General features: G+C 67.0%; 48 protein-coding genes, 2 tRNA genes and 1 pseudogene (2 of these 51 running past the window's edge). 16 read left to right on the forward strand and 35 right to left on the reverse strand.

Features of this window, described 5'->3' with window-relative positions; genetic code table 11:
• The 7 genes from MARKY_RS09085 to MARKY_RS09115 form a co-directional block, all read left to right on the forward strand.
• On the forward strand, nt 1-149 hold the 3' portion of the coding sequence (locus MARKY_RS09085; RefSeq protein ID WP_013704584.1) for a hypothetical protein. 124 nt of this gene lie to the left of the window's left edge; 149 of the gene's 273 nt are visible here — the last part of the coding sequence; its start codon lies off the left edge, out of view; the stop codon is at nt 147-149.
• A gap of 61 nt (nt 150-210) precedes the next feature.
• Nucleotides 211-287: transfer RNA gene (locus MARKY_RS09090), tRNA-Met, on the forward strand.
• Between the two features lies 1 nt (nt 288).
• Nucleotides 289-365, forward strand: a tRNA-Met gene (locus MARKY_RS09095).
• A 739-nt stretch (nt 366-1,104) separates the two neighbouring features.
• On the forward strand, nt 1,105-3,936 hold the full coding sequence (gene napA, locus MARKY_RS09100) for a nitrate reductase catalytic subunit NapA (RefSeq protein ID WP_013704585.1): 2,832 nt from the start codon (nt 1,105-1,107) through the stop codon (nt 3,934-3,936).
• Nucleotides 3,937-3,952: 16 nt separating this feature from the next.
• The gene (locus MARKY_RS09105) at nt 3,953-4,519 is read left to right on the forward strand and encodes a nitrate reductase cytochrome c-type subunit (RefSeq protein ID WP_013704586.1); all 567 of its coding nucleotides are present in this window, start codon (nt 3,953-3,955) and stop codon (nt 4,517-4,519) included.
• A 23-nt stretch (nt 4,520-4,542) separates the two neighbouring features.
• Nucleotides 4,543-5,013, forward strand: coding sequence for a ferredoxin-type protein NapF (locus MARKY_RS09110; protein WP_013704587.1), 471 nt, complete (start codon nt 4,543-4,545; stop codon nt 5,011-5,013).
• Nucleotides 5,014-5,025: 12 nt separating this feature from the next.
• Nucleotides 5,026-5,373, forward strand: a complete 348-nt coding sequence (locus tag MARKY_RS09115) for a chaperone NapD (protein ID WP_013704588.1) — start codon at nt 5,026-5,028, stop codon at nt 5,371-5,373.
• On the opposite strand, the gene nagA is transcribed toward MARKY_RS09115, so the two are convergent.
• From nagA to MARKY_RS09150, 7 genes are all read right to left on the reverse strand, one after another.
• Nucleotides 5,370-6,455 (reverse strand): N-acetylglucosamine-6-phosphate deacetylase, encoded by a 1,086-nt coding sequence (gene nagA, locus MARKY_RS09120; RefSeq protein ID WP_013704589.1) that lies wholly within the window; start codon nt 6,453-6,455, stop codon nt 5,370-5,372. The two genes, MARKY_RS09115 and nagA, sit on opposite strands and share 4 nt — an antisense overlap.
• A gap of 37 nt (nt 6,456-6,492) precedes the next feature.
• On the reverse strand, nt 6,493-7,050 hold the full coding sequence (locus MARKY_RS09125) for a 3'-5' exonuclease (protein WP_013704590.1): 558 nt from the start codon (nt 7,048-7,050) through the stop codon (nt 6,493-6,495).
• The gene (locus tag MARKY_RS09130) at nt 7,047-8,855 is read right to left on the reverse strand and encodes a DUF294 nucleotidyltransferase-like domain-containing protein (RefSeq protein ID WP_013704591.1); all 1,809 of its coding nucleotides are present in this window, start codon (nt 8,853-8,855) and stop codon (nt 7,047-7,049) included. Before MARKY_RS09130 ends, MARKY_RS09125 begins: the two co-directional genes overlap by 4 nt.
• A gap of 4 nt (nt 8,856-8,859) precedes the next feature.
• Nucleotides 8,860-9,267 (reverse strand): hypothetical protein, encoded by a 408-nt coding sequence (locus MARKY_RS09135; RefSeq protein WP_013704592.1) that lies wholly within the window; start codon nt 9,265-9,267, stop codon nt 8,860-8,862.
• A 61-nt stretch (nt 9,268-9,328) separates the two neighbouring features.
• Nucleotides 9,329-11,023: a sodium:solute symporter family protein gene (locus MARKY_RS09140; RefSeq protein ID WP_013704593.1), complete on the reverse strand. Its 1,695-nt coding sequence runs from the start codon at nt 11,021-11,023 to the stop codon at nt 9,329-9,331.
• Nucleotides 11,024-11,035: 12 nt separating this feature from the next.
• Nucleotides 11,036-11,287, reverse strand: coding sequence for a DUF4212 domain-containing protein (locus MARKY_RS09145; protein ID WP_041658016.1), 252 nt, complete (start codon nt 11,285-11,287; stop codon nt 11,036-11,038).
• Between the two features lie 53 nt (nt 11,288-11,340).
• Complete coding sequence (locus tag MARKY_RS09150) at nt 11,341-13,983, reverse strand: AMP-binding protein (protein WP_013704595.1); 2,643 nt, start codon at nt 13,981-13,983, stop codon at nt 11,341-11,343.
• 177 nt (nt 13,984-14,160) lie between these two features.
• Here MARKY_RS09150 and acs point away from each other — a divergent pair, with 177 nt between their 5' ends.
• Both acs and MARKY_RS09160 read left to right on the forward strand, forming a co-directional pair.
• Nucleotides 14,161-16,107, forward strand: a complete 1,947-nt coding sequence (gene acs, locus MARKY_RS09155) for an acetate--CoA ligase (RefSeq protein WP_013704596.1) — start codon at nt 14,161-14,163, stop codon at nt 16,105-16,107.
• A 91-nt stretch (nt 16,108-16,198) separates the two neighbouring features.
• Complete coding sequence (locus tag MARKY_RS09160; protein WP_013704597.1) at nt 16,199-18,466, forward strand: glycoside hydrolase family 31 protein; 2,268 nt, start codon at nt 16,199-16,201, stop codon at nt 18,464-18,466.
• On the opposite strand, the gene MARKY_RS09165 is transcribed toward MARKY_RS09160, so the two are convergent.
• Together MARKY_RS09165 and MARKY_RS09170 are read right to left on the reverse strand one after the other, a co-directional pair.
• Nucleotides 18,467-19,660, reverse strand: coding sequence for a sugar ABC transporter substrate-binding protein (locus tag MARKY_RS09165; RefSeq protein WP_013704598.1), 1,194 nt, complete (start codon nt 19,658-19,660; stop codon nt 18,467-18,469).
• Between the two features lie 39 nt (nt 19,661-19,699).
• On the reverse strand, nt 19,700-20,932 hold the full coding sequence (locus MARKY_RS09170) for an MFS transporter (RefSeq protein WP_013704599.1): 1,233 nt from the start codon (nt 20,930-20,932) through the stop codon (nt 19,700-19,702).
• 49 nt (nt 20,933-20,981) lie between these two features.
• Between MARKY_RS09170 and MARKY_RS09175 the strand changes: the two genes are divergently transcribed.
• Nucleotides 20,982-21,926, forward strand: coding sequence for an NAD-dependent epimerase/dehydratase family protein (locus MARKY_RS09175; RefSeq protein ID WP_013704600.1), 945 nt, complete (start codon nt 20,982-20,984; stop codon nt 21,924-21,926).
• A gap of 81 nt (nt 21,927-22,007) precedes the next feature.
• Here the strand turns inward: MARKY_RS09175 and MARKY_RS09180 are convergent, their stop codons facing one another.
• The 14 genes and pseudogenes from MARKY_RS09180 to MARKY_RS09225 all read right to left on the reverse strand — a co-directional run bounded on the left by MARKY_RS09180 (nt 22,008) and on the right by MARKY_RS09225 (nt 37,232).
• On the reverse strand, nt 22,008-23,615 hold the full coding sequence (locus tag MARKY_RS09180) for an O-antigen ligase family protein (protein WP_013704601.1): 1,608 nt from the start codon (nt 23,613-23,615) through the stop codon (nt 22,008-22,010).
• A gap of 9 nt (nt 23,616-23,624) precedes the next feature.
• Nucleotides 23,625-25,028 (reverse strand): undecaprenyl-phosphate galactose phosphotransferase WbaP, encoded by a 1,404-nt coding sequence (gene wbaP / locus MARKY_RS09185; RefSeq protein ID WP_245526776.1) that lies wholly within the window; start codon nt 25,026-25,028, stop codon nt 23,625-23,627.
• A 68-nt stretch (nt 25,029-25,096) separates the two neighbouring features.
• Entirely contained in the window at nt 25,097-26,197 is a 1,101-nt protein-coding gene (locus tag MARKY_RS09190; RefSeq protein ID WP_013704603.1) for a transposase, read from the reverse strand.
• Between the two features lie 198 nt (nt 26,198-26,395).
• The gene (locus MARKY_RS11700) at nt 26,396-27,154 is read right to left on the reverse strand and encodes a WecB/TagA/CpsF family glycosyltransferase (protein WP_013704604.1); all 759 of its coding nucleotides are present in this window, start codon (nt 27,152-27,154) and stop codon (nt 26,396-26,398) included.
• On the reverse strand, nt 27,141-28,460 hold the full coding sequence (locus MARKY_RS11705; protein ID WP_013704605.1) for an O-antigen ligase family protein: 1,320 nt from the start codon (nt 28,458-28,460) through the stop codon (nt 27,141-27,143). Before MARKY_RS11705 ends, MARKY_RS11700 begins: the two co-directional genes overlap by 14 nt.
• A gap of 8 nt (nt 28,461-28,468) precedes the next feature.
• On the reverse strand, nt 28,469-29,662 hold the full coding sequence (locus MARKY_RS11815; protein ID WP_148230422.1) for a glycosyltransferase family protein: 1,194 nt from the start codon (nt 29,660-29,662) through the stop codon (nt 28,469-28,471).
• A complete protein-coding gene (locus MARKY_RS11710; RefSeq protein ID WP_013704607.1) occupies nt 29,650-30,603 on the reverse strand; it encodes a sulfotransferase family protein in 954 nt (317 codons plus the stop codon). The genes MARKY_RS11815 and MARKY_RS11710 overlap by 13 nt, the downstream gene beginning before the upstream one ends.
• A 20-nt stretch (nt 30,604-30,623) precedes the next feature.
• Nucleotides 30,624-31,949, reverse strand: coding sequence for a flippase (locus MARKY_RS09195; RefSeq protein ID WP_013704608.1), 1,326 nt, complete (start codon nt 31,947-31,949; stop codon nt 30,624-30,626).
• A 12-nt stretch (nt 31,950-31,961) separates the two neighbouring features.
• Nucleotides 31,962-32,525: pseudogene (cysC, locus tag MARKY_RS09200) on the reverse strand (adenylyl-sulfate kinase); the annotation flags it as partial.
• Between the two features lie 61 nt (nt 32,526-32,586).
• The gene (gene sat, locus MARKY_RS09205; RefSeq protein ID WP_052297176.1) at nt 32,587-33,792 is read right to left on the reverse strand and encodes a sulfate adenylyltransferase; all 1,206 of its coding nucleotides are present in this window, start codon (nt 33,790-33,792) and stop codon (nt 32,587-32,589) included.
• 79 nt (nt 33,793-33,871) lie between these two features.
• Entirely contained in the window at nt 33,872-34,291 is a 420-nt protein-coding gene (locus tag MARKY_RS09210) for a hypothetical protein (RefSeq protein WP_013704611.1), read from the reverse strand.
• A complete protein-coding gene (locus MARKY_RS09215) occupies nt 34,292-35,722 on the reverse strand; it encodes an SLC13 family permease (RefSeq protein ID WP_013704612.1) in 1,431 nt (476 codons plus the stop codon).
• Between the two features lie 54 nt (nt 35,723-35,776).
• On the reverse strand, nt 35,777-36,667 hold the full coding sequence (locus MARKY_RS09220; protein ID WP_013704613.1) for a type I phosphomannose isomerase catalytic subunit: 891 nt from the start codon (nt 36,665-36,667) through the stop codon (nt 35,777-35,779).
• A gap of 127 nt (nt 36,668-36,794) precedes the next feature.
• Nucleotides 36,795-37,232, reverse strand: a complete 438-nt coding sequence (locus MARKY_RS09225; RefSeq protein ID WP_013704614.1) for a c-type cytochrome — start codon at nt 37,230-37,232, stop codon at nt 36,795-36,797.
• Between the two features lie 79 nt (nt 37,233-37,311).
• Between MARKY_RS09225 and MARKY_RS09230 the strand changes: the two genes are divergently transcribed.
• A complete protein-coding gene (locus MARKY_RS09230) occupies nt 37,312-37,986 on the forward strand; it encodes a Crp/Fnr family transcriptional regulator (RefSeq protein WP_013704615.1) in 675 nt (224 codons plus the stop codon).
• Here the strand turns inward: MARKY_RS09230 and MARKY_RS09235 are convergent.
• Nucleotides 37,983-38,405 (reverse strand): hypothetical protein, encoded by a 423-nt coding sequence (locus MARKY_RS09235; RefSeq protein ID WP_013704616.1) that lies wholly within the window; start codon nt 38,403-38,405, stop codon nt 37,983-37,985. The genes MARKY_RS09230 and MARKY_RS09235 overlap by 4 nt on opposite strands.
• 836 nt (nt 38,406-39,241) lie before the next feature.
• Here MARKY_RS09235 and MARKY_RS09240 point away from each other — a divergent pair.
• The 3 genes from MARKY_RS09240 (at nt 39,242) to MARKY_RS09250 (ending at nt 41,425) form a co-directional block, all read left to right on the forward strand.
• The gene (locus MARKY_RS09240) at nt 39,242-40,036 is read left to right on the forward strand and encodes a YwiC-like family protein (RefSeq protein ID WP_013704617.1); all 795 of its coding nucleotides are present in this window, start codon (nt 39,242-39,244) and stop codon (nt 40,034-40,036) included.
• Nucleotides 40,037-40,101: 65 nt separating this feature from the next.
• A complete protein-coding gene (locus MARKY_RS11470) occupies nt 40,102-40,683 on the forward strand; it encodes a hemerythrin domain-containing protein (protein WP_013704618.1) in 582 nt (193 codons plus the stop codon).
• Between the two features lie 88 nt (nt 40,684-40,771).
• A complete protein-coding gene (locus MARKY_RS09250; RefSeq protein ID WP_013704619.1) occupies nt 40,772-41,425 on the forward strand; it encodes a response regulator transcription factor in 654 nt (217 codons plus the stop codon).
• A gap of 29 nt (nt 41,426-41,454) precedes the next feature.
• Here MARKY_RS09250 and MARKY_RS09255 read toward each other — a convergent pair whose 3' ends face one another.
• Genes MARKY_RS09255 through MARKY_RS09290 form a run of 8 tightly spaced genes read right to left on the reverse strand, consistent with a single transcriptional unit; the run spans nt 41,455 to nt 50,473 of the window.
• Nucleotides 41,455-41,760, reverse strand: coding sequence for a carboxymuconolactone decarboxylase family protein (locus MARKY_RS09255; RefSeq protein WP_013704620.1), 306 nt, complete (start codon nt 41,758-41,760; stop codon nt 41,455-41,457).
• 25 nt (nt 41,761-41,785) lie between these two features.
• Nucleotides 41,786-43,096, reverse strand: coding sequence for an MFS transporter (locus tag MARKY_RS09260; RefSeq protein WP_013704621.1), 1,311 nt, complete (start codon nt 43,094-43,096; stop codon nt 41,786-41,788).
• Between the two features lie 12 nt (nt 43,097-43,108).
• Nucleotides 43,109-43,795: a respiratory nitrate reductase subunit gamma gene (narI, locus tag MARKY_RS09265; protein ID WP_013704622.1), complete on the reverse strand. Its 687-nt coding sequence runs from the start codon at nt 43,793-43,795 to the stop codon at nt 43,109-43,111.
• Nucleotides 43,792-44,310: a nitrate reductase molybdenum cofactor assembly chaperone gene (locus tag MARKY_RS09270; protein WP_013704623.1), complete on the reverse strand. Its 519-nt coding sequence runs from the start codon at nt 44,308-44,310 to the stop codon at nt 43,792-43,794. Before MARKY_RS09270 ends, narI begins: the two co-directional genes overlap by 4 nt.
• Nucleotides 44,310-45,821, reverse strand: a complete 1,512-nt coding sequence (gene narH / locus MARKY_RS09275; protein ID WP_013704624.1) for a nitrate reductase subunit beta — start codon at nt 45,819-45,821, stop codon at nt 44,310-44,312. The genes MARKY_RS09270 and narH overlap by 1 nt, the downstream gene beginning before the upstream one ends.
• Before the next feature lie 13 nt (nt 45,822-45,834).
• Nucleotides 45,835-49,494 carry a nitrate reductase subunit alpha gene (locus tag MARKY_RS09280; protein ID WP_013704625.1) on the reverse strand — a complete coding sequence of 1,220 codons (3,660 nt, stop codon included), beginning with the start codon at nt 49,492-49,494 and terminating at the stop codon, nt 45,835-45,837.
• Nucleotides 49,491-50,288, reverse strand: coding sequence for a c-type cytochrome (locus MARKY_RS09285; protein WP_013704626.1), 798 nt, complete (start codon nt 50,286-50,288; stop codon nt 49,491-49,493). The genes MARKY_RS09280 and MARKY_RS09285 overlap by 4 nt, the downstream gene beginning before the upstream one ends.
• Nucleotides 50,285-50,473 carry a hypothetical protein gene (locus MARKY_RS09290; RefSeq protein WP_013704627.1) on the reverse strand — a complete coding sequence of 63 codons (189 nt, stop codon included), beginning with the start codon at nt 50,471-50,473 and terminating at the stop codon, nt 50,285-50,287. Before MARKY_RS09290 ends, MARKY_RS09285 begins: the two co-directional genes overlap by 4 nt.
• Nucleotides 50,474-50,562: 89 nt before the next feature.
• Between MARKY_RS09290 and MARKY_RS09295 the strand changes: the two genes are divergently transcribed.
• The gene (locus tag MARKY_RS09295; protein ID WP_013704628.1) at nt 50,563-52,533 is read left to right on the forward strand and encodes an AfsR/SARP family transcriptional regulator; all 1,971 of its coding nucleotides are present in this window, start codon (nt 50,563-50,565) and stop codon (nt 52,531-52,533) included.
• A 41-nt stretch (nt 52,534-52,574) separates the two neighbouring features.
• Here MARKY_RS09295 and rfbB read toward each other — a convergent pair whose 3' ends face one another.
• Genes rfbB through MARKY_RS09310 form a run of 3 tightly spaced genes read right to left on the reverse strand, consistent with a single transcriptional unit; the run spans nt 52,575 to nt 55,212 of the window.
• Nucleotides 52,575-53,585 carry a dTDP-glucose 4,6-dehydratase gene (gene rfbB / locus MARKY_RS09300; RefSeq protein WP_013704629.1) on the reverse strand — a complete coding sequence of 337 codons (1,011 nt, stop codon included), beginning with the start codon at nt 53,583-53,585 and terminating at the stop codon, nt 52,575-52,577.
• A complete protein-coding gene (locus tag MARKY_RS09305; protein ID WP_013704630.1) occupies nt 53,582-54,130 on the reverse strand; it encodes a dTDP-4-dehydrorhamnose 3,5-epimerase family protein in 549 nt (182 codons plus the stop codon). The genes rfbB and MARKY_RS09305 overlap by 4 nt, the downstream gene beginning before the upstream one ends.
• Nucleotides 54,131-54,141: 11 nt before the next feature.
• Entirely contained in the window at nt 54,142-55,212 is a 1,071-nt protein-coding gene (locus MARKY_RS09310; RefSeq protein WP_041658421.1) for a glucose-1-phosphate thymidylyltransferase, read from the reverse strand.
• 162 nt (nt 55,213-55,374) lie between these two features.
• Between MARKY_RS09310 and MARKY_RS09315 the strand changes: the two genes are divergently transcribed.
• Nucleotides 55,375-57,671 carry the 5' portion of a 2-oxoglutarate dehydrogenase E1 component gene (locus tag MARKY_RS09315; RefSeq protein ID WP_013704632.1) on the forward strand. The gene runs 496 nt beyond the window's last position, so 2,297 of the gene's 2,793 nt are visible here — the first part of the coding sequence; the start codon lies at nt 55,375-55,377; its stop codon lies off the right edge, out of view.

Here is a 57,671-nt window from a genome sequence, read left to right on the forward strand (position 1 = left end):
AGGGGTTCGGGGTCTGGATCGACCCGGAGCCCGACGCCATCCCGGTGGGGCTCGTGCCGCTCGAGGCTCTTCGGAACCCGCGCGCGTTGGTCGCGTGCCTCGAGGAGGCGTACCGCGTGTACCTGAGTGGGCTGAACTCGAGCGACTAGGCGATCTTGACGGGTTTTGGGGTTTTGCGTAAACTAGCGAGTGCGGTCGGGGACCGCACGTCGCGGGGTGGAGCAGTCTGGTAGCTCGTCGGGCTCATAACCCGAAGGTCGCAGGTTCAAATCCTGCCCCCGCAACCATGGCGGTGTAGCTCAGCTGGTTAGAGCACACGACTCATAATCGTGGTGTCGGCGGTTCAAGTCCGCCCACCGCCACCAAGAAAGGCCCTTAAGGAAGGGGATTCAGGGAGGGGCCCTGTAGGGCCCCTCCCTGATTTACACCCATCTGACACCTATTGTCTTCGATCCGTCGGGTCTCCTCTACCGCGGTGCACGCGCCGCAGCCCCTTGCGCCATCCGCTGCATCCGGGCCGATGGGGTACCCTGATCGCTGCTCGCCATCCGGTCGGCACACCCGGCGACGGCCGTACCCAAACCCAGAGGCTCAACAGCGCACCCGGAGCGCGGCTGAGCGAACGGATCCGGTTGCTGACGACGGGGTTGGTGTCGGGGGGGTCCTCAATTCAGCGCTCTTCTATAGCCGCCGAACGGGAGGTGCGCCGTTTCCTGCGCTACCGTTCCAAGCGCGCAAAGACTTTCTCGGGAAAGGCTACTTGCTTCACCGCCCCCATTGCTACGTCCCCAAACGCGCCAACCCGCCCCACCCATTCAGGCATACGCCCCTGTCCAACCCGCGCACATCCAGCCAAAACGCTTCAAACGTAATTGGATTCATTCTTAATCTTGATAGAGGGAATCATGGGGCCCACGCCCCCGTCCTCCCCGGTACCCACGCGACCACCTCACACCCCCCTCACGAACATCCCAGTACCCCACGAGGGGTATATCCTCAAGGATGAAACGGACACAATACCGGGGCGGATGTCCTAAGGGCACATGTCCTCCAGGTCTTCGCGAATTATAAAGATGAGCTGATTTAGGAAGGGAGGGCCCAAGGATGGAGAAACAAAACCCCAAAACCCAAGGCTCTACCAACGGGGCGGACCTCTCGCGGCGAGACTTCGTGAAGCTCGCTGCGGCCGTCTCCGCCGCCGCCGCTGCGGGCGTCGCGGTGCCGCAAAGCGCCCGCGCGCAGGCCGCGGCCGTGGAGCAGGGTTGGCGCTGGGACAAGTCCGTGTGCCGGTTCTGCGGCACGGGATGCGGCGTGCTCGTCGCCACCAAGAACGACCGTATCGTCGCGGTCAAAGGCGATCCCGAGAACCCCGTCAACCGCGGGCTGAACTGCATCAAAGGGTACTTCCTCGCCAAGATCCAGTACGGCGAGGACCGCCTCACCCAACCCTTGATGCGCGTGAACGAGCGGGGCGAGTTCGACAAGAAGGGCAAGTTCAAGCCCGTCAGCTGGCAGAAGGCCTTCGAGGTCATGGCCCGCGAGTTCAAGAAGGCCTACAACGAACTCGGCCCTACCGGCGTCGCGATCTTCGGGTCCGGGCAGTACACCATCCAGGAAGGGTACGCGGCCCTTAAGCTCATGAAGGCCGGGTTCCGCAGCAACAACATCGACCCCAACGCCCGGCACTGCATGGCCAGCGCCGTCGCGGCCTTCATCCAAACCTTCGGGATCGACGAGCCCGCGGGGTGCTACGACGACATCGAACTCACCGACACCTTCGTCCTCTGGGGCTCCAACATGGCCGAGATGCACCCCGTGCTCTGGGCGCGCATCCTGGACCGGCGGCTCTCGAATCCCGACCGCGTCAAGCTCGTCGTCCTCACCACCTTCCGCCACCGCACCTCCCAGATGGCGGACCTCGAGATCGTCTTCAAACCCCAGACCGACCTCGCCATCCAGAACTACATCCTCCGCGAGATCGTGTACAACTACCCCGAGGCGATCGACTGGGAGTTCGTGAACAACCACTGCGCCTTCGCCACGGGGTACGCCGACATCGGGTACGGCCTGCGCCCCGACCCCAACCACCCCAAGTACAGCGAGAAGGAACGCGAGGTTCTCCGGACCGAGATCGCCAAGGTGATCACCAAGGAGGAAGCCCAGGCCCTCAGCTACCTCGGGGTCAAGCCCGGCGACCGCCTCGAGATGAAGCACCGCAAACAGGCCGGGGCGCACTGGGTGATCACCTTCGAGGAGTTCAAAAAGGCCCTCGAGCCGTACACCCTGGACTTCGTGGCCGAGCTGGCCAAAGGCGACCCGGACGAGCCCCTCGAGGTCTTCAAGGAAAAGCTCCAGGCCCTCGCGGCCCTCTACGCAGAGAAGGCCCGCAAGGTCGTGAGCTTCTGGACGATGGGGTTCAACCAGCACACGCGGGGCACCTGGGTGAACGAGCAGATCTACGCGATCCACCTCCTCCTCGGCAAACAAGCCCAGCCCGGCTCCGGCGCGTTCAGCCTCACCGGCCAGCCCTCCGCGTGCGGCACCGCGCGTGAGGTCGGGACCTTCGCGCACCGGCTGCCCGCGGACATGGTGGTCACGAACCCCGAGCACCGCAAGAAGTCCGAGGAGATCTGGAAGGTCCCCGAGGGCACGATCAACCCCAAGGTCGGCGCGAACTACGTGCAGATCATGCGGGACCTCGAGGACGGGAAGATCAAGTGGGCCTGGGTGCAGGTGAACAACCCCTGGCAGAACACCGCGAACGCGAACCACTGGATCCGGGCCGCGCGGGAAATGGACGTGTTCATCGTGGTGTCCGACGCGTACCCTGGGGTTTCCGCGAAGGTCGCGGACCTGATCCTGCCCAGCGCGATGATCTACGAGAAGTGGGGCGCGTACGGGAACTCCGAACGGCGCACGCAGCACTGGCGCCAGCAGGTCACGCCTCCCGGCCAGGCCATGCCGGACCTCTGGCAGATCATCGAGTTCTCCAAGTTCTTCACCCTCAAGGAGGTCTGGCGGGAGTGGAAGCTCCCGGACGGCACCGTCCTCCCGAACGTGCTGGACAAGGCCCAGGCTATGGGGTACTCCCCCGAGATGACGCTCTACGAGGTGCTGTTCGCGAACGAGGAGGCCAAGCGGTTCGCCTGGCCGGACCCCATCGGCAAGGGCTTCCTCAACACCGAAGCCGAGGGGGACAAGCGCAACGTGCCCGGCGTGGACGGCCAGCCCTGGAAGGGGTACGGGTTCTTCGTGCAGAAGTACCTGTGGGAGGAGTACCGGCGCTTCGGGCTTGGGGAAGGGCACGACCTCGCGGAGTTCGACGCCTACCACAAGGTACGCGGCCTGCGCTGGCCGGTCGTGAACGGCCGCGAAACCCTCTGGCGGTTCAACACCCAGTACGATCCGTACGCGAGGAAGGCCAACCCCAAGGCGCGCTTTGCCTTCTACGGCCCGGCCGCGAAACGCATCCCTGAAGGCAGCCTCCTCGGCCCCAAGGACGGCGCTAAGGTGGACCTCACCAACCGCGCCAAGATCTTCTTCCGGCCCTACATGGCGCCTCCGGAAACCCCGGATGCGGAGTACCCCTTCTGGCTCGCGACCGGGCGGGTGCTCGAGCACTGGCACACCGGCACCATGACGATGCGCGTGCCGGAACTGTACCGCGCGGTGCCCGAGGCCTTCTGCTACATGCACCCCGAGGACGCCCAGCGCCTGGGCGTAAAGGACGGGGACAAGGTCTGGATCGAGAGTCGGCGTGGCAAGGTGCAGGCCCGCGTGCAAACCAATGGGCGCAACCGCCCGCCTAAAGGCATGGTCTTCGTGCCGTTCTTCGATGAACGCGTCCTGATCAACAAGGTGCTCTTGGACCAGCGCTGCCCGATCTCCCTGCAGACGGACTTCAAGAAGGTCGCGGTCAAGATCTACAAGGCGTGAGAAGGGATGGTGAGTCATGACGCGCCATAAGCGAATCCTCTGGATCGGACTGGCCCTGTTGGGTATTGGCCTCGTGTTCTTCGCGCTTGGCCTAGGTAACGCGCCGAGCTTTACTCCGCAAGACCTGGGCATCCGGAATGCGGTCTTGGAAACGGACGCCGGCGCGGAGCTGCCGCCCTTGGCCTACCCCACCACCCCCCCCGGCGCAAGCGAACGCATGCCGCGCTCGCAGGAAAACGCTCCCCCCATGATCCCGCACAGCATCGAGGGGTTCGTGCCCGTCACCCAAAGCCAGAACTCCTGCGCGGCATGCCACAACCCCAACACGGCTCAAGCCCTTGGCGCCACCCCCATTCCCCCTACCCACTACGCGCTGGACTTGTTCAGCGATACCGACACCACGAGCCTCCAACTGGACGCCGCGCGGTACTCATGCACCATGTGCCACGCCCCGCAGGCCGAGGTGGATCCGCCCATCGCCAACCTCTTCATACCCGAGTTCCGCAACCCCGACGGACAGTTCTCCTCGGACCTCATGGAGCGCTGGAAGGAAGGCGTGGACCTCGAGACCGGTACCGAGTAGACGCGTAGGGTAGGGTGTAGGTTATGGATCGGCGCGCGTTCCTCCAATCCTTCCTCCGCGCCCCCAAGCGCCCCGGGGCCGGGGTGATCCGGCCCCCCTACGCCCCCCCGGGCACGGACTTCTCCGCGTGCGCGCACTGCGACGCCCCGTGCGTCCCCGCCTGCCCCCAGGGCATCCTCGAGCGCGACGCTGACGGGGCGCCCGTGGTGCGCTTTCGCGGGGAAGGGTGCACCTTCTGCACCGCGTGCGCCGACGCCTGCCCCCACGGGGTCCTCTCCCCCGATGGGCCCGCGCGCATCCCCGCGCGGGCCCACATCGACCCCGGCCGCTGCACCGCCTGGCAGCGCGTCCTGTGCTTCGTCTGCCTCGAGGCCTGCCCCGAGGAGGCCATCCGCTTCAAGGGCATGCTCGAGCCCACCGTCCTCGCGGAGCGCTGCACGGGGTGCGGCCGCTGCCTGGCGCCCTGCCCTACCGGCGCGATCCGCGTCGAGTAAAGGAGGTTTATCGTGAACATCTCCAGCATCATTGTCCGCACGCCCCCCGACCGCCTCGAGGCCGTCGCCGAGACCCTCGAGGCCCAGGGGGTGTGCGAGGTGTTCTTCCGCGACCCGAACGGCAAGCTCATCGTGACCATCGAGGCCGAGAGCACCGAGGCGGAGGTCGAGGCCCTCAAGGCCATCCAGGCCACGCCGGGCGTGCTCTCCGCGGAGCTCGTCTTCACCTACAGCGAGGACGAGCTCGAGCAGGCCCGCGCGCACCTGGAGGCCGCCCAGGAGGTGCCGGAAATCCTGAACGACGAGAACGTCCGCGCAGAGGAGATCCGGTACGGGGGGGACGTGCGCCACAAGCTCTAGCGCACGCGCCGTCCCTCCACGTACACCTCCCGGACCCGAAGCGCCTCGTCGAGCACCACCAGGTCCGCCCAAACACCCGCCCGAACCCGCCCGCGGTCCCGCACCCCCAGGTAGGCCGCGGGCAAGGCGCTCAGCCGCCACGCGGCCTCCGCGAGGGAAAGGCCCAGCCGCACCAGGTTGCGTAGCGCTTCCGCCATCGTGAGGACGCTCCCCGCGAGCGTCCCGTCCTCCAGGTACACCCCGTCCCCCCGCCGCACCACCGTCCGCGCCCCGAGCGGGTACCGGCCCTCCGGCATGCCCGCCGCAGCCACCGCGTCCGTCACCCCGTACACGCCCGGAATCGCCCGGAAGGCGGCCAGGAGCGCCCCGGGGTGCACGTGCCGCCCGTCCGGGATCACCTCGGCCCACCGGCCCCGCGCGAACGCCGCCCCCACCAGCCCCGGCGCGCGCGCCATGAGCCCCCCCATCGCGTTAAAGAGGTGCGTGAACCCCACCGCCCCCGCCTCGAGGGCCGCCCGGGCCTCCACGAACCCCGCAGTGCTGTGCCCCAACTGCACGCGCACCCCGCGCCCCGCCAGAAACCGCACCAGCTCGAGCGCGCCCCCAAGCTCGGGGGCCAGGGTCACCACCCGCACCGGGCCGGCCTCGAGGAACCGCCGCGCCCAATCCAGGTCGGGCGGGTGCGGGTAGGGCGGCTGCGCCCCCAGCCGCTCGGGGTGGATGAAGGGCCCCTCGAGGTGCGCCCCCAGGACGCGGGCCTCCCCCGCGCCCGGCCGCCGGGCCACGGCGCGAATCCCCTCCAAGGCGCGCACCACCGCCGCGGGAGGGGCCGTAACGGTGGTCGCGAGCAGGGCCGTGGTGCCGTGCCGGGCGTGGAAGCGCGCCAGGCGGCGCACCCCCGCCGCCCCCTCCATCGCGTCCCCGCCCCCGCCCCCGTGCACGTGCAGGTCGATGAACCCCGGGAGGACGTACCGCCGGGGCGCCTCGGAGAGCGGCTCGAGGGCCTGGATGCGCGCGTCGAACACCACCCGCGCGAGGGCCCAGCCCCGCGCGGTCAGGACCCGGCCCGCCAGCGCCTGCATACCCCTACCTTACCCGCGCGCCCCTCCCGCCCGAGGGTCACGCCTCCCCCAGCCGCGCCTGCAGCGCGAGGAAGAGCTCCGCCGTGGCGAGCGCGTCCACCAACGCGTGGTGCTGCGGGTAGGGCGGCAACCCCAGGTAGGCCCGAGCCCCCGCGAGGTCCAATGGGGGCGGCGCGCGGTAGGGCTCGAGCAGCGCCCGGCGGCGCGCGAGCCGCTCCAAAAGCCGCGCGGTGTCCACCACCCTAGGCGCGGGCCACGGCCAGCCCAAAGCCCGGTACGCCCGGCGCAGGAACGCCACGTCCACGGCCGCGTGGTGCACGAGCAGCGCCCCGCCCCGCAAGCGGCGGTCCACCTCGCGCAGGACCTCGGCCAGGGGCGGCGCGCCGCGCAGCTCCACGGGCCGGATGTGGTGCGCCTTCAGGCCCCATAGCGGAACCACCGCGGGGCTTGGGGGGCGCACCAGGCTGTAAAACGCCTCCCGGCAGCGCACCGCCCCCCCACGCACGGGCACCATACCCACCGCGAGGATCTGGTCCCGGCGCGGGTTCAGGCCGCTCGTCTCCACGTCCAGCGCCCAGTACACCACCCGCCTCACCCCAACCAGGCGGTCTGGTACCGCAAGGCGGCCGCCTCCTGCGCCTCGCGCACCGCGAGGAAGGCCTCCTTCAGGTGGCGCCGCTCCAGCGGGGAGAGCGCCTCCAGCCGCACCCGGTTCCCCACCGCCTCCCCCCGCCCCAGGGCCACGAGCTGCGCCCGCAACCGGAGCTTCTGCAGGAAGCCAAACGCCTCCGCGAGGACCTCCGCCCCCGCCGCGGAGAGCACCCCGGCCTGCCGCGCGGCCTCGAGGCGCTCCAGCGTGTTCCGCGCCCGCGCGCGGGCCTCGAGGGCGTACACGCGCGCCAGCCCCACGATGGGCGCGATCCCGCCCCGCTTCACGTCCACGCCGCCCTCCTCCTCCCGGATGCGCCGGAAGAGGGTGAGGGGCGGGCGGAAGGCGAGCGCCGCGCGCGCCAGGTGCGCCAAGAAGCGCCGCTGGTCCGCCGCCTCCGCGAGCACCGCCTCGAGCGGCTCGAGGGAAAGCCCGCCGTGCACCGCGCGGAAGTCGAAGAAGATCCCCGCCTCCAGCAGGGCTTGCGGGTCCGGGGCCGCCACCCACCGCTGAAACCGCGCGCGCCACGCCTCGAGGGGGTACCGCCAGCGCGTCGCCATGTACCCTCCGGGGCACGGGGGGAAGCCCGCCCGGAGGAGGCCCTGCACCACGTCCTCCGCGAGGCGCGCGAAGTACGCCTGGGCCTCCGGGCTGGCCTCCGCGTAGACCAGGGCGTTGTCCTGGTCCGTGAGGAGCAGCTGCTCCGCGCGCCCCTCCGAGCCCAGCACCACCCACGCGTACGGCACCGGCGGCGGCCCCAGCCGCCGTTCGGCGAGGCGGAGCAACACGCGCAGGAGGGTGTCGTTCAAGGCGCTGACGCTCCGGCCGATCTCCCGCACCCCCAGCCCCCCCGCGAGCAGGGCCTCCACGACCCCCGCGAGCTCCAGAGCGTACCCTTCAAGGCCCTCCGGGTCCCGGGTGCGCTCGAGGCGGCGCAGGAGGTAGAGGGGGTTCTTGGCCTGGTGCCTGAGGAGGTCCGTGTCCGTCACGACCCCCACCACCCGCTCCCCCTCCACGAGGGGCAGGTGGTGCACGCCCTCGGCGAGCATGAACTCCAGGGCCTCGAAGACCGAGCTGCCCGCCGGGAGGGTCTTGGCCGGAGCCGTCATCACCGCTCGGACCGGCGTGGCCGCGCCGAGCCCCCGGGCGAGGACCCGGTTCCTGAGGTCCCGGTCGGTCAGGATCCCCAACGCCTCCCCCGCCACAAGGACCGAGCTGATGCGGTGCTCCCGCATGCGGCGTGCGGCCTCCCCCACCGTAGCCTCCGCCGGCACGAAGACCGGAGGGCCCCGCACCAAGCGACGCACCGGCTGGCTGAAGTCCAGCCCGCCGAGCGAGGAGGGCGCCGGGAAGACCGGGACCTCCTTGAGCCGTTCGGCAAGCCCCTTCAGGAAGAAGGCGGCGAAGGCCGGGTGCTCCAGAAGCCGCGCGAAGACCTCGCGGCGCACCCGGTACGCGAGCAGGTCCTCCTCCACCACCACGTCAAAGGCCGGGGGCTCCCCGGAGAGGAGGGAGGGGTACCCGAACACCTCCCCCTCCTCCAAATGCAGCGCGACCCGCCCCGCGCGCTCGAGGCGCACCGCGCCCTTGCGGATCACGTACAGGTACCGGCTCGGCGCGCCGCCGCGCACCAGGACCCGGGTGCCCGCGGGGTGGTACACGACCTCGAGGCCTTCCGCCACCCGATCGAGCACCTCGGGCGGCAGCGCGTCGAAGGGCGGGGTGCGCTTGAGGAACTCGAGGGGCTCCATCGCGTCACTTCTCCTTTGGCTCCGGGAGGCGCACGATGAACCCGGAGCCCAGCCAGGCCGCGACCGCGAAGATCAGGTACAGGGCCTGGGTGGGGGCGCGCCCTTGGAGGAGGAGCTGCACCCCGATCCCGAGCCCCACCGCGGGGATCGCGAGGAGCAGGGTGCGCACCAGCCGTTCCACGCCCGGCCGGGGGCCGAGGGGCCACACCCAGGAGAACGCCACCCCGAGCCCCACCCCGAGCCCGACCGTGACGAGGATGTCGAGGAGCTGGTCGGGCGCGGGGAAGGGGAGTCCGGCGGCGTAATGCCCCGCCAGGTAGAAGAGGAAGAGGACCAAGCTCATCCCCAGGACCAGGCGCAGCGCCCGCACGCCCAGCTGGGGGGGGATATACACCTCGTTGGGTCGTTTCACGCTTGCCCTCCACGGGGCGCTCCGGCCGGGGAAGTCCCGGCCGGAAGCTATGTCCGCGGGTTTAGTCGTGCGCCGTTGCCGCTCCGGAGCCGCGCGGGACGCGGATCTGGTCCACGAGGTCCTGGATCTCCCGCGGGGGCTCTGCCGTCATGCGCGAGACGACGTAGGCCACGATGAAGTGCAGGATCATCCCCACGACGCCGATCCCCTGGGCGTTGATCCCCAAAAAGCTCTCCACGATGGGCTCCGGGGTACCCAGGATGCGCGGGGAACGCATCAGCACGATCATCACCGCGGTGAAGACCAGCCCCGTCAGGATCCCCGCGATCGCGCCTTCGCGGTTCATCCTGCGGTCGAAGATCCCCAGGAAGATCGCGGGGAAGAGGCTGGCCGCCGCGAGGCCGAAGGCGAAGGCCACCACCTCCGCCACGAACCCCGGCGGGTTAATCCCGAAGTACCCCGCGACCAGGATCGCCAGGAAGATCATGATCCGCCCCACCAGCAAGCGCTGGCCTTCCGTCGCGTTCGGGCGGAAGATGCGGTAGTACAGGTCGTGCGAGACCGCGCTGGACATCGCGAGCAACAAGCCCGCCGCGGTGGAGAGGGCCGCCGCGAGCCCGCCCGCGGCCACCAGCCCGATCACGAACGGCGCGAGCCGCGCCACCTCCGGCGTGGAGAGCACGATGATGTCCCGGTCGATCACGATCTCGTTCGCGCCGGGGTCCCGCCTAAGCTCGACGCGGCCGTCCCCGTCCTTGTCCTCCAGGCGCAGCAGGCCGGTGCGTTCCCACTTCTCCACCCAGTCCACCTGCCGCACCTCGGCGATGGGCTTGCCGTGCAGGCTGTTGATCAGGTTGTACTTCGCGAAGACCGCCACGGCCGGCGCGGTCGTGTAGAGCAACGCGATGAACAAGAGCGCCCACCCCGCGGACCAGCGGGCGTCCGAGGCTTTAGGGACGGTGTAGAAGCGGATGATCACGTGCGGCAGCCCCGCGGTGCCCGCCATCAACGCGAGCGTGATCGTCAGGACCTGGAGCATGGTGAAGTTCTGGAAGGGCGCGATGTACTCCTTGAGCCCCAGCTCCACCTGGATTTGGGAGAGCCGCTCGGCGATGTCCGTGAAGGTCAGGGCCAGCATGGGCACGGGGTTCCCCGTGAGGAGGTTGGAGATGGCCGCCGCGGTGATCAGGTACGCGATGATCAGCACGGTGTACTGCGCCACCTGAGTCCAGGTGATGCCCTTCATCCCGCCGAGTACCGCAAAAAACGCCACGATCGCCATCCCCACGAGCACCCCGACGGCGATGTCCACCCCCAGGTAGCGGCTGAACACGATCCCCACGCCCCGCATCTGGCCGGCCACGTAGGTGAGGGAGATGAAGATCGTCGCGATCGCCGCCACGGCCCGCGCCATGTTGGAGTAGTACCGGTCCCCGATGAAGTCCGGGACCGTGTACTTCCCGTACTTGCGCAGGTACGGCGCGAGGAGCAGCGCGAGGAGGACGTACCCCCCGGTCCAGCCCATCAGGTACACCGCGCCGTCGTACCCCAGGAAGCTGATCAGGCCGGCCATCGAGATGAACGAGGCCGCCGACATCCAGTCCGCCGCGGTCGCCGCACCGTTCGCGATGGGCGGCACCCCCCGGCCCGCCACGTAGAACCCCGCGGTGTCCCGCACGCGGGCCCACCACCCGATGTACAGGTACAGCCCGAAGGTCAAGAGCACCAGTATCCAGGTCCACGCTTCCGGACTCATCAGCGCCCCTCCCTACTCCTCAAACCCGTACTCCGCGTCGATCTGGTTCATGCGCCAGGCGTAGTAGAAGATCAGGATCACGAACACCACGATCGAGCCCTGCTGCGCGAACCAAAACGACAGCGGCAGCGCGAAGAACTTCACGCCAGCGAGCGCCTTCCCAAAGAGGATCGCGGCCCCGTACGAGACCGCGGCCCACACGAGGAGCAAATTGCGGATCAAGGCCACGTTGGCCCGCCAGTAGGCCTCTACCCGTTCGGGCATACCCGGTGCTTGAACCGTGTGTTCTGGCATACTTCCCTCCCCATTGGAACGGGCTACGCCTCGAGGGTCGAGAGATCCCCCGGGTCGTGCCCTAGTTCCCAAGCCCGTAACAACCGCCGCAGGATCTTCCCGCTCTTGGTGCGCGGCAACCGGTCCAGAAACACCACCTCCGCGGGCGTGGCGAGCTCCCCGAGGTGGCGGCGCACGTGCGCCTTGAGCTTGCTGGCCAGCACCTCGTGCACCTCCGGCGTCGCCTCCTTAAACCGCAGCACCACGTACGCCTTCACCACCTCCCCCCGCTCGGGGTCCGGGACCCCCACCGCCGCGGCCTCCGCCACGGCCGGGTAGGAGAGCAGCACGTCCTCGATCTCCGCGGTGCCCACACGCTGGTCCCCCACCTTGATCACGTCGTCGCTCCGGCCCAGCACGGTGAAGTACCCCTCCGCGTCCCGCACCGCGAAATCCCCGGTGAAGTACCCCCCAAACCGCGCCCAGAGCGCGCGGTACCCCTCCGGGTTGTTCCAAAGCGCCCGCATGAAGTGCGGGAACGGGCGCTTCAACACCAAAAACCCCTTCTCTCCCGGGGGTAGCTCCCGCCCCTCGGCGTCCACCACCCGGGCCTCCACCCCCTCCAGCGGCACCCCCACCCGCCCCGGCCGCGCGGGCAAGGCCAGGGGCGTCGCCAAGGCCGGCGCGCCCGTCTCGGTCTGCCACCAGTTATCCAGCACGAACACCCCGAGGTGCGCGTGCACCCAGTGCCACACCTCCGGCGCCAGGTGCTCCCCCACCGAGGCCACCAACCGCAGCGCGAGGTCCGCGTCCCGCCCCCACTCCGCCCCGTACCGGCGCAACGCGCGCAGCCAGGCGGGGCTCGTCAAGAGGACGTTCACCCCCGCCGCCTCGAGCACCTCGTAGAACGCCCCGGGGTCCGGGTGGTCCAGCCGCTCCTCCCGCAGCACGGTGGTGAGCCCCTCAAGGAGAGGCGCGTACACCCCGTACGAGTGCCCCACGATCCAGCCCAGGTCCGCCGTCGCCCAGAACACCTCCCCGTCCTCCAGGCCGAACAAGCGGCGCAGGAAGTAGGTCACGCCCACCATGTACCCCCCGTGAGCGTGCACCACCCCCTTGGGCTTCCCGGTCGATCCGGAGGTGTACAGGATAAAAAGCGGGTGGTCCGCGTCCACCGGCACCACCGGCGCTTTGACGCGCATGCCCTCCAATACCTCCCAGAACTCCGGCCCGCGCGCCCCCGCCCCCCGCCGGTGCCAGATCACCTCCAGCTCCAGCCCCGCGACCGCCTCCTCCACCAAGCCCGCAAGGGGCCGCGCCCGCCCCCCCTGGTACACCCGGTCCGCCGCGATCAACAGCCGCGCCCCGGTGTCCTCCAGCCGGTCCCGCAACGCCGCCGCCCCGAGCCCCACCGGGAGGAAGACGTGCACCGCCCCGATCCGGGCCGCGGCGAGCATCGCGATCACCGCCTCGAGGCCCGTCGGCAGGTGCAGCGCCACCCGGTCCCCCACCCCCACGCCCCGCGCCTGCAGCGCCGCGGCGAACCGCGCCACCCGGTCGTGCAGCTCGCGGTAGGAGAGCTTCTCCACCCGGCCGTCCCCGGCGTACGCCACCAGGGCGAGCTGGTTACGCCGGGAAGAGCGCGCGTGCCGGTCCAGCGCGTTCTGCACGATGTTCGTCGCGCCTCCCACGAACCACCGGCACTCCGGCGGCGTGCCCTCGAGGACCCGCGTCCACGGGCGGTGCCACTCGAACCGCTCGGCCCACGCGCCCCAGAACCCCTCCGGGTCCTCCAGGCTCCGGCGGTACGCCGCCTCGTAATCCTTGCGGCTCCCCGTCCGGCGCAAGGCCTTGGGGGCCCACACCCGCCCCTCCGGCAGCGGCCGGGCCGGGCGGGGCAAGGCCCGCCGGGGCCGCGCCTCCCGCCGCACCACACCAGCCGGGAGGCGCCGGCGCGTCTTCGACGCGGCCTGCGCCACCTCACACACCGCGCGCGCCACCCGCGAGAACGCGTACGGGAACCGCCTAGCGGGCACCACCACCCCCAACGCGCCCAGCACCTCCCCTCCCGGGCCGAAGACCGGCGCGGCCACCCCGCACATCCCCAGCGCGTACTCCTCGAGCTCCACCGCGAACCCCACCCGCCGCACCCGCTCGAGCTCCTCCCCGAGCGCCACGGGGTCCGTCACGGTGTAGGGCGTGTACGCCTCGAGCTCCGCGCCCACGGCCTCCTCCCCCAGGTGCGCCAGGACCGCCTTCCCCAAGGCCAACGCGTGCAGCCCCGCCCGCACCTCCCCCTCCAGGCCGGGCGGCTTCACCAACCCCTGGCGGCCGCGGGTGGAGAAGCACAGCCGCCCCCGGCGCCACACGCCCAGGTAGGCCCGCTCCCGCGTGCGCAGGTACACCTCCTCGAGGGCCTCCTCGAGCCCCTCGTACGCGGGCGGGGCGGGCTCCGGAGGCAAGGGCACGAGCGCGCCCGCCAAGCGGTAGGTGGCGCGCGCGGGGTCGTGCTCCGCGAACCCTTCCTGCACGAGGCTGTTCAGGAGCGCGTACGCCGCGGACAGGCTCTTCCCCAGCATGCGCGCCACCTGGGCGGCCTCGAGGCCCTCCGGGTGCGCGGCGAGGTAGGCGAGCACGCGGAGCGCAGCTTGGACGGTACTCAGGCTTCTCCTCCGACTCCGACCCATGGCGGTTCGGCCTCTCCTAGCGGTCTGCGGTGCTGCCAGCCATCATTCCCACCCCGCGCGCGGCGTGTCAAGAACCCCCCCGATTTGCGCATAACGAAAAACCCCAAGCTTCTTGACGCGCCCGGACCACCCCACTATGCTGACCCCACAACAACCCCGATCAGGAGGTGGTTCCGCGTGGAGCGCATCGAGGCCGTACTCAAGGAAAACCGTCGCTTCGAACCGCCCGAGGAGTTCCGCAAGCGCGCGCGCATCCAGAGCGAGGCCGAGTACGAGGCCCTGTATCGCGAGAGCCTGGAGGACCCCGAGGCCTTCTGGGGGCGCGTGGCCGAGGAGCTGCACTGGTTCGAGCCGTGGACGCAGGTCCTGGAGTGGAACCCGCCCCACGCCCGGTGGTTCGTGAACGGGAAGACCAACCTCTCCTACAACGCCTTGGACCGGCACGTCGCCACCTGGCGCAAGAACAAGGCCGCCATCATCTGGGAGGGCGAGCCCGGCGAGGAGCGCGTCCTCACGTACCACGACCTGTGGCGCGAAGTGCAGCGCTTCGCGAACGCCTTGAAGCAGCTCGGGGTGGGCAAAGGGGACCGCGTCACGATCTACATGCCCATGATCCCCGAGACCGCGATCGCCATGCTCGCCTGCGCCCGGATCGGGGCGGTGCACTCCGTGGTCTTCGGGGGGTTCTCCGCGAACGCGCTCGCCGAGCGCATCAAGGACGCCGAGGCCAAGCTCCTCATCACCGCGGACGGCGGGTACCGCCGGGGCCGGGTCGTGCCCCTCAAGGCCCAGGCCGACGAGGCCCTCGCCGAAACCCCCTCGGTCGAGCACGTGGTGGTGGTGCGGCGCACCGGGGAGGCGGTCCCCATGCAGCCCGGGCGGGACCACTGGTACCACGAGCTCGTGGAGAGCGTGCCGGACCACTGCCCCCCCGAGGTCATGGACGCCGAGGATCCCCTCTTCATCCTCTACACCTCCGGCTCCACCGGGAAACCCAAGGGGGTGCTGCACACCACCGGCGGGTACATGGTGTACACCTACCTCACCACTAAGCTCGTCTTCGACCTCAAGGACGAGGACACCTACTGGTGCACCGCCGACGTCGGGTGGATCACCGGGCACTCGTACATCGTGTACGGCCCGCTGGTGAACGGCGCGACCACCCTGATGTACGAGGGGGCGCCCAACCACCCGGAACCCGACCGCTTCTGGCGCATCGTGGACAAGTACGGGGTCACCATCTTCTACACCGCCCCCACCGCGATCCGCGCCTTCATGAAGTGGGGCGAGGCCTGGCCCCGCAAGCACCGGCTGGACTCGCTGCGCCTCCTCGGCACGGTCGGGGAGCCCATCAACCCCGAGGCCTGGCTCTGGTACCACCAGGTGATCGGCCAGGGCCGCTGCCCCATCGTGGACACCTGGTGGCAGACCGAGACCGGCGGCATCATGATCACCACGCTGCCCGGCGCGCACGCCGCGAAGCCCGGGTTCGCGGGCAAACCGTTCTTCGGCGTCGCGCCCGAGATCCGGGACGCCGAAGGCAACCGCGTGGAAACCCCGGAGGAGGGCGGGTACCTGGTCCTCACGCGCCCCTGGCCCAGCATGCTGCGCACCGTCTGGGGCGACCCCGAACGCTACCGGCGCCAGTACTGGAGCCAGTACCCGGACGCGTACTTCACCGGGGACGGCGCCCGCCGCGACGCGGACGGGTACTACCTGATCCTCGGGCGGGTGGACGACGTGCTCAACGTCGCCGGGCACCGCCTCGGCACCATGGAGCTCGAGAGCGCCCTCGTCAGCCACCCCGACGTCGCCGAAGCCGCGGTGGTGGGCCGCCCCCACCCGGAAAAGGGCGAGGCCATCGTCGCCTTCGTCACCCTCAAAAGCCACGCCCGCCCCTCGGAGGCGCTGCGCGAGGCCCTCAAGGCGCACGTCGCGAACACCATCGGGCCCATCGCCCGACCCGACGAGATCCGGTTCGCGGAGGCCCTACCCAAGACCCGGTCCGGTAAGATCATGCGGCGCTTGTTGCGCCAGATCGCGGCCGGCGAGACCGAGATCAAGGGGGACACCTCCACCCTCGAGGACCGCGAGGTCGTGGAGCAACTCAAGCGCGGCGAGTAAACCCCCGCGCTGACCGGCCCGGCCCCAGGCGATGGGGCCGGGCGTACCATGGTATCCTTTTCGTGAAGCGGCCCCGAACCGGAGCAAAAAGATGCACCCCGTCGATTTCACGCACTGGAGGCTCGAGCCCCGCACCCTCCAGCTCACCGGCCCAACCTTCTCGGCCAGGGTGGAGGCCCGGCCGCACGCCTGGCGCATCCTCGTCTACCAGCGCCCCCAGGACGCCGAAAAAAGCAGCTGGGCGGTGGCGTCCACGCAGCGGCGCCCCCTCACCTTCGACGGCCGCACGGCCCGCGCCCCAAACCTCCCGCCCCTCGAGCTCACCCTCGCCCCCTTCGCCTTCACCTTCGCGGAGCTCTCCGCCACCGGCCTGCTCGCGCACGAGCAGGCCACCTGGCGCACCGCGGCGGCCGCAGCCCTCGACCCGCTTAAGCCCACCCAACCCGAACCCCCAACCGACGGGTACCCCCTCGGGGGCGGGCTCGAGCTGCGCCTCGCGGAACGCCCGGCCCGGCGGTACTTCGGCCTGGGGGAACGCACCGGCTTCCTGGACAAGAAGGGCCGCCGCTACACCCACTGGAACACCGACGCGCTCGACCACCACGAGACCACCGACCCCCTCTACCAGGCCCACCCCTTCCTCATCGGGGTGGAGGACGGCCGGGCCTGGGGGGTGTTCCTCGACGAAACCTGGCCCAGCGTCTTCGACCTCGCCGCGACCACGCCCCACCAGAGCGCGCTCTTCACCCCCGGCCCCACCCTCGACCTCTACCTGATCCCGGGACCCACGGTGCGCGAGGTGGTGGCGGGCTTTACCGGCCTCACCGGCACCCCGCCCCTGCCGCCCTTGTGGGCGCTCGGGTTCCACCAGTGCCGCTGGGGTTACCCCGACGCCGGGAGCGTGCGGGCGGTGGCGGACGCCTTCGCGACGCACGACATCCCCCTCTCCGCCCTCTGGCTGGACATCGACCACATGGACGGGTACCGGGTCTTCACCTTCCACCCCGCGCGCTTCCCGGAGCCCGAGCGCCTCATCGGCGCGCTGCGAGAACGGGGCGTGCGCACCGTGGTCATCGTGGATCCCGGGGTGAAGAAGGAAGCGGGCTACCCGGTCTACGAGGACGGGAAGCGCCTCCGAGCCTTCGTGGAAACCCCCCGCGGCGACGAGGTCGTGGGGGAGGTGTGGGCCAACCCCGCCGTCTGGCCCGACTTCACCCGTCCGGAGGTGCGCGCGTGGTGGGCTGACCTCCACCGCTACTACCTCGAGAAAGGCGTCGCCGGGATCTGGAACGACATGAACGAACCCTCGGCCTTCCGCATCGAAGGAACGCCCCCCCAGCAGACCGGGAAGACCCTCCCCCTAGGCGCCCGCCACGGGAAGGCCAGCCACGCGGAGGTGCACAACGTCTACGGACTCGCCATGAGCCAAGCCGCCCACGAAGCCCAGCGGCGCGCCGCGCCCACGCGCCGCCCCTTCGTCCTGACGCGCGCCGGGTTCGCCGGGATCCAGCGCTACGCCTGGGTCTGGACCGGGGACAACCAAAGCCACTGGAGCCACCTGGAGATGAGCATCCCCATGCTGCTCAACCTGAGCCTCTCCGGCGTGGCCTTCGCCGGCGCGGACATCGGGGGGTTCTCCGAGGACGCCACCCCCGAACTCGTGACGCGCTGGACCTGGCTCGGCGCGTTCTACCCCCTCATGCGCAACCACTCCAGCAAGACCAGCCGCCGCCAGGAACCCTACGCCTTCGGGGCGCCCTGGACCCACCCCATGCGCCAAGCGATCCGCTTTCGCTACCAGCTCCTCCCCTACACCTACACCCTGGCCGAGGAAGCCCACCGCACCGGCGCGCCCCTGATGCGCCCCCTCTTCTACGAGTTCCCCGAGGACGAAACGGCCTACACCCTTCACGACGCCTTCCTGTACGGCCCGGCCCTCCTCGTCGCCCCCATCACGCGCCCCGCCCAGACCCACCGCGCGGTCTACCTCCCCCCAGGCCGCTGGCAGGACTGGTGGACGGGCGAGGTCCTCGAAGGGCCCCGCTGGATCGTCGCCGAAGCCCCGCTCGACGCCATCCCCCTCTACCTGCGCGAAGGGCACGCCGTCCCCACCACCACCCCCGAACCGCGCGAAACCGCCCGCTTCGACCCCCTCGTCTTCCGCGCCTTCCCCACGGGCCCCAGCCGCGGCGAGGTCTACGAGGACGACGGGGACGGCCCCACCCCGGGCCGGAGAAGCCGCCTCGAGGTCCACGACCGCACCGCCCGCTTCGACGGCCCCCGCGCAGGCCGGACGGTACGGGTGGAGGTACTCACCCCAGAAGGCGAACGCGCGGCACTCGAGCTGGCTCCCCCCTAGCTACTCCCCCTGAAGGCCCCGGCGGATCTCCTCCACCATCCGGTCCATGATCCGCTCCACGTCCGCGTCCGGCCGCTCCAGCACGCGCCGCAACGCCTCCCTCCAAGGCCCCCAGACCCGCCCTATCTCCGGGATGTTCGGCACGGGCTCCCCCAACGCGATCACGGCGGCGAACCCCCGCACCACCGGGTCGTCCTCGAGCGCGGCCAGCGCCCCGCGCGAGACCGGGATGCGCCCCCCCACCCGGCTCAAACCCACCTGCGCGTCGGGCCGCACCAGCATCTTCGCGAAGTTCACCGCGGCGATCTTGTGCCTCGAGTACGCGTTCAGCACGATGCCCTGCACCTCCACGAACGGCCCCCAGGCCCGCCCCCCGGGCGGCGCGGGCATGGGCGCGACCCCGAACGCCAGCCCGGCCTCCCTGTACCCCTCCACGGCCCACGGGCCGTTCAGGGTCATGGCCACCGCCCCCTCCCGGAACGCCCCGTCCACCACGCCGTCATCCACGCCCGCCGGAACCAAACCGTACCCGTAGCGCAGGGCCTGAATGAACCGAGCGGCCCTATACCCGGCCTCCCCCCCCAGGCCCAACACCGCCGGGTCCCAGCTCCCGTCCGCGCGCCGCCCGAACACGAACGCGCCGTACGCCCTGAACCACCCGTACCCCAAGTACGGGTCACCCAGGTCATACAAGAACCCGAAGGTCTCGCCCGTAGTGAGCCGCCGCGCCAACCCCAGGAACGCCTCCCAACTCGCGGGCGGCTCCGGCACCCACCGCTTGTTATAGATCAAGGCCACCGCCTCGGCGCTCACCGGGAAACCAAACCCCGCCCCCCCGTACCGAAAAGCCTCGAGGGCCACCGGCACCAGGTCCGCGAGGTACGCCTCCGTCACGAACCCCTCCACCGGCTCGAGGACCCCCGCCGCGGCCATCTCCCCCACCCAGCCGTGCGGCACCGGAACCACCAGGTCCGCCGCCCTGCCCCGCGGGGCCTCCAGAATGAACCGCGGCCGGATCTCCTCCAACGGCATCGCGACGACCTCCACGGGCGTTCCCGTGGCCGCCTCGAACCGCGCGGCCTGCGCCCGCAGCCACTCCAGCTCCGCCCCCTCGAAAGGCGTCCAGACCGTGACCGGCCCCGCCGCGAGGGCCGAAGCCATCCACACCAGGCATCCCGCTACCCAACGCCGCATCCCTGATCCTCCGCCGTCGCTCTCGGGTGCCCTGCGCCCCTACCCTCGCCGCGCCGCCGCCCGCTCCCCCACGAGCGGCGCGTACCACCAAAGCGCCGCCAGCACCAGCAGCGCCTCCGCCCCAAACACCAGCGCGTACGCTTCCGGCGGGTACCGCCCCGCCGCGTCCCGCCCGAACACCCCGATCACCACGCCCATCCACCACTGCAGCGCGAACACCCCCCCGATCCCGAACAGGTTCACCGCCGTCACCGCCCGGCCCGTCAAGTGCGGCGGGAAGACCAGCCGCGCGTGCGCCAGCAACACGATGTTGAACGCCCCCAAAAACCCAAACGCCGCGTACACGAGCCCCACCCCCACCCAACCCAACTCCCCTGGGAACGCCGCCAGCACGCCCAGCACCCCCGCGAACCCCAGCCCCGCCGCGAGCATCACCCGGCCCACCCCCCACCGGTCCGCGAGCACCCCCGAAACCCCGTACCCCACGACCGCCGCTAAGCTCAACGCGAACAACGCGTTCCCCGCCTGCACCGGGGAGGCGCCGTACACGTCAAACAGGTACGGCCCGCCCCACAGGCTCTGCACCGCGAAAAACGTGCCCGCCGTCACCAGCGCAAGCGGCGCCATCCGCCAAAACCGCGCGTCCCGAAACACCTCCCCCAGCCCCCCCGGCCCTACCGCACCGCCCTCCAGCCGGTCCCCCTCCGGCGTGTTCCGCGTCAACCCCACGATCAACAACGCCACCAGCGCGATCACCCCCGCGCCCCACGCGAACACCGCACGCCACCCCAACACCCCCGCCAACCACGCGAGCGGCGTCGCCGCCACGAGCGCCCCCGACGCCCCCACCGCCACCAGCGCGCCCGACACCGTCGCGAACCGGTGCGGCGCGAACCACCGGCTGAACGCCTTCAACCCCCCCATCAAGATCCCCGCCATGCCCAACCCCAACAACGCCCGCCCCAGCACCAGCTCCCCGAACGAGTCCGCCTCCGCGAACACCCAACTCCCCACCGCCCCCACCAGCATCAACCCCGGCGTCACGAACCGCGGCCCCCACCGGTCCAACCCCCACCCCAAAGGCACCTGCGCCGCCGCGAACGCCAGGTAAAACACGCTCGTCATGAGGCCCAACGCCCCCGCGGAAAGCCCCACCTCCCGCACCAAATCCCCCGCGATCACCGCGTTCGCCGACCGGAAAAAGTACGAGAGGAAGTAAGCCAACGCGAACACCCCGAAGACCGACACCGCACTCACACGCACGCCCCGCATGCCTTCCAGAATACCCGAACCCCCCACCCCCGCGTGCTAAACTAACCCCATGCGCGTACTCGTCACCGGCGGAGCCGGCTTCATCGGCAGTCACCTCGTCCACGCCCTACACCAAAAAGGCATCCCCGTCGCGGTCCTCGACGACCTCTCCACCGGCAAACGCGCCCACATCCCCCCCGACGTCCCCCTCTACCAAACCGACATCCGCGACCTCAACGCCGTCCTCCACGCCTTCCAAGACTTCCAACCCACCCACGTCGCGCACCAAGCCGCCCAAGCCTCCGTCAAGCACTCCGTCCAAAACCCCTGCAAGGACGCCGAGATCAACCTCCTCGGCGGCCTCAACATCCTCGAAGCCATGCGCGCCACCGGCACCCAAAAAATCGTCTTCGCCTCCACCGGCGGCGCGATCTACGGCGAGGTCCCCGAAGGCCGACGCGCCCCCGAAACCTGGCCCCCCAAACCCAAAAGCCCCTACGCCGCCTCCAAAGCCGCGTTCGAACACTACCTCGAGGTCTACCGCCAAACCCACGGCCTCACCTACACCACCCTCCGCTACGCGAACGTGTACGGCCCCCGCCAAGACCCCCACGGCGAGGCAGGCGTCGTCGCGATCTTCACCAACCGCCTCCTCCACGCCCAACCCGTCACCCTCTACGCCCGAAAAGAACCCGGGGACCCCGGGTGCATCCGGGACTACATCCACGTGGAGGACGTAACCCGCGCCAACCTCCTCGCCCTCGAGACCAACCTCGAAGGCACCTACAACGTCAGCACCGGCCAAGGCCGCACCACCGAGGACGTCCTCTACACCATCGCCCGCGCCCTCGGCACCACCCCCCGCGTCACCTACGCCCCACCCCGGGACGGGGACCTCGAGGTGAGCGTCCTCGACCCCACCCAACTCCAAGCCCACGGGTGGCGGCCCCAGGTGCCCTTCGAGGAAGGCATCCGCCGCACGGTGGCCTGGTTCCGGGAACAAACCCAGCGCTAACCCGCCCCAAACGCTCGCGCAGGCCCAGTGGGCCTGCGCGTTGGTTTGCTCGGGACGCACCTATCCTCTGTAACCAATGGGTTACGTCACCCCGCGTGTCCCCCGCAACGCCGCCGCTACCCCCACCCACAAGGGGTAGTACACCTCCCCCGCAAACCACGTGTAATCCGCTAGGTTCAGCACGAACGCTACGCCCACCAGCACCACGGCCGGCCACGCCCGCCGGCGCACCAAAGCCAGCACAACACTCCCCCACAGCACCACGAACCCCAAGAACCCCAGCGCCCCGCCCTCCGCGAGCACCCCCAGCACCAGGTTATGCGCGTGCGGCACCAAAGCCCCCCCCACATCCGACGGGCGGTGCATCGCGTAGTACGCCTCGAACCGGTTCACCCCGATCCCCGTGAGGGGATGCTCTAAAAACGCCCGCCACGCCACCCCCCAGATCTCCAGCCGCGCGCGCGTCGTCCCGTAACTCGGGTCGAACACCGTCCCCAACCGCCCCAACGCCCCCCCCTGACTCACGAGGAACCCCGCAAGCCCCAGCACCCCCACGAGCAACGCAAGCCCCAACCCCCGCCGCACCCGCAGTACCGTCACGCCCCACCCCACCCCCAACGCCAGCGCCCCCACGAGCGCCGCGCGGCTCTTCGAAAGCCACACGAGCCCCAACGCCACCCCGAACGCCACCGCACCCAACCCGCTCCCCGCAAGCACCCACACCAGCGCCGCGCTCACCACCCCCAAGTGCCCCAAAAAATTCGGTTGGATCGTCCACCCCACCACGCGCGGCTCCCACGCGTACGACCAAGCCCGGTACTGCTCGAGCGCCACTCCCGCATGCACCAAAAACCCCAGCAGCACCGCCACGCCCGCCGCGCGCAATCCCACCACCCCGAGCAAGAACCGGCTCCCGTGCAGCACCAAAAGCCCCAGCACGCCCGTACCCAACCACCAACCCGCCCGCGCCCACCGCCCGTCCTCCCGAGCGCTCCCCGGCACGTACGCGGACGGCGCGGGGCCCGGCTCGAGCTGCGCGTACCCGATCTCGAGGTACGTCCAGTCCCCCTCTAAACGCACCAGGTCCACGGCCCGCACCCACCGATCCCCCGGCTGCACCTCATAACTCGCGTACGCGCGCTTCCACCCGTTCCCCAGCTCCACCACCCGCACGGGCACCGGGTGGTGCCCCCGCGCAGTGAAGAAACTCACGTGGAACCCCGCGCGCGTCCCGTCGTGCCGGAAGTAAAAACTCTCCGTAACTACTTCCCCCGCCCGCACGGGGTACTTGCGGCTCGAGAGAACCTCCGTGAAGGGCCGGCCCGTCCTCGGGTGCACCCGCGGCACCCGCCAAAACCCGTCCGGCGTGAGCGTGGCGAACCCGCCCGCCCCGTCCTTGGGGTTCCAACCGCGCAGGTCACTCAGGCCATCCCGCGGGATCCAGTTCACCACTGGCGCTCGCGCACTCGTCCACGGTGGATCAAGCTCCGCAACCAAGGGGTCCGGCGCTAACAACTGCCCCCCCGCCCCGAGCACCACATACGCTAAAAACACCCGCCCGAACAAGGGGCGCTCCCGCCGCACGAGCAGCGCGTACAACCCCACCAGGGCCGCCCCCCCCGCGAACCAAAGCGGCTTTACGGGAAGCAACCCCAATAAAATCCCAAAAACCCAAGCCCAGCCGCGCACGGACCGATTCTAATACGCGCCTTTCCCGAAGAGCACCACCCAGACCGTACGAGCGAGGATGTAAAGGTCCAGCCAAACGGACCAGTTGCGAACGTAGTACATGTCCATGTTTAAACGCTCCCGGAACGTCACCTCGTTCCGGCCGCTCACCTGCCATATTCCTGTAATTCCCGGCATGACCTTCAGAATAGCTCCCTCAGCACCAGACATCTTTGGCAATTCCCGCGGCAAATACGCCCGGGGCCCCACCAAACTCATCTCGCCCTTGAGCACATTCCACAACTGCGGAAGCTCATCCAGGCTCAGTTTACGCAATACCCGACCGAAACGGGTCACCCGAGGATCATTACGCAACTTGTGGTACAACTCGTATTCCGCCCGCAGCTCAGGGTTCTGCGCCAACAACTCCGCCAAGCGCTTCTCCCCATCCCCGTACATAGTACGGAACTTTATCGCCTTAAACCGCCGGCCGTCCTTTCCCAAACGATCCTGCAGGTAAAACACCGGCCCTGGTGAATCCAGCTTGATGAATAGCGCAATCAACAGCATTAACGGAAGGACCAGCACCCCCCCCACCACCGTAGCGGCCAAATCCAGGAAACGCTTCACGAGGCGCGGCCCCGGCAACAACAACCGCTGGCGCACCTCGAGGCCCAGCACCCCCCCCAGGTCCTTCGCCGAAACCCAAAGGCTCGAAAACCCGAAGAGGTCCGGGATCAAAACCAGGTGCGGGAACACGCTCCCGTACCGCTCCAGCACCTCCAAAAGCCGCGCGCGCGGCACCCCCGGCATCGCCACGATCGCGTACCGCACCCCCAACTCACGCGCCAGCACCGGCGCCAAGTCCACGCCCCCCACCACGGGCACACCCTCAAGCGCCCCGTGCTTCTCCGGATCATCATCCAGCACGGCCACCGGCTTCAAACCCAAGCCCGGCTGCCGCACGAGCATCCGCACCACCATACGCCCGGTCTTCCCCGCCCCAAGCACCACCGCCGGGTACCCCCACCACCGCCGGTGGGCGCAAAGATGACGCACAAGCGCCCGCCCCAACGGCACCAGCACCACCGAAAACACCCACGCCACGAGAAACACCGCGCGCGAGTACGCGCCCCCCTCCTTGAACAAAAACAACGCCGCCCCCAGCACGAGGTACACCAGCGTGGTCGCGAGCGTCAACCGGCGCAGTTCCTCCGCTGGCGCAACCCCCACGCCGGGGTACAACCCCACAAGGGCATACACCAGCACGAACAACCCCACCACAGGCCACAACGGCCCATAAACCGCCGGGTTAAACCCCCCATCAAACAAGTACCGAAGCCCCACGGAAAGCGCCCCAGCCACGGCCAAGGCAACCAGATCCGAAACCAGCAAAAGCGAAGCCGTAAGCCAGGGGCGGGTAACAACCGTCAACAACCGAATGGTAGGCTTAATATTCGGGCTATCTTGCATACCTTTGTTATCGTACTACCATACCTTTCTCAAAACTTGCACCTCCCGCATATCCCGCATAAACCTTCACCCCCTCCCCCCGGCGGCCAGAGACCCAGGGCATAGAGCTCCCGCAGGGCGACCTGCACCACGAGCTCAGGCAAGAGAACCCGCGCCGCCCGCTCCCTGGCCTCCCGCCAGCTTCCTTCCCCCTCCATGCCCACCCAGTGGGCCAACAGGTAGGCCAGAAGGGAAAGCACCAGAAAACGGTGCACCCCCAAAGCCGTCCGCTGCCCAAACTGCCCCAGGGAGAACTCGCTTTTCGCGGCGCGGAAGAAGTGCTCTATGGCAAACCGCCTCTTTCCCCAAGTGAGCGCCGTCCGGGGCGTGGCGGGAAAGGTGGCCACCACGTACCGCCACTCCCAGCCCCCTTGGGGCAGGGGGTAGCGGTACCAGGCCACCCAGACCGGGAAGGAAAGCCCCCAAAGGTAGACCCGGCTCCCCTGCCGCCTGAGGTCCCCAAGCCTCCCCCCTCCCCGCAGCCTCCGGTCCCGCCGCATCCCCACCACCGCTTCAAAACCCAACCGCTTCACCCCGAAAAGGAACCAGGTGGTGCCAAAGGCCGCATCCGCGGCCACCCGTATCCGGAAGGCCCGGCGCATCCAGGGGGGCAGAGAGGCCAGGAGGCTTAGGGCCAGGCGGGAGAGGGCCTTCTCCCCCTTGCCCCGCCAGAGGCGGTAGGCCCAAGGGATGCGGAGGTCTCCGTAGACGAGGTAGAGGACCACCAGATGGAGTCCCCACTTGCCGTGAAAAAAGGAGAGGGGCAGGGCCTGGAAACGGCCCCGCTTCTCCAGAGTGACTAGGTCCAGGACCACCAGGAGACGGGGCTTGGGGCCTTTTTTCTTTCTGGCCCGGTCCAGGGCTTTCTCGGCCTCTTTTCTTGCCAGGCGGATGAGAGCGCGGGTGGGCCAGGGGTAGCGGTTGAGGAAGCGAGAGAGGGCGGAGGGGGACTTGACCTGGCTGTGCTGGGGTCTGGCCTTGCCGTGGCCGTGGAGGAGGAGCAAGAGCAGGGCCTTGAGGGATTCCTGGAGGTGGGGGCTTGGCAAAAGGGCCAGGAGGGTCCAAAGTAGGGACAGGGCCGCTTGGGTCATGGCACCCGTCATCAGACGGGAAACCAGCGGCCCCTTTCAAGTGGTCCTGGCGCATAGGTATCCCCAGGGTGCATAAGTGCAAGTTTTGAGCTTTTGCTTTGTGTGACATGCGGTTTGAACTTTCCTAACCCTTGATTTTAAGAATCCCCTGATTTTCAGAATTCCCCGCATATGCGGATGAATATCCGAAATAGGAGCTTATACAGTCCTTCCTCGCGAGATTCGGTTAACAAGATCCTGAACCGCAAGGGGTATTAAAAACCATGGTTCCACCAAATACCTTTTGAATAGACGTTTTGGTTCAGTAAAAAGTCGATAAAGCCACTCCAATCCGATTTTACCCAACCAGCGAGGAGGTGTAGGTTTAGCTCCGGCTAAATAGTCAAAGCATGCTCCTGCATTTAAGATGACGTTTGCGCTGATTCTTTCATAAAAATCAATAACCCAATGCTCTTGACGAGGCATTCCCATGCCAACCAAAAGCAATTGCGGAGACCACTCAGAAATTAATTTCAAAATATCATCTGACTCACTCCAGTCGAAATAACCATGATGCGTTCTAATTTGCAGACATGGATATTTTTCCTTTAACTTATTTGCGGCTAATTCGGCCACACCCGGTTCTCCACCTAAATAAAAAACTCGCCAACCATGGGTGCTAGCCATTTCCATTAAAGGATAAATCCAATCTATATAAGCTATGCGATGTTCAGGGCGTAGAGGAAGTCCCAATAACCGACCCCACATAACTAGGGCCATTCCATCAATATGTATTACACTAGCGCGAGAGTAAAAAAGTCTCATCTTTTTATCCCTATGAAAAAGGTAAATACTATGAAGATTATGATTAGCCACTATTGAACATTTTCCTTTTGAAACAAGTTCATAAACTTTCTTGTTTAACTCACACATGGTAAGCAGATCAACCTCAACTCCTAAAAGGTCAACCCTTGCCATTAGCTTTCCCTCCAATCAATCGACTGCTTACAATACCTAATCCTAGTATGAGCCATATGAGCAGATACGTGATAGAGTCCAAGTCCCAAGAGTCAGTAATTCCGTTTACTCCTACGGCAATAAAAGACCACTGAATAAATCTAAGCATATTATAAACCTCACGAAGTTCTAATACTTTAGCTTTTTTCTTTGAACAAACAATCGAACGCCAAGTTTTCCATAAAGCAAGCAAAAGAATAGATAGCCCAACAAGTCCGTATTTATATAGTGTTCCCCCCCAAAAGCTATGCGATCCAGCTGGGTAAGCAAACCCTTCTATGTCTTGCTCGGTACCCCAGCCTAACACGGGGCGCTCTAACCATCCTTCAAAAGTAGCTCTATATATACGTACTCGGTCGATAAAACTACCTTCTCCGCGAGCCACGACAAGAGACGAAATTACATTACCTATGGAGTTCAAATGGGAACCCTCAAGAATTGAGAATAATATAGGTACGAATCCTACAGCTACCACAGAAATCCAAAAGAACCGCTTTTGCGAAAACATAAAATATACTCCCCCCAACAAAAGCCCTAGCATGGCCATCCTTCCTGTCGTAAAGACTAAATTAATGAACATTAATATAATAGCTAAAATATGCAAGGATCGATATCGTGGCTTATCAGCCTGCATCGCCCAAAGTGAAAGGGGAAAAAAAGCCACTATAGCCATCGCATAAGTAGTGGGATATAGCCACAGGCTACTTACCCTTATATATTCACCAATAAAGGTAAAATAGCCCGGCTGCCCGAGATACTTAAATACTATACGCTCTCCGTAGGAGGTGGATTGAACAGATTCAGGTAAGAACATTTCTATTGGCGCAAGGAAGTAGCCATTCCAAAATCCAGTAATGGCAAAAATACCCAGAAACCCAGCCACAGTAAAAAACAAGGAGATTCCTCTAATTAGAAAACGAATGTCGTCGAAACTCTTGATAGAAGAAGTTACCACGGTTAGAAAAAGTACTGATCCTATAGATGTTAGCAATTGCCTTCCGTAAGTATAATACCTAATAGACTCTTCTATAAGTGCTATTGAAAATATCTGTATAGATATTAATGCTATTAGAAACTTTATTGGACTAAAGACTAATATTCTACGTTGCAAAACAAGCAAGAAAGCGCCAAGGATCGGCCAAATAAACTGCTCAATTCCCAAAAACCACCACAGCGGGGTGAGAAGTATAAAGTACAAAGCTAATCTTAGCACAAAGGAAGACTTGTGGCTCCCCTTCTCAACTTGCTGTGTGGTTACAGAAGCCATAGTCCCTCCTAGCTCCTTGGTCCCCCAACTAATGATAGCCATTGAGATTCCAGGAATGCTATCAGTTCTTTCCAATCTTGGCGCTTTGCTAATTGCAACGCCTTAGATCTACGATTTCCCCAATCTCTTATAGACAATTTAATCATCTGAATGAATTCTTCATGATTATTAGCGATATAGAAAACATCATCAAATTCACGCAATGCTTCTAGGCCAAAAACTACCGTGGGTTTTCCCGTTGCCAGGCACTGGAATGTTTTTGCTGGGATAGTAGCATGGGCACCAGGGAAATTGGGGTTATACGGCAAAAGTAAAACATCGACGGCTTTTAGTACGTCGATTAAATCCTTGTAGGCAACTGGAGGAATTATCTTGACATTAGGATTGCTTTTTAAACTAGATGGTAATCTATTTTCAATCGGACCGATCAAATAAAGTTCATAGTGATCAGCAACTAAATTAAGCAGATTAATGTCTAGATGAGGGCCTATCGCACCAAAATAGCAGGCACGTATCCTCCCTTCCTCTTTCCTATTACAAGAAAAGTTCCGAATATCGCTAAAATCATCAAAATGGACCCCAGGTAATAACCTTTCTACCTTTTTCTCGCTAGGCGCCATCGCTTTTATCTTTTCATAAAGATAGGGAGAGTCGGCCAAGGCAAGATCTACAGTGCCAATTAATTCATGCTCAATGACTAAAGAATTCCTAGCAGAGAGAATCTTATCCCAATCCAATACACAATCATAAATACTAAATGTTGGTCTCAACATCCTTTGAAGGGCTAAACTACTTCGGATGGGTAAGTAATTGATAACAATTACCGGTTCTTTTGCATAGGAACGAATAAGTCGAGCTAATTTCGGAATAAATAACATACTATTAAACCATCGCAACCAATACCATATTTTTCCTTTAAGCTCCGGCAATACTTTAGGAGATATAACTCGTATTCCATCGGGTACTTCCTGAGTAAAGACTCCTCCCAGATTAGACTTTCCCAATACACGCCCCAAAACTCGTTTCCATTCAGAAAGCCTAGGCAAACGTTTAGGCATAGGATCTACAAAAATAATCTCATATCCACGCTCACTAAGCCCCTTAGCTATATCATGATGACGTTGCCATGTAAAATGCCAAGGAACGGAAGAAATAATTACTACAGTTCCCCTAGATATTTTTGCCATCGTTACCCCTCCCACCGAGAGAAATATCCATATCGGTATAACAAGGGGAAGGTTACTATTGTGACCAGTGCTTTATAGCGTAGTGGCAATGCAGTAATCCATTCTCTATCTAAGCGAAGCTGGACTTCTCCTTTAGCAAATTTTGAGGGATTGCCAGAAATATTATGGGTTTGCCTACTCAAGTTAACCATTGAGTCACTAATATAATCAAGATCGCGGGTATGAAGGCCAAGTTCTCTCAGTAACCAGCTTATAGTTCCCTTAGGGTTCTTAATTAAATCCTCATACCGAACTTTCACATAGTAATCTATCCTATGAGCTAAAAATTCCATTAGAATATTAGAAGTTTCCCACATTAAAGCACTTTCTAGAGGATGTAATGTACGCATATACGCTATCCTATCCTTTATCTCCCAATTACGCTTTTTCCGTTGCCAAGAATGGGCAACGGCTCGACTATCACGAACCAAATGTACGATCCTTAAATCGATTTCCTTCATCAAGCTCAAAATAAATCCATGAGAAGGGTCCTTACTGGAATCGACAATAACCTCACATCCTGTAACTTTCTTTATCGAAAGATAAACTTTATACAACAAGTTTAGATACTTTTCGAGTATATCATTAAACGTTTTTCTCCTCAAGTTAGGCCAAATCATTAAAGGGATATATCGAATTCGATCTACTGCCTTTTGTAAGGCAGCAATTTCTTCGAACTTAGGTTTCTCATCACACTCGGAAAACACCTCCTCCAGGACAGAAGTCCATAAGCTGCACTGCGCAACCGGATCCCCGCACCCGCACAATCTATTTTCAAGCAAACCGCGCTCCCAAAGATACCTCAACTCACCTATTGAGCAAAACCCTTTATGTTGTCCAAGCACACGATCAAGTAGCGTGCTTCCACTACGCCCGTACCCTCCTATGAAAACGACTTTTACTTTTTCTGCACCCACAGCACACCTCCATTATCGATTTACCGGAAAGAAAGAAAAAATACATCCAAGCCTAAAAAGCGATAGACCAACACATAAAGCCATGCATTCCACAACACCATTGCAGCCATCGTTGCTAAAGCAGCACCTATCAAGCCCCATATCGGGATCAATAGAGCATTAAGGCCGATGTTCACCAAAGCGCTCAAGCCATACACCCATGCGCTGAGGTCCTGGTGCCCCGTAAGGCTCATTAGGTACCCTACCGGCCCCACACTCGCATTGACAAGCTGCCCCAGCGCGAGTAGTACGAGCGCTGAGTATCCCATAGGAAACTCTGTTCCAAAGAGGCCCAGGACTACTCTTCCTAAGAGGAGTAAGCCCAACGTCACGCTCAGCGACGGCCAGAACATCCAGCGAACCGCGGCACTCACCATCCTCTGCAATTCCTCGCGGTCTCCTTTCGTATGAAGCTCAGAAATCATTGGTGCCACGATCGCATTCACTGCGACCAATACGAAGCTCACCAGGGCTGCTGTTTTTGTTGCCGCCATGTAGATGCCGGCCTCTTTAGGGCCAAGGAAGATACCGATCATCAAAATATCCGCCTGGTTAAGGACGATAAGCGATCCTGAAACCAGCAAGAGCGGGAAGGATACCCGCCACCATCTGGCGGTTTCGTATCTGGGGGGCATCGAAACCGCTTCTTGCGGAAGCGTTTGCACAAGCCCCCAGCCCTGCACTCCCAAGACAATCAGGAGCGCAAGCGCAAAAGCACTAAGCGCTGCTACGCCCGTCAAGCCTCCAAGCGAGCTCAGCATCAAGAAGGCCGCGACGAGCACTAATACGGGCTGAAGCACCATGGGGGGGGCGTACGCTAGGGCGATCCGTCGCGTGCCGCGTACCATCTCCCTCTGTACACTAACCAAGGCGAGCAGGGGCACGAGCGCCATCCCTAGCAGCAGGGCCGTTGTGTTCATTTGGGGGGAATGAAGCAGGATCAGGATCCCCCCCCCTACGGCGGCAAGTAAGAGACCCGCAAGTAGCACCAGCTGCCTTACTCGCCGGATAAAGCCCCTGAGGTGCGCCCAGTCTTCCTTCGCGAGGTACTCCGGAACAAAGCGAAGGGAACCCGTCGTGAACCCCAGCGTAGCCAACACGGATAACAGGTTCGCCCAGGTGAAGGCGTAAGCGTAAACACCGTACTCCGCAGCACCCATCCAGCGGGCGAGGAGCACTTGTGTTAGGTACTTGAGCCCCGTTCCCGACGCTTGAAGCACAAAAGCGATCCCTGCACCTCGCGCCAAGGTGGCAAGCATGTCTTGTTGCTTCAGACGGGTCAGGAATCGGGGCAGGGCTTTCAGCATACCGTGACCACGCTAGGCTCCTTGGCCAACTGTCGGCCGCAGGTACCCGAGTTCCTCGAGCTTCCCCAAAACCTTAGCCACGCTCTCCTCAACGCTCTCCAAGTCCGTGCGGCACTCCACCTCCGGGTTCACGGGCGGCTCGTAGGGGTCGTCGATCCCGGTGAAGTTCTTGATCTCCCCTGCCCGCGCCTTTTTATAAAGGCCCTTCACGTCCCGTGCTTCGCACACCTCGAGGGGCGCGTTCACGTAGACCTCGATGAAGTCCCCGATGTTTCGCCGGACCTCCTCCCGCGTTGCGCGGTAAGGGGAGATCGCGGAGACCAGGACGATCACGCCGTTGCGGGTGAGGAGGTGCGCGACGAACCCGATGCGGCGGATGTTCTCGTCGCGGTCCTCTTTGCTAAAACCCAGGCCTTTGGTGAGGTACTGGCGCACCACGTCGCCGTCGAGGATCTCCACCCGGTGGCCGCGCCGCTTGAGTTCGTCGTAGATCGCGCGGGCGAGGGTGGTTTTGCCTGCTCCGGAGAGGCCGGTGAACCAGACAGTGACGCCACGCTGCTCAACGCTCACGGTGTTCCTCCTTTTTCGAGTCCGCGCTGTAAGGGCGCGTCATCAAGCACCCTGTTCCCTAGTGTAGTCACGCCTCGCCGTGGCTCGTGCCAAGTGCGTCACGGTACGCGCGGATCAGGATCTCCGCGACCTCCGGCCGGGTGAACTCCGGCGGGGGCATCTCGCCGCGGCGCAGCATCTCCCGCACCTTGGTGCCCGAAAGGTGCACGCGGGCCTCCTTGTCGTGCGGGCAGGTCTTGGTCGTGGCCATCTGGCCGCAGGCCTTGCAGTAGAAGGCGTGCTCGAACTTGAGGGGGGTGATGCCGAGCTCTTCGGGAGTGAACGCGTCGAAGATCTTTTGCGCGTCGTAGGTGCCGTAGTAATCGCCGACCCCAGCGTGGTCGCGCCCCACGATGAAGTGCGTGCACCCGTAGTTCTTGCGGGCGATGGCGTGCAGGATGGCTTCGCGGGGGCCGGCGTACCGCATGGCGGCGGGGAACACCCCGAGCAGCACGCGGTCCGCGGGGTAGTACTTGGAGAGGATCACCTCGTAGGTGCGCATGCGCACCTCGGCGGGCACATCGTCGGCCTTGGTCGCGCCCACGAGCGGGTTCACGAAAAGGCCGTCCACCATCTCGAGCGCTACCTTTTGCAGGTACTCGTGCGCGCGGTGGATGGGGTTACGGGTCTGGAAAGCCACCACGGTGCGCCAGCCCCGGCGGGCGAATTCGGCCCGGGTCTCGGCGGGGGTCAGGCGGTAGCGCAAAAAGTTCTTGTGGGGGATGGGGTTCACAAGCCAGATTGGACCGCCGAGGTAAACGGGGCCGCTCGCGAAAAGCGCCGCGACCCCGGGGTGAGCTGGGTCGTCCGTGCGGTAGACCTGGCGCGCTTCCTCGCTCTTGTCCGGCCGGTAGATGTCGGTGACGGTCAGGACCGCGAGGGGCCGGTCCTTCCAGGTGAGGGTGATCTCGGCGTCCAGGCGCAGGGTCTTTGCGAAGGACTCGGGGGCGGGCAGCGTGACCGGGATGGACCAGGGAAGACCGTTGGCGAGACGCATGTCGGCCACGACGCTTTGGTAGTCCGCCTCGCCCATGAAGCCCACCAGGGGCGAGTACACGCCGGTTGCGATGCACTCGAGGTCCGCCAGGGAGCGGGGGGTGAGCTCGAGGGCGGGCAGGGTTTGGGCGTGCTCGAGGAGGTGTTCGCGTTCGGGACCGGTGGCGACACGGTTGATGAGGCGGCCTCCGTGGGGAGGGATCAGTCCGGTCGGTTTCGGTTGGATATCCAGCACCATAACCTCCAGCGATACGCTCGGTCAGCGTCCATGTACGAGTATAGGTGCCCTTGGGGGTGGCGGCAATGCCGGGGAGGGGTTACGCCTCCTGGATCCACGTGATGTTCGGGGTGAGGGCTTGAGTGGGTTTGGAGGTGGCGCTGACCAGGACGGGCTCGTGCGTGGGAAGGCGCGCCAAGTACTCGCTTATGGGGGCTTCCACCACCTCCGTCTCTACGGGGATGCCGTGCGTTTGGGCGTGGGCTTGCACGGTTTGGAGGGTGTCCTGCGCGAGGAGGCGGTACCCTTCGTGGAGGGCGTGCGCGATGTGTTGGCGGGAGCTGGCTCCGAGCCAGCCCATGGCGCTGAGGTCGTTCACGAGGGTTTCGAGGGTTTGGGGGTCGATCACGAAGACCGCGTAGAGGGCGCGGTGCGCGGTGTGGGCTTCTTGGAGGGCGCGCTCGAGGCCGCGCGTGTACGCGTAGGGGTTCGTGAGGATGAGCCGGATCGTGCTTTGCATCTAGCCTCCCAGTCCTAGCCCTACGAGGGGCCAGTAGGCCCAGCTGGTGAGGAGGAACGCGGCGAGGCCTAGGATCTTGAGGCGGGCGCCGTGCCGGAAGGCTTCGAGGGGGCGTACGTACCCGCTGCCCACCACGATGGCGATCGCGGGGGTGCTGACCGGCAGCATGAACGCGAGGCCGGCGGGGAGGGCGACGCCGAGCGTGGCCGCGCGGGGGTCGAGGCCGTACTCGTTCGCGAGGGCGAGGGCGAGGGGCATGAGCACGGCGACCGCGGCGGAGTTGCTCATGGCTTCGGTGAGGCCGAGGGCGAGGAGGACGATCGCGGTGAAGGCCAGGAGGGGCGTGTCGATCCAGGAGGTGAGGGCGAGCCGGGATAAGGCTTCCGCGGCGCCCGTGTCGCGCAGGGCGGCGGAGAGGGCGATGGCGCTGCCGTACATGAGGAAGATGCCCCAGTTCACGTCCTCTTCGATCTCGCGCCACTCGGTGATGCGCAGGAGGAAGGCGAGGGCCACGCCGAGCAGCGCGATGGTGTCCAGGCCCCAGGCTTCGCCGCGCAGCACCCAGAGGAGGACGGTGAGCAGCATGACGCTCGCGGTGAGGGTTTCGCGGCGGGAGGGCGGGCCGAGGGTGCGTACGCGCGCCTCCAGGTGACGGCGGGCGTGCGTGAGGTGAATGGTTTCGTCGCGCCCGAGGAGCCACAGCACCCCGAGCGCCGCAAGGAGCAGCGCGGCCACGGTGGGGAGCGCCCAGAGGGTCCACTCGAGGAAGCTGATCGTGCGGCCCGTGGTGCTTTGCAGTACGCCGAGCGCGAGGGGGGCCCGCGCGCCGCCTAGGAGGGTGGCCGTGCCGCCGATGACGGCGCCCCAGGCGAGGGCCAGGAAGGCCGCGAGGCCGAAGCGGCTCCCGGGCTTGGCGCCGGCGGCGCGCACGACCTCGAGCACGATGGGGAACAGCATCGCGGCGACCGCGTGTTCGCTGATGAAGAAGGAGAGGGCGGCGGGCGTGAGGAGGAGGGTGGCGAGGAGGCGGGGGCGGTTGTGCCCGAAGCGCTGGAGGATGAGGAGGGCGAGGCGCGTGCTGAGGCCGGAGCGCGTGACGGGGCTCGCGAGGATGAAGGCGCCGAGGATGAAGAACAGGGCTTGGCTGCCGAAGTGCGCGTACGTGCGTTGGTGGTCAAAAGCGCCGGTGAGGGGCAGGAGGAGCAGGGTGATGAGGCCGGTGACCGCGAGGGGGAGGGTGTTCGTGCCCCAGAGGAACGCCGCGACCGCGAAGACCGCGAGGGCGCGTTGCCCGTCGGGCGTGAAGCCCGGTAGGGGGAGGATGGTCACCGCAACGTACACGAGGGCCGCCGCTAGGTACCAGAGCCAGCGGCGGGTGGGGTCCCGGGACCAGCGCCACCAAGTGCGCATGCGGAGCGAAACGCGCGTCATACCTTCCCGTACGGATGCTAGCACGCGCTGCTGGGTTTTCGCGTGACGGGTGGGTTACGCCATCGCCGCGCCGAGCCACACGCCGGGCCCTAGGGTGACGCTTTGTCCCGCGCCGACGAGGAGGGTTTCGCCGAGGGGTTCGCCTTGGATGCGGGTGTAGAGGGCGAAGCTTTCGGGGGGGGTGTGGACGCGGGTGGGGGTGGTGAGGGTGTAGCGGCGGAGGGTGAAGGCGGGGGTGGCGAGGAGGAGTTCGGCGGGGCCTTCCTTGCGGGGGGTGAACTGGGGGATGGGGGTGGGCTCGAGGCGGGCGACGTCGAGGGCTTTTTCGAGGTGGAGTTCGCGGCCGCGGCCGTAGTCGTAGAGGCGGTAGGTGAGGTCGGATTTTTGTTGGATTTCGTAGAGGAGGAGGCCGGGGCCGAGGGCGTGGATGGTGCCGGCGGGGGTGTAGATGAGTTGGTGGGGGTGGACGGTTTCGCGGTGGAGGAGGTTCCAGATGCTGCCGTCCTGGGCGGCTTGGGCGAGGGTTTCGCGGGGGGTGGGGCGCTCGAGGCCGTAGATGATCTCGGCGCCTGGGGTGGCGTCGAGGATGTACCAGGCTTCGGTTTTGCCGTGGTAGCCGGTGTGGGCTTCGTGGGTGTGGGCGTAGTGGTCGTCGGGGTGGACTTGGACGCTGAGCCAGTCCGCGGTGTCGATGAGTTTGACGAGGAGGGGGAGGTCGAGGCCGTACTTAGCGTGGGGGGTGGGGCCGAGGAAGGCGGGGCCGAGTTCGGGGAGGAGGTCTTTGATGGTGCGGCCGGCGTGGGGGCCTTCCGCGACGCGGTTGGTTTCGTAGGCGAGCCAGGCTTCGCCGATGGGTTCTTGGGTCTTGAGGTTGAGGAGGGTGGGGAGTCGGGTGCCGCCCCAGATGCGGGGGACGGGTTGGGGTTGGAGTTTGAGGGCGTGCATGGTTCGGCTCCTCCGTTCGGGTATGGGGGTTGGGGTGGGCCGGGCGCGGCCCGGTTTTTATTTTAATTGGGGGCGCCCGGGAGGGAGACTCCCGGGCGCGGTTCGGGATGCGTGGTGAGGCTAGCGTTTAGGGGTTCGGGCGTTGCTTCAGGACGTCTTGGGGCGTGAGCTGGGTTTTGCGGAGTTCGGCGATCTCGTCGGCGGTGTAGGGCGTGAAGCCTTCGGGGAGGAGGGCGTCGTTGCCCCAGGCGGTGAGGATGTAGTTGAGGATCTCGGCGATCTCGGCGTCGGTGAGGCGGCCAAAGGGGGGCATGGGGGCGTTGTAGGTCTGGTCGTTGACTTTGATCTGGCCTTGGAGGCCCCAGAGAACGACGCTCGCGAGGTAGGCTCGGCCGTCCTCGGTTTGGAGGAGGGCGGGCAGGGTGGCGGCGAGGGGCGGGGCGAAGTTGGGGGTTCCGGTGCCGTCTTGTCCGTGGCAGGAGGCACAGTTCTGCTGGTAGAGGGCGTCTCCGGCCGCGAACCCTAGGCTGAGGAGCAGGGCTAGGCCCACGAGCACTCGTTTCATGGCTAACCTCCCGTCCTCGAGTATACCGGAGGGGGGGTTTTGGACATATGTCCTTTTGGGCTTGGGGGAGACTGGGGGCGTGACGGTGCGGGTTGAGGCGGTGCTGGCGCGCACTCCGGTGTTTCAGGAGTTGGGGGGGGAGGACCTCGAGGCGCTCGCGCGGCTCGCGCGGCTTCGGCGCTTGGCGGCCGGGGAGGTGTTGTTTTTGGAGGGGGATCCGGTCGAGCGGTTGTTCGTGGTGGCGCGCGGGGCGGTGAGGGTGTTCAAGATGGATCCGGGGGGGCGGCGGCAGCTGGTGCTGCATGTGGAGGGGCCGTACCGGGTGCTGGCGGAGGTCGCGGTGTTTTTGGAGCGGCCGTTTTACCCGGCGTCGGCGGAGGCGATGACGCCGGCGGTGGTGGTGGAGGTGCCGCGCGGGGCGTTTTATGAGCTGGTGGATCGGCGGCCGCCGGTGGCGCGCGCGTTGATCCGGTACTTGGCGCGGCGGCAGGGGGAGCTCGTGCGGTTGTTGGATCGGGTGGTGTTCCGGGAGGTGGGGGCGCGGCTTGCGGAGTACTTGTTGGGGCGGCTGGAGCGGGAGGGGCAGGGGTTCGTGCTGCCCACGAACGCGGAGCTCGCGGCGTTTTTAGCGACGGTGCCGGAGATCGTGAGCCGGAAGTTAGGGCAGTTTTACCGGGCGGGGTGGGTGCGCCTCGAGGCGCGGCGGGTGTGGGTGGTGCGGCCGGAGGCGTTGCGGGAGCTGGTGGGGGGTTAGGCGGTCTCGGGGCGGTAGACGGCGCGGCCCTCGAGGTAGGCGAGGTCTTCCTCGAGCTGGTGGAGGGTGTACTCGAGGACGGGCCGCCAGTTGGGGGGGTAGTAGTTGAGGAGGCCTTGGATGCAGGGGATGAGTTCGTTTTTGAGGTAGGCGTGTTGTTGGGCGCGGCGGCGGGGGCCGCCTTTTTCGGTGAGGCGCGCCATGTGTTGGAAGCGTCGGGGGAGGCAGACGCGGGGGGTGCCGCCGGTTTGGGCGCAGGCGAGTTTGGGGAATCCGGGGCAGCGCGCGTAGGTCTTGGGGTACTGGGGGCCGAGTTCGGGGTGCCCGATGAGGGCGGGCCCCATGGGGCCGGCGTGGAGGGCGGCGAGGCGCAGGTACCGCCGGCGTCGGATTTGGCGGACCTGGGTTTCGCGTAGCATGCTTTCAGTTTAACCGGGAGGGGTGAGGGACAAACGTCACGGTCGGCGCTCGCGTTCGGGGTCGCGGCGGGGGTGTACGACCGTCTTCTGGGGCTCTCTGGCGGTATCCGGGGGGAGGGGTTGCGGCGGGGCTTTGGGGGCTACGCCTTTTGACGGCATCCTTCGCCTTTGAGGTGAAGAACCGGGGGTGAGGCATACACGCTACGGGACGGGGCCCGTGGCGTGGTGTTCGGAGTGGCTGGGCGTTAGTAGATGTAGTGCGTGGTGTTGTAGGTGTTGAACTTGCCGAGCGGGGAGAGGACCCACTCTCCGGTGATGCGGGTTTTTCCTCGCGGGTGGTGGCGTCGTAGATCACGGCGAAGCCGGGGGTGAGGCGGTCGGTCCAGGCGGAGACCCAGACCTCGGTGCCGTCCTTGTTGAACTCGGGTTGGACGAGGCGGGCGCGGACGTCCTGGGCGCCGGGGACTTCCCGGCAGCGTTCGAGGGTGAGGGTGGTTTTGCGGATGGCGCAGAGCTGGGCGCTTTTTGCGGGGTCGTCGTTCTTGTAGGCGTACTGGATCTCGTGGTTGATCGCGGTGTAGGCCGGCACGCGCGCTGCCCTCCCGGATCTGGTTGCGGGAGTCCACGGTGAGGTAGACCAGGATCCCGCTCATGACGAGCGCGCTGATCACTGCCGCGTTCCGCCAGGGCCGGGGCTCGAGCCAGGACGCGCCGCGGCGCCCGGCCAGGCGGAGAGCAAGGACACGCGTCCCGGCAGGTCCCGCGCAGAATAGGGTTGACCTGGGTCATGGCCCACCCCGCCGGGCGGGCGTAGGCTCGGGGCGAGGAGGTGCGAGGTGGCAACGCAAGCTCCACGGGTACCGCTCAAGACCGTGCTGCTCCCCGCCGAGCACGGCGGGTGGGGGTTGACCCTCGAGCCGGTGGTGCTCGGGCTCCTCGTGGCCCCGAGCCTGGCAGGCGCGGGGCTCGGGGTGGCGGCCTTGTTCGCCTTCCTCGCGCGCACCCCGCTCCGGATGGTGCTGGCCGATTACCGGAAGGGCAAGCGTTTTCCCCGCACGCCGCTCGCCGAGCGGGCGGCGCTCGCGTACCTCGGCCTCGCGCTCGCCGGGCTGAGCGTGGCGGTGGCGGCCGCGGCCGCGCCGTTTTGGGGCCCGCTCCTCCTGGCGGCGCCGCTCGCTTTGGTGCAGCTCGCGTTCGAGGCCCGGAACCGGGGGCGGCACCTCGTCCCGGAGCTCGCGGGCGCCGCGGCGATGGGCGCGGTCGCGGCGGCGATCGTGCTCGCGGGGGGCGGCGCGGCGGGGGTCGCGCTGGGCGCGTGGCTGGTCCTCGCGGTGCGCGCCGGCATGGCGATCGGGTTCGCGCGCGTGCAGGTGCGGCGCGCGCGGGGCCAGGCCGCCCGGAGCACTGGAGCGCTCGCCGCGCAGGGCGCGGGGGTGCTCGCGCTAGGGCTCGCGGCGGCCGTGGGGCTCGTGCCGTGGCTTTCCGTCGCGGCAGGCGCGGCGCTCGGGGGGTACGCCCTCCTCGCGCTTCGGCGCCCGCCGGTGCCCGCGCGGGTCGTGGGGTGGACCCAGGTCGCGTTCGGGCTGGTCATGGTGCTGTGCACCGCCGCGGGGTACCGCTTGGGTGCGTGATCCGCGGCGTCTTCCCTCCCCTACGGCCGGGCCTAAACGCCCGGCCGTTCAGGTAGCATAGGGGTATGCGGAAGCTTAAACCTAGCGGACTGTTGTGGCAGGGCGAGGCCGGCAAGATCGTACGGAAGCGGCTCGAGCCCCACGCGCGGATCCCGCCGCACGACCACCGGGGCGCGGAGGTGTTCGTGCTCCTCGCGGAGGGCCGGCTGGTGCTCGAGCAAGGCGGGGCGCGCCTCGAGCTTGGGGCTGGGGAGGCCGCGCACCTCACGGGGGAGGCGCCGGTCGCGCTTACGGCGGGCCCGGAGGGCGCGGCGTTCTGGGTGGTGCTCGCGGGCCGGGAGGTGCGGCGGCTGCGCGCGGAGCACCGGGCGTTGCTCGAGCTGGCCCGGAAGCTTCCGGACCCGGAGGTGCTCGTGGCGTTTAAGGACGCGCTCGCGGCGCACTCGCGGTACGAGGAGGCCACGGTGTTCCGGGGTTTGGACGCGGCCACGCGGGAACTGATGGAGCAGGAGCACGCCTTGATCGATCGGCTTCTCGAGCGGATCGAGCAGCGGCCGAACCACCCGGAGGCCCGGGCGTGGGTGGAGCAGCTCGTGACCGTGCTGGAGGGGCATTTCCGGGACGAGGAGCGCGCGGCGTACCCGTAGGTAGGAGTTTTTCGGACACCGCGTCGGCCGTTTTTCGGATGCGGGGGGCCACCCGGCGCGGGCATGCTTTACCTGAAGGGAGGGACGTATGACCCGCATCGTGGTGGCCGATAGCTGCACCTTGTTGTGCCAGGGGCTTTCGAGGCTGCTCGAGACCGAGGCGGACCTGCGCGTGACCGGGGCGTACACGCGCGGTCGGGAGGCGCTGCGCGCCGTGCTCGAGACGCGGCCGGACGTGTTCCTGGTGGATACGCGCTTGGAGGACGTGGACGCGTTCGTGGTGGTGGGGGAGGTGCGCCGGGCGCGTCCTGAGGTGCGGGTGGTGGTGTTCTCCGCGCAACCGGAGGCCCGGGAGGTGCGTCAGGCCTACGAGGCGGGCGCGGCGGCGTTCGTGGAGAAACGCGCGGACCTCGGCGCGCTCCTCCAGGTGATCCGGCGGGTGCGGCGCGGGGAGCGGCTGTTGGACGCGGCGCGCGCCGCGGCGATCGTGCAGGAGCTCGAGGCCGGCCAGCGGGCGGTCTGGGCGCGGCGCGCGGCGCGGCTTGCGGCGCGGGAGTTGGAGATCCTGCAGCTTTTGGCGCAGGGGTGCTCTAACCAGGAGATCGCGGACGCGCTGGGGCTTTCGGAGAAGACGGTGCGCAACCGGCTTTCGGAGGTCTTCGCGAAACTCGGGGCCCAGAACCGCACGCAGGCCGCGTTGTTCGCGGTGCGGGCGGGGATCGCGCCGGGCGTGCCGGCGTAATACCGGGCCGCGGGGGCGGCCCAGTGCGTTTACGGGAGTTCGTCCTCCACCCAGCTCAACGCGCGGACCGCCGCGGGGAGGCCCAGCGTGGTCACGGCGAGGAGGGCCGCGTGGCGGAGCTCGTCCGGGGTGAGGCCGGCCTCGAGGGCCTTGCGGGTGTGGCTGTGCACCGCGCCTTCGAGGCCCGCGCCGATCGCGAGGGCGAGTTTGACGAGGCGGCGCTCGCGTTCGGGGAGGGGGCCGGCCTGGTGGGCGGCGTCCCCGAGGGCGTCGTACGCCGCGGCGAGGTCGGGGTAGCGCGCGCGCAGGTTCTGGTACGCTTCCGGGAAGGACATACGGCCTCCTTTCCAGGTGGGGGTGCTAGCGGGTGGGGGCGGGGTGCGTCTGGGCGGTGCGCTTTAGGAGATAGACCAGAGCCAGCGAGATCAGAGAGAGGACGACGAAGACCAGGAAGCCCTGGGCGTACCCCGCCGTTCCGGAGAGACCCACGAAGTAGGCCATCACCGGGGGGATGGCGAACCCCCCGAACGCGCCTAGCCCGCCGACCCATCCCGAGGCGCCGCCCACCGCTTGTGGGACTTCTTTCGGGACCAGTTTAAAGACCGCCGCATTGTTAATGCCCATCCCGATGGCCATGAGGACCTCTCCCAAAACGGCGGGTGCGGGGCTTTGTGCTCCCATCATAAACCCACTCCCCACGAGGAGGGTAGCCAGGGAGAGCGCCGCCGTGTTCTCCCCGCCGATCCGGTCCGCCAGGCTCCCCCCGAACACGCGGATCGCCGAAGCTAGGATGGAGTACAGGGCCGTGAGTCCACCCGCGGTGACGAGGGGCATCTCCATGTAGTTTTGCCAGTAGGTGGGAAGCCAAGCCGTGAGGGCGAGGAATCCCCCGAAGGTGGTGAAGTACAAGGCCACCAGCACCCAGGTCTTCCAGACCCGCGCGGCGATCACGAGCGTCTCCCGGATGCTCCCGGCGGGGAACAGCTCCTGTCCGAGCGCGCGCGCCTGCGCCTGGGCCTCGGCGGGGGTTACGCCGCGGTCCCGAAGCTGGAAGTACGGGGCGTTTTGCGCCCACAGGTAGTACAGCAGGGTCCCCACCACCAGGAAAGCCAGCCACGCCAGGTAGGCGACCGCAAGGCCCCACGCGCTGAGCGCGACCGGGAGCAGGAAGGAGAAGAGGCCGGGCGCCAGGTTGCCCACGCCGGCGTACGTCCCGAGCGCGAACCCCTGGCGGGATTGCGGGAACCAGTAGGCCACTTGGCTGATCCCCACCGAGAAGGTGGCGATGCCCGCTCCGGAAAGCACCCCCAGGAGGAGCAGGAGGGGGTACATGCCGCGGCTGAGGTGCTCGGGGTAGTAGGCGTTCACGAGGTACGCCAACCCGGCCATCCCTACGACCGAAAGCCCGAGGAGGACCAGGAAGGGCTTGCGCCCCCCGGTGGTGTCCACCCACGCGGAGAAGGGAATGCGCAGGAGAGAGCCGGAGAGTGAAGGGATCGCCACCAAGAGCCCCACCTGCGCCGGAGAGAGGTTCATCAGGTCGCTGAACTGCTTGGCCGTAGGACCGAAGAGCGCCACCGCAGCGAACCCCACGAAGAACCCGAGGGTCGCGGACCAAAGGCCAAGGGTAGGCGTTCCACGCACCGACGGCTTGACTCCCACAGGATTCATCACGTGACCTCCTTACACTTGAGGAAACCGAGTGCGGCGCACCCAGATCACCACCTGCCAGGGCCGGATGAGGTACCCGAGGGGCACGGTGATGATGTGCACCAGCCGGGAGAACGGGAAGACCGCGAGCAGCACGAAGAAGTTAAAGGCGTGCAGCTGCACCACCCACGGCAGGTCCTGAACGAGTTCCGGCCGGGGCGTGAGCGTGAGGATAGACCACAGGTACGGGGTGAAGACCTCAGGTCCCCAGTACGAGCCGAAGCGGTAAACCGTCGCGACGGCCACCCCGCTCAACAGCTGCACGAGGAGGAGCACCAACACCACCAGGTCCATCGGCGTGGTCACCGCCCGCACTCGGGGGTGCGTCACCCGCCGGTACAGGAGGACCAGCACGCCCAGCGTGGCCCACAAGGCGAGGGCCAGGCCGGTCGCCTCGAGCAGGTACAACCGCGCGGGCACCGCGTTCCACCACAGGATGCTCCTCGGTACGAGCAGCGCGAGCAGGTGGCCCAGGAGGATCAGGACCACCCCCCAGTGGAAGGGGATCGAGCCCCAGTACAGTTGCTTGCGCTCCAGAAGCTGCGAGGAAAGCGCGGAGATCGAAAAGGGCCGGTACACGGCGCGGTACACCGTGACCGTGACCGCGAGGACCAGGGCCACGTACGGGAAGACCAGGAAGAGCAGGGTGTTCCAGTTCATCGCTCACCTCCTTGCTTAACCGCCTCCAGCGAGGCCACCGCGTGCCGCACGGCCTCCAGGAGGGGCCGGTACGGGTTGGTTGGGTCCAGCGTGGCGAGGGTGCGCTCCATCTGCTGCACGGCGCGCGGCAGGACCTCCACCAGATCCGGCAGGGGGTGCTGCGCCACGGCCAGGTAGCGCAGCACGGGCACCAGGTGGTCGGGCAGCTCTCCTTCAAGCTCCACGCCTGCCGCTTCCATGGCGCGCTTCAAGGCCGCCATGAACGCGCCGCGCTGGTAACTCTCACCGTAGATCACGTACCCTACGTACGGCACGACGATCGGGGTGAGGTCGAGCGTGCGGGTGAAGCACTCCTCCCACCCTGCGAGCGAGAGGGTCTCGATGCGGGCCAGGAAGCGCTCGAGGCCCCGCCGCACCGGGCCTTTGGGGAGCCGGACGGCCGCGCGCGTGAGGGCCTCGAGCCGGCCCGGTGCGGGGTAGGTCAGGGCGTCCGCCAGGACCTCGAGGGCGTGCATCACTCACCTCGCTTAGGGGGCTGGAGGAAGCCGAGGCCGGTCGTGCCCTTGTGCTCGAGGGGGTCGTTCCAGGCCTCGATGGCCTGCTCGCGGTGGTAGGGGGGCAGGACGAACCGCTCCTCGAGGGTGGGTTGGGTGGTGAGGCGGTAGATGGCCTCGACCGCCTCCGGGGAGAGGCCCGCCTCCCGAACGAGCTCGAGGGTTGCGGCGTCCACCGCGCCGTCCACGCTCTCACGGCGCTTGTAGATGCGCACGGCGAGCATCTTGCGCAGGATGCGGCGGATGCGCTCCGCGTCCCCCGCGGCGAAGAGGTTCGCGAGGTACTCGAGGGGCATGCGGGCCGTGTCGAGGCGGTGGAAGAGCTCGAAGTCCACGCGCTCGGGGGGCAGGTCGAGCTTGACGAGGCCTTGCTCCACCACGCTCACCACCGGGGAGAGCGGGGGGATGTAGAACATCATGGCCATCGTGCGGTACTCGGGGTGCAGGGGCAACGCGAGCCCCCAGGTCTTGAGGAAGTGGTACACGGGGGAGCGCTGCGCGGCCTCGATCCAAGCGTCGTCGATCCCGTTCGCGCGGGCCGCGGCGATCACCTCGGGGTCGAAGGGGTCCAGGATGGCCTCGAGCTGCGCGTCCACGAGCTCGTCGTCCGGGACGGTCGCGGCCTCGGGGATGCGGTCCGCGTCGTAGAGGAGCACCCCCATGTACCGGATGCGGCCCACGCAGGAGTGCGCGCACGCGGGGGCCTGGCCGGTCTCGAGGCGGGGGAAGCAGAGGATGCATTTCTCGCTCTTCCCGGTGGCCCAGTTGTAGTAGACCTTCTTGTAGGGGCAGGCGGCGACGCACATGCGCCAGGCCTTGCACTTGTTCTCGTTGACCAAAACCACCCCATCCTCGGCGCGCTTGTAGATCGCGCCGGAGGGGCAGGCCGCGACGCACGCGGGGTTCAAGCAGTGGTTGCAGATGCGGGGCAGGTAGTTCATCACCACCCGCTCGATCTCGTGGAGCTGGGCCTGCACCTCCGCGGGAAGGCCCTTGAGGTTGGGGTCGTTCTTGGCGTAGAGGTTGGAGCCGGAGAGGTCGTCGTCCCAGTTAGGGCCGGCCTCGATCTGGATGGGCTCCCCGGTGATCATCGAGACGGGCCGGGCGGTGGGCTGGTCGTCGGATTCCGGCGCGTTGAAGAGGTCCTCGTAACGGAAGGTGAAGGGCTCGTAGTAGTCCTCGAGGCTGGGCAGGGCGGGGTTGTAGAAGAGGTTCGCGAGGCCTTGGGGGCGCGTGTGCAAGCGCAGCTCGATCGCGCCCGGCTGCGTGCGCTTCCAGCCGCCCCGGTAGTGCTCCTGGTCCTCCCACCCGGTGGGGTAGCCCATACCCGGGCGGGTCTCGACGTTGTTCCACCACATGTACTCCGCGCCTTTGCGGTCGGTCCACAGGTTCTTGCAGGCGATGCTGCAGGTGTGGCACCCGATGCACTTGTCCAGGTGGAACAGCATGCTCATGTGGGCGCGTACGTCCATGCCGCTCTCCTCCTTAGAACTCCGGCGGATCAATCCGCCGCACGTACACGAAGGTGTCGCGGTTCACGCCGGTGGGGCCCCAGTAGTTGAAGAAGTAGGTGAACTGCGCGTACCCGCCGCTCATCAAGAGGGGCTTGAGGCGCGCGCGGGTGATGGAGTTGTTCATGCCGGCGCGGCGCTGGCGCAGGGGGGATTTGGGGATGCCGACGGTGCGTTCGGTCGCGTGGTACACGAAGACCGTGCCGCGCGGGATGCGGGCGGAGGTGATGCAGCGCTGTACGAACACCCCGTTGTCGTTAAAGAGCTCCACCCAGTCGTTGTCCTTGATGCCCATCTCCGCGGCGTCCTTGTCGTTCAGCCAGACGGGGTACCCGCCGCGGGAGAGGGTCATCATGCGGTGGTTCTCGGAGTAGGTGGAGTGGATGGACCACTTGCCGTGCGGGGTGATGTAGTTGAGGAGCCGGCCCTGGGCCTCGGCGGCGCTGCGTTCGGTCTCCATGAGCATCGTGTGGTCCGGGCGGGGCTTGTAGGTGGGCAGGTGCTCGCCCCAGGCGAGGTAGATGGGGTGGTCCAGGTAGAAGTGCTGCCGCCCGGTGAGGGTCCGCCACGGCACCAGCCGCTCCCGGTTCAGGGTGAAGGGACTGTAAGCCCGGCCTTTGTTGATGATCCCGGACCAGGTGGGGGTGGTGAGGACGCGCCGCGGCTGGGAGGCCAGGTCCCGGAAATGCACGCGCACGTCCCGCTGGCCCTCCGCGAGGTCGGTGAGCTTCAGGCCGGTCTTCTTCTCCTCTACCTCAAACGCGCGGTAGGCGAGCTCGCCGTTCGAGGCGGGGTCGAGCCACAGAATGGCCTCCGCCACCTCCCGCGCGGTCTCCAGGGAGGGGTAGGTGGCCTCGGCCTCGAGGAAGAACTGCTCCGCGGCCTCAGGCTCCGCCGCCGGCCGCGCAACCCCCTTGAAGCGCCGCGGCTGGCGCTCGAGGAGCTCGCGGTACTGGTCCGCCGCGGGGATGGTAAGGCCGTGGGCGCTCACCCCGTTCTCCTCCACGCCGCGCCCCAGGGAGACCATGCGTTCGTAGAGGTTCACGTAGTCGCGCTCCACCACGCGGAACTTGGGCATGGTCTTGCCAGGGATGGCCTCGACCTCCCCCGTCCACCAGTCCTTAACCTCGGGCTGGGCGAGCTCGTCCGGGGTGTCGTGCTGCAGCGGCAGCATCACCACGTCCTTCACGGGATCGGGCAGGTGCACCCGCGCGAGCTCGCTGACCTTCTTGGCGAGGGCCTTGTAGATCTCCCAGTCGGGCTTGGACTCCCACGCGGGCGGAACCGCGGCCTGCATGGGGTTGATGAAGGTGTGCAGGTCGGTGGTGTTCAGGTCGTCCTTCTCGTACCAGGTCGCGGCGGGCAGGACGATGTCCGAGTACAGGGCCGAGGTGTCCATGCGGAAGTTCAGGTCGACGACGAGGTCCATCTTGCCCACGGGAGCGGGCGTGCGGTAGGTCACCTCGTGCACCGCGCCTTCGGCCTGCTCCTCGGCGATCGCGTTGGAGTGCGTGCCCAGGTAGTGCTTCAGGAAGTACTCGTGCCCCTTGGCGCTCGTGCCGATCGCGTTCCCCCGCCAGATGAACCACACGCGCGGCCAGTTCTCCGGCGCGTCCGGGTCCTCCACCGCGAAGCGCAGCTCGCCGCGCTTTAAGGCCTCCACCACGTACTCTACGATCTCCGCGTCACTCTTCGCGCCGGAGCGTTCGGCCTCCCGCACCACCTCGAGGGGGTTCTTGTTGAACTGCGGGAAGAAGGGAAGCCAGCCCCGCTTGACCGCGCGCGCCTGGTGGTCGATCGTGTGGGCCTCGAGCCCCTCGGCCTCGGGCAGCCGGTCGTAATCCCGGTAGCCGCGCTCGTACCGCCACTGGTCGGAGTGCACGTAGTGGAAACTCGGGGTGTTCTGCTGCCGGGGGGCCATCCTCCAGTCGAGCGCGAAGGCGATCGCGCTCCAGGAAGCCTGGTTCACGAGTTTTTCCTGCCCCACGTAGTGCGCGAGCCCCCCGCCGTTGGTGCCGACTGAGCCGGTGAGCATGAGGGCCACGATGCCCGCGCGGTACAGGAGGTTGTTGTGGTACCAGTGGTTCGCGCCCGCCCCGATGATGATGAGGTTCTTGCCTTGGGTTTTCTCCGCGTTCGTGGCCCACTCGCGCGCGAAGCGGATCACGGTGTCGCGGTGGATCCCGGTGAACCGCTCCTGCCACGCGGGGGTGAAGGGGGCCTGGGCGTCCTCGTACCCGTTCGCGTACGCACCCGGCAGACCGCGGTTCACGCCGAACTGGGCCATGACGAGGTCGAAGACCGTGGTGACCGCGACGCGACCCTCTGTGGTCTCCACGTACCGCACCGGCACCCCGCGGCGCAGCGTCTCGCCGGTGGTGAAGTCGTCGAACTCCACAGGCACCACCGCGTCGTGCGCTTCCTGGAAGGTGAGGAGGGGGTCGATCGGCGCCCCATCACGGCCGTCCTTCAGCTCGAGGTTCCAGCGTCCCTTGGCCTTCTGAGCCCAGCGGTACCCGATCGTGCCCTGCGGCATGCGGGGCCGGTCGGCCTGCCGGTCCCACATGAGGAGCTTCCACTCCCCGTGCTCTTCGTCCCGGTACTCGGCGAGGCGGTTCGCGCGAAGGTAGCGGGTGGGGCGGCCGTCCTCGATCTGTACCAGGAAGGGCATGTCGGTGAAGCGCTTGAGGTAGTCCGTGAAGTAGGGCACCTCGCGCTCCACGTAGAACTCCTTGAGGATCACGTGGTTCACCGCGAGCCAGAAGGCCGTGTCCTGGCCGGGGTGGGTGGGGATCCACCAGTCCGCGTACTTCGCGACCTGGGAGAAGTCCGGGCTGAACACCGTGAGCTTCGCGCCCGCGTGCCGCACCTCGGAGATGAAGTGCGTGTCCGGGGTGCGCGTCATGTTGAGGTTCGAGCCCATCACCGCGATGAAGCGCGCGTTGTACCAGTCCGCGGACTCGTGCACGTCGGTCTGCTCCCCCCAGATCTCGGGGCTCGCGGGGGGCAGGTCGCAGTACCAGTCGTAAAAGCTCATCGCGACTCCGCCCAACAGCGTGAGGAACCGGCTGCCGGCCGCGTAGCTCACCTGGGACATCGCGGGGATCGGGGAGAACCCCACCACGCGGTCCGGCCCGTACTCCTTGACGGTGTGGATCACGGAGGCCGCGATCAGCTCGAGGACCTCGTCCCAGGAGGCGCGCCGGAACCCGCCCTTGCCCCGGGCCTCCTGGTAGCGCCGGCGCTTTTGGGGGTCCGTGACGATGGCTCGCCAGGCCTCCACGGGGTCCTTGTAGGTCTTGCGGGTCGCGCGCCACAGGTCGATCAGCGCCCCGCGGGCGTAAGGGTACTTCACCCGGATGGGGCTGTAGAGGTACCAGCTGTAACTGATCCCGCGCTGGCACCCCCGGGGCTCGTAGGGGGGCAGGCCCTCCTCGAGCAGGGGGTAGTCCGTGGCCTGCAGCTCCCAGGTCACGATCCCGTCCTTGACGAACACCTCCCAGCTGCAGCTGCCGGTGCAGTTCACGCCGTGGGTGGTGCGCACGCGACGGTCGTGCTGGAAACGGTTGCGGTAGAACTCCTCCCACTTGCGTTCCGCGGGAGACTCGATCTCCTTGACCCACCAGTCCTTCATGCTCTCCTCCTCAGGCGTTCCGCCAGGCTTTCCCGCTGGCGCGGCCAGAAGGCGTACATCGCCGCGAGCAACAGCCCCATCCCGAGCAGCCCGAGCTGCCACAGGCGCGCAAGGCCGGCCTGCGGCGCGGGCTCCGCCCCGTCCACCGCCTTGAAGAAGGCGATGAGGTCCGCAACCTCCGCGTCCGTGAGGGGCTTGTCGCGGTACGTCTCGCGCATCACGCGAAACGCGGGGGTCTTCAAGGCGCTGGAGAGGCCGGCCTCACCGAAGCGGCGGTACAGTGCCGAGAGGTCCGGGCCGAGCGCCCCGCCCCCCAGGGCGCCCACCTGCCCCGCGGTGTGGCACGCGACGCAGGCCGCGCCCCCGTTCGTGAAGCGCGCGCTTCCCAAAAACAGCGCCCGGCCGCGCGCCGCGTCCCCTTCGGGCAAGGTGGAGGCCGGGGAAGGCGCTTCGGGAGCGGAAGCCGTGCCGAACCTCACCTGGAGGTAATCCAGCAGCGCCTCGAGCTCCGCCCCCCCGAGGTTCGCAAAGGGCGGCATCGCACCGGTATAGGTCTGGCCGTTCACCTCGATCGGTCCTGAGAGGCCCTCCTGAATCACCCGGGCGAGATACGCGCGGTCCGCGAGGCGAGGATTGTCCTTTAAGGGCGGGAACACCCCGGGCACCCCTTCTCCCGTCGCCTGGTGGCAGGCCGCGCACTGCTGGGCGTACACGGCCTCCCCGTCCGCACCGGCCGCGGCCACACTCCACGCGCCGAACGCGAGCACAGCCCCTACCGTCCACAACCACCTCATTGCACCCTCCCTTCGGTCTCGAGCCAGCGAAGCAACGCTTCCAAACTCTCCACGAACACCTCCTTGCCGTCCGCGATTCGTTTGACGCGCCCCTGCCAGCGTCCCTCCGTGTCCCGCCACAGCAGGGCCAGCACGACGGGACGGTTCTTGGGCGGCAGTTGGCGCGAGGTGCGGACGCGTTTCACCCTGGGTTTAGGGTGCGCCTGGAGGCTTACAGCGGGGTTACACGGGGGGGACGTATGTCCCACTCGTAACGGGCGTAGAGTGAAGGGGAATGGGCAGCATGGCGTGGCGGTTGGATTGGGAGGGGCGCATCCTCCAGATCACCCCGGAAGGCGCAGAGCGCTTGGGCTTCCGCGTCGAGGAGGCCCTCGGGCGGCGCTGCGCCGAGGTCACCCAGGGCACGGACGCGTTCGGCCGGCCCCTTTGCGCGCGCTGCCCGGTCCTGCGGGAGCTGGGCCAAGGCGCGTACGAGGCCTCCACCACGGTGACCGTGCGCGGCCGGCGGTTCCGCTGCCGTGCCGTCGCGCACGAAGCGATCGAGGTGGAGTTCTCCCCCTCCCGCCACCCGGACCCTTCCGAGGTCCTCTCCTCCCTGGCCTGGGCGGTGCGCTACCTGACCGCGACCCCCGAGCGGTTCTTCCAAACCCTCGGAGTGTTCCTGGGGGTGGTGCGCCGCGCGGCCCGGATGGAGGCCGTGGAGCTCTTCCTCGCGGACCCCAAGCAACGCTACCTGGGGTTGACCGCACACGAAGGCGCGCACCCCAGCGCGTTCTTCGAGCAGCCGTGGTTCACCTTCGGGAACGGGTACCCGGGGATCGTCGCCCTCGAACGTACCCCGATCGTCACCCACGAGCTCGGACGCGACCCCCGGTACCTGCGCCGAAAGGTGAAGGCCCTGGGGTACGCCACGTACATCTCGTACCCGCTCGAGCTCCCGCACGGCCTGATCGGTGTGCTGAACCTCGCCAGCCGGGACGCGGCGCGGGACGAACGGGAGGCCCTGGAGCTTCTCGAACGCATCGCGCCGCTCCTCGCGAGCGGGCTCTATACCGTCCTGACGCGCCTGGGCGAAGCGCAGCTCCTCTCGGCCCTTCAGGCCCTCCGGCGCGGTCAGGAAGGCGCGGGCTTGCAGGCCCTTCTGGAACAGACCGCGCGGTTCGCTCAGGCCCGGTTCGTGATCCTCCGCACGCGCGCCGGCCAGCAGTTCGCGAGCCGGGAGGTCCGGCAAGCCGCGTGCCCCCACCTCGAGACCTGCCCGGTCTGGGAGGGCCGGCTCCTCACCGTGCGCGGCGTGGGCGCCGCCTGCCCCCACGTGCGCTCGGGGGCGCTGCGGTACTGCATCCCCGTCTGGTCCGGGGAGGAGGTCGTGGCCGTGGAGTCCGTGTACTTCGCCCGGTCTCCCGCCCCACCCACGGCCCCCCTGGTGCCCCTCATGTGGCTCGAGCGGCTGGCCCTGGAGGCGCTCACCACGCCTAAGCCCGCTGTAGCCGCGGCCCCCGAGGCGCCGTGGCTCGAGATCGAGACCCTGGGGCGGTTCGTGGTGCGCCGGGCGGGGCGGGTCCTCTCCCCGCGGGATTTCGGCCGCCGCAAGGCCTGGCAGTTGTTGAAGATCCTCGTAGCGCACTGGAAACGCCCCCTGCACCGGGAGGAGCTCGCGGAGCGGTTGTGGCCGGAGGCCCCGCCGGAGCAGGCGGTTCGTCACCTGCACGTCCTGGTGCACGCCCTGCGCAAGGGGCTCGAGCCCGACCCCAGGTCCCCCCGCGTCATCAAGAGCGAGGGGGAGACGTACCGCTTCGACCCGGAAGTCCCGTACTTTTTGGACGTGGAGCGGTTCGAAACGCTCGTGCGCGAGGGGGACCGGAAGGAGGGCCCCGCGGCGCTCGAGGCGTACCGGCAGGCACTGGAGCTGTACCGGGGGGAGTTCATGGCGGAGGAGGTGTACAGCGACTGGTGCGACCTGGACCGCAGCTACTACCGCGAGCAGGCCCAGCGGGCGCTCGCGGGCACGGCGGAGATCCTCGAGCGGTTGGGCCGGGCGCGGGAAGCGATCGCCGCGTACCGGCGCATGCTGACCCTCGATCCGTGGCGGGAGGAGGCGTACCGGGGGTTGTTGCGGATTCTGGTGCGGGAGGGGGAGCGCGCCGAGGCCCGCGCGGTCTTCGAGGCGTACCGCCGCCACATGCGGCAGGAGGGCCTGCCCGTGGACGAGGCCCTCGCCCAACTCGTGGAGGTCGGGGCCTGACCCAGCTCAGTTTCCCATTGGCGCAAGCCACGGCGGGGCTTTTAGCGCGCCCTGTACCACTTGGTCTCGAGGTCCCGGAACTCGATCCGTTCCTTCGCCCGGCGCCACCAGCCCGCGTGCTCCACGTACCACCGCACCGTCTGGCGCAGCCCCGCCTCAAAGCTCCACCGCCGCTCCCACCCCAGCGCCTCCGCCTTCGACGGGTCCACGCTGTACCGGTAGTCGTGCCCCGGCCGGTCCGCCACAAACCGGATCAGCTCCCGCGGTTTGCCGAGAAGCCCTAGCACCCGCTCGGCTACCTCCACCCCCCGCACCGCAAGCCGCGCCCCCAGGTTGTACGCCTCCCCCGCCGTCCCCTTGTGCAGCACCAGGTCGATCCCCGCGCAGTGGTCCTCCACGTGCAGGTAGTCCCGCACCGCGCTCCCGTCCCCGTACACCGGCAGCGGCTTGCCCTCCAGCGCGTTCGTGATGAACAGCGGGATGATCTTCTCCGGGTACTGGTACGGCCCGTACGTGTTCGAACCCCGCGTCACCACCACCTCCAGCCCGTACGACACCCCGTACGCAAACACCAGGTGCTCCGCCCCCGCCTTCGAGGCCGCGTACGGGGAACGCGGCCGCAAAGGGTCGGTCTCCACAGAGTGGCGCTCCGTCCCCGACAAGTCCCCGTACACCTCGTCCGTCGAAACCTGCAAAAACCGCTTCACCCCGGCGCGCCGGGCCTCCTCCAAAAGCACCAGCGTCCCCTCCACGTTCGTCTTCACAAACGGCCGCGGATCGAGCAGGGACCGGTCCACGTGGCTCTCCGCCGCGAAGTTCACCACCGCGTCCGCCCCCGCCATCGCCCGCCGCGCGTCCTCCGGGTTCGCGATATCCCCCTGGATAAAGGTGATCCGGTCCATCACGCCTTCCAGGTTCTCCAGGTTCCCCGCGTACGTGAGCTTGTCCAGCACCACCACCTCCCACTCCGGGTGGTGCGCTAGCGCGTACCGCACGTAGTTCGACCCGATGAACCCCGCCCCGCCGGTGATCAGCACCCGCTTGAAGGTCATCCCCGGTCCTCCTCCCAAAGCTCAGCCCCAAAAAAGTCCCACGGCAGCCGCCCCTCGTTCGGGTCCTCGGGGTTAAACTGGTTGTTCATCGCGTACAACAGCACCGCCCCCTCCGGCCCCGCCCTATACCCGTGCGCCACCCCGCTCGGGATGTAGAGCAGCCCCGGCTCCTCGCCCGAAAGAACATAGCGACGCCGCACACCTCGCGTCGACGACCCTTCACGCACGTCCACCAGCCACACAAGAAGGGTCCCCTCCACCACGCACCACACCTCATCCTGGACCTCCTTGGGGTGCACGTGAAACGCGTTGATCCGCCCCGGCGCCGCCCACGAAACCGAAACCTGCCGCACCTCAAAGGGAGTATCGAACCCCTCCACCTTACCCCCCGTCAACCGCAGGTACTCCATAAACGCCCCCTCCAGCGCCCGGTGCTTCCGTAACGGCGTAAACCGCACCCCCGCAATCTCCGGCGGGGCGTCGTAACGCTGGAAGGAAAGGGCCGCGCGTGCCTCCGGCGTGAGGGGAATCTTGAGCGCTTTCATCCGGCTTCCTCCTATAACCGCACCCGGCTCCGGTCCCCGAGCACCAGCTGGAGCGTGTGCCGCCGGGGGCTGTTCTCCCCCCCCGTCACCGTCACCCCCTGCCCCAAAACCGACGCGTCCAGCCGGTACGGCAGGTCCACCACCTCCGCCCGATCGAGCAGGATCGAGTACTCCACCTCGCTGCGGATCACCCGGGCCGCCCGCCCCACCGAGGTGTACGGCCCCAGGTAACTCCCCTCGATCACCGCCCCCTCGGCCACGTGCGCCGGACCCCGGATCACCGAACGCACCACCCGCGCGCCTTCTTCCACCACCACCTCGCCCACAATCTCGGCCTCCACCACCTCACCCGCAATCCGCCGCTGGATCTGCGAAAGCGCCAGCCGGTTCGCGTCCAGCAGGTCCTCCGGCTTCCCCGTGTCCTTCCACCACCCCCGCACCTGGTGGGCCACGACCCTAAAGCCCCGGTCGATCAGCCCCTGGATCGCCTCCGTGATCTCGTACTCCCCCCGCCACGACGGCTTAAGGGTCTTTATCACCTCGTGAATCTCCGGGCCGAAGAGGTACACCCCCACCAGCGCCAGGTTCGAGGGGGGTTCTTTAGGCTTTTCCACCAGCCGCACCACCCGCCCCGCCGCGTCCAGCACCGCCACCCCGAACTGCCGCGGGTCCTCCACCTCGGTCAGGAGAATCACGTGCTCCGCCTCCCCCCGCCGGTACGCCTCCACCAGGTGCCGGATCCCCCCCGAGAGCAGGTTGTCCCCCAGGTACATCACGAACGGCGCCTCCCCGAGAAACCCCCGCGCGGTCCTCACCGCGTGCGCCAGGCCCAGGGGTTGATCCTGCACGATGAACGTGAACCGCGCCCCCCACCGCGACCCGTCCCCCAGCGCCGCCCGCACCTCCTCGCCCGTCTCCGGGCTGATCACCACCCCGATCTCCGTGATCCCCGCCTCAACCAAATCCTCCACCACATAAAACAGGTTCGGTTTGTTCGCAATCGGCACCAGCTGCTTCGCCCGCGTAAACGTCAGCGGCCGCAACCGCGTCCCCTTACCACCTGAAAGAATGAGTCCTTTCAACGCGTTCACCGCACCACCTCGTCCCTCGCGGAAGCCTCGTGCCCGCGCCTTCTTATTGTGCCGCACCACCCGGCCCGAAAACGGCCATAGCGCACCCGCGTTCCCGAACCGGGGCGAAGCGACACACCCGCACGCCGCTTTGTAGTAGATTACCAGTCAGGTATGGCGCGAGCGAGAGACGCACAACAGTGGCCCGAAACCCCCAACCTCCTCTACATAGAAGAACTGTACACCACCTACCAGAAGGACCCCACCGCGGTGCCGCCCGAGTGGCGGCAATACTTTGACGCCCTCGAGCACGACCTCGCCCGCCCCGTCCCCGCTCCCCCACCCCGGCCCGCGGCGCAGCCCGCGCCCCGACCGGCCGCGGCCGCGCCGAGCCCGGCCGCGATGGAGGCCGCGGGGTTCCAGGAGCGGGTGGACGAGCTCGTGGAAGCGTACCGCGAGCTGGGGCACCTGGCGGCCCAGCTGGACCCGCTCGGCAGCCGCCGGCCCGAGCCGGCCGAGCTCGACCCCGCGTACTACGGGTTCACCGAGGCGGACCTGGCCCGCCCGGTCCCCGAGGGGATCGTGCCGGGCGTGCAGCTCCGGACGCTCGGGGAGCTGGTCGCGCACCTGCGCGAGACGTACTGCCGCACGATCGGCGTGGAGTTCATGCACATCGACGACTCCGCGGCGCGCAACTGGCTCATCGAGCGCATGGAGTCCACCGCGAACCGCACCCCCCTCGACGCCGAGACCCGCAAGCGGATCCTCGCGCGCCTCACGGAAGCCGCGGTCTTCGAGGAGTTCGTCCAGAAGAAGTACCTGGGCGCGAAGACCTTCTCCCTCGAGGGGTCCGAGACCCTGATCCCCTTGATCGACCTCGCGATCGAGCACGCGGCGGAGCGCGGCGTGGTGGAGATCGTGATGGCCATGGCGCACCGCGGGCGGCTCAACGTGCTCGCGAACATCTTCAAGAAGCCCGCGCGGGACATCTTCCTCGAGTTCGAGGAGGTCTTCCCCGAGGACTACCGGGGGGACGTGAAGTACCACCTGGGGTACTCGAGCGACCACACCACCCGCACCGGGAAGCCGGTGCACCTCTCGCTGTGCTTCAACCCGAGCCACCTGGAGTACATCAACACCGTGGCCCTGGGGCGCACGCGCGCTAAGCAGGACCGGTTCGGGGACGCGGCGCGCACGCGCGGCATGGCGCTCATCGTGCACGGCGACGCGGCGTTCGCGGGCGAGGGGATCGTGCAGGAGACCCTGAACCTCTCGCGCCTCCCCGCGTACGAGGTGGGTGGGACGCTGCACGTGATCGTGAACAACCAGGTGGGGTTCACCACCAGCCCGGAGGAGGGGCGCTCCACCCTGTACGCCACGGACGTGGCGAAGATGCTGCAGGTCCCGATCTTCCACGTGAACGGCGAGGATCCTGAGGCCGTCGCGCACGTGGTCGCGCTGGCCCTGGAGTTCCGCAAGACCTTCCACCGGGACGTGGTGATCGACCTGTACGCCTTCCGCCGCCGGGGGCACAACGAGGCGGACGAGCCTTCCTTCACGCAGCCCCTCATGTACAAGGCCATCGCGCGGCACGAGCCCCTGTACAAGCGCTACCGCGCGCAGCTGGTGCAGGAAGGCGTGATCCGCGAGGCGGAGGCCGAGGCCATCGCGCGCGCCTACCGCGAGCACCTGGAGGCGGAGCTCGAGGCGGCCAAGCGCGAGCCCACCCCGCCGAAGCCCGTGGGGCTGGGCGGGATCTGGAACGGGTACGTGGGCGGCCTGGAGAAGGACGTGCCGGACGTGGATACCGGCGTGAAGAAACGCCGGTTGGTCGAGGTGCTGGAGGGGATCACCCGGGTCCCCCAAGGGTTCCACCTGCACCCCAAGCTCAAGCGGTTCATGAAGCAGCGCGAGGAGATGGCCCAGGAGAAACGCCCCGTGGATTGGGCGACCGCCGAGGCTCTCGCGTTCGGCACGCTCGTGACCGAAGGGTACCGGGTGCGCATGAGCGGCCAGGACTCGCGGCGCGGCACCTTCAGCCAGCGGCACGCAGCCCTATATGATTACGAGACGGGCGAGCCGTACATCCCGCTCGCGAACCTCGCGCCGGACCAGGCGCCGTTCGAGATCTACAACAGCCCCCTTTCCGAAGCGGGGGTGCTGGGCTTTGAGTACGGGTACAGCCTGGACACCCCGGACGGCCTGGTGCTGTGGGAGGCGCAGTTCGGGGACTTCGTGAACGTCGCGCAGGTGATCATCGACCAGTTCATCGCTTCAGCCGAGGCCAAGTGGAACCGGCTCTCGGGCCTGGTGATGCTGCTGCCGCACGGCCTGGAGGGGCAGGGGCCGGAGCACTCGAGCGCGCGCCTGGAGCGGTTTTTGATGCTCGCCGCGGCGGACAACATCCAGGTCACCTACCCCACCACGCCCGCGCAGTACTTCCACCTCCTGCGGCGCCAGGTGCTGCGCCC

The organism is Marinithermus hydrothermalis DSM 14884, assembly GCF_000195335.1.
GTDB lineage: Bacteria > Deinococcota > Deinococci > Deinococcales > Marinithermaceae > Marinithermus > Marinithermus hydrothermalis.

Excerpts from the sequence above, each read along its gene's own strand:
- MARKY_RS11700 (WP_013704604.1), bottom strand. The coding sequence starts at position 27,154 with ATGGCAAGGGTTGACCTTTTAGGAGTTGAGGTTGATCTGCTTACCATG.
- MARKY_RS09105 (WP_013704586.1), top strand. The coding sequence starts at position 3,953 with ATGACGCGCCATAAGCGAATCCTCTGGATCGGACTGGCCCTGTTGGGT.
- narI (WP_013704622.1), bottom strand. The coding sequence starts at position 43,795 with ATGAACTGGAACACCCTGCTCTTCCTGGTCTTCCCGTACGTGGCCCTG.
- MARKY_RS09285 (WP_013704626.1), bottom strand. The coding sequence starts at position 50,288 with ATGAGGTGGTTGTGGACGGTAGGGGCTGTGCTCGCGTTCGGCGCGTGG.
- nagA (WP_013704589.1), bottom strand. The coding sequence starts at position 6,455 with ATGCAGGCGCTGGCGGGCCGGGTCCTGACCGCGCGGGGCTGGGCCCTC.
- MARKY_RS09270 (WP_013704623.1), bottom strand. The coding sequence starts at position 44,310 with ATGCACGCCCTCGAGGTCCTGGCGGACGCCCTGACCTACCCCGCACCG.
- MARKY_RS09110 (WP_013704587.1), top strand. The coding sequence starts at position 4,543 with ATGGATCGGCGCGCGTTCCTCCAATCCTTCCTCCGCGCCCCCAAGCGC.
- MARKY_RS09280 (WP_013704625.1), bottom strand. The coding sequence starts at position 49,494 with ATGAAGGACTGGTGGGTCAAGGAGATCGAGTCTCCCGCGGAACGCAAG.
- narH (WP_013704624.1), bottom strand. The coding sequence starts at position 45,821 with ATGGACGTACGCGCCCACATGAGCATGCTGTTCCACCTGGACAAGTGC.
- MARKY_RS09195 (WP_013704608.1), bottom strand. The coding sequence starts at position 31,949 with ATGCTGAAAGCCCTGCCCCGATTCCTGACCCGTCTGAAGCAACAAGAC.
- MARKY_RS09145 (WP_041658016.1), bottom strand. The coding sequence starts at position 11,287 with ATGCCCGAACGGGTAGAGGCCTACTGGCGGGCCAACGTGGCCTTGATC.
- MARKY_RS09295 (WP_013704628.1), top strand. The coding sequence starts at position 50,563 with ATGGGCAGCATGGCGTGGCGGTTGGATTGGGAGGGGCGCATCCTCCAG.
- MARKY_RS09220 (WP_013704613.1), bottom strand. The coding sequence starts at position 36,667 with ATGCACGCCCTCAAACTCCAACCCCAACCCGTCCCCCGCATCTGGGGC.
- MARKY_RS09175 (WP_013704600.1), top strand. The coding sequence starts at position 20,982 with ATGCGCGTACTCGTCACCGGCGGAGCCGGCTTCATCGGCAGTCACCTC.
- MARKY_RS09255 (WP_013704620.1), bottom strand. The coding sequence starts at position 41,760 with ATGTCCTTCCCGGAAGCGTACCAGAACCTGCGCGCGCGCTACCCCGAC.
- MARKY_RS09210 (WP_013704611.1), bottom strand. The coding sequence starts at position 34,291 with ATGCAAAGCACGATCCGGCTCATCCTCACGAACCCCTACGCGTACACG.
- sat (WP_052297176.1), bottom strand. The coding sequence starts at position 33,792 with ATGGTGCTGGATATCCAACCGAAACCGACCGGACTGATCCCTCCCCAC.
- MARKY_RS09165 (WP_013704598.1), bottom strand. The coding sequence starts at position 19,660 with ATGCGGCGTTGGGTAGCGGGATGCCTGGTGTGGATGGCTTCGGCCCTC.
- MARKY_RS09250 (WP_013704619.1), top strand. The coding sequence starts at position 40,772 with ATGACCCGCATCGTGGTGGCCGATAGCTGCACCTTGTTGTGCCAGGGG.
- napA (WP_013704585.1), top strand. The coding sequence starts at position 1,105 with ATGGAGAAACAAAACCCCAAAACCCAAGGCTCTACCAACGGGGCGGAC.
- MARKY_RS09215 (WP_013704612.1), bottom strand. The coding sequence starts at position 35,722 with ATGACGCGCGTTTCGCTCCGCATGCGCACTTGGTGGCGCTGGTCCCGG.
- MARKY_RS11470 (WP_013704618.1), top strand. The coding sequence starts at position 40,102 with ATGCGGAAGCTTAAACCTAGCGGACTGTTGTGGCAGGGCGAGGCCGGC.
- MARKY_RS09150 (WP_013704595.1), bottom strand. The coding sequence starts at position 13,983 with ATGGGTCGGAGTCGGAGGAGAAGCCTGAGTACCGTCCAAGCTGCGCTC.
- MARKY_RS09140 (WP_013704593.1), bottom strand. The coding sequence starts at position 11,023 with ATGAGTCCGGAAGCGTGGACCTGGATACTGGTGCTCTTGACCTTCGGG.
- MARKY_RS09260 (WP_013704621.1), bottom strand. The coding sequence starts at position 43,096 with ATGAATCCTGTGGGAGTCAAGCCGTCGGTGCGTGGAACGCCTACCCTT.
- MARKY_RS09160 (WP_013704597.1), top strand. The coding sequence starts at position 16,199 with ATGCACCCCGTCGATTTCACGCACTGGAGGCTCGAGCCCCGCACCCTC.
- rfbB (WP_013704629.1), bottom strand. The coding sequence starts at position 53,585 with ATGACCTTCAAGCGGGTGCTGATCACCGGCGGGGCGGGGTTCATCGGG.
- MARKY_RS09130 (WP_013704591.1), bottom strand. The coding sequence starts at position 8,855 with ATGGAGCCCCTCGAGTTCCTCAAGCGCACCCCGCCCTTCGACGCGCTG.
- MARKY_RS09170 (WP_013704599.1), bottom strand. The coding sequence starts at position 20,932 with ATGCGGGGCGTGCGTGTGAGTGCGGTGTCGGTCTTCGGGGTGTTCGCG.
- MARKY_RS09225 (WP_013704614.1), bottom strand. The coding sequence starts at position 37,232 with ATGAAACGAGTGCTCGTGGGCCTAGCCCTGCTCCTCAGCCTAGGGTTC.
- MARKY_RS11705 (WP_013704605.1), bottom strand. The coding sequence starts at position 28,460 with ATGGCTTCTGTAACCACACAGCAAGTTGAGAAGGGGAGCCACAAGTCT.
- MARKY_RS09305 (WP_013704630.1), bottom strand. The coding sequence starts at position 54,130 with ATGAAAGCGCTCAAGATTCCCCTCACGCCGGAGGCACGCGCGGCCCTT.
- MARKY_RS09235 (WP_013704616.1), bottom strand. The coding sequence starts at position 38,405 with ATGCTACGCGAAACCCAGGTCCGCCAAATCCGACGCCGGCGGTACCTG.
- MARKY_RS09190 (WP_013704603.1), bottom strand. The coding sequence starts at position 26,197 with ATGACCCAAGCGGCCCTGTCCCTACTTTGGACCCTCCTGGCCCTTTTG.